55 protein-coding genes are annotated in these 57,671 nt (G+C 45.9%); 43 read left to right on the top strand and 12 right to left on the bottom strand.

Going from position 1 to position 57,671, the window contains the following annotated elements; genetic code table 11:
* Nucleotides 1–271 precede the first annotated feature (271 nt).
* Entirely contained in the window at nucleotides 272–2,119 is a 1,848-nt protein-coding gene (gene asnB, locus C232_RS0103515) for an asparagine synthase (glutamine-hydrolyzing) (protein WP_018661325.1), read from the top strand.
* 111 nt (nucleotides 2,120–2,230) lie between these two features.
* On the opposite strand, the gene cidR is transcribed toward asnB, so the two are convergent.
* Complete coding sequence (cidR, locus tag C232_RS0103510; RefSeq protein WP_018661323.1) at nucleotides 2,231–3,118, bottom strand: cidABC operon transcriptional activator CidR; 888 nt, start codon at nucleotides 3,116–3,118, stop codon at nucleotides 2,231–2,233.
* Nucleotides 3,119–3,221: 103 nt separating this feature from the next.
* Between cidR and C232_RS0103505 the strand changes: the two genes are divergently transcribed.
* From C232_RS0103505 to C232_RS19970, 7 genes are all read left to right on the top strand, one after another.
* Nucleotides 3,222–3,599, top strand: a complete 378-nt coding sequence (locus C232_RS0103505; RefSeq protein WP_018661321.1) for a CidA/LrgA family holin-like protein — start codon at nucleotides 3,222–3,224, stop codon at nucleotides 3,597–3,599.
* Entirely contained in the window at nucleotides 3,589–4,272 is a 684-nt protein-coding gene (locus tag C232_RS0103500) for an LrgB family protein (RefSeq protein WP_018661319.1), read from the top strand. Before C232_RS0103505 ends, C232_RS0103500 begins: the two co-directional genes overlap by 11 nt.
* Before the next feature lie 66 nt (nucleotides 4,273–4,338).
* Nucleotides 4,339–4,485 (top strand): hypothetical protein, encoded by a 147-nt coding sequence (locus C232_RS19975; RefSeq protein WP_018661317.1) that lies wholly within the window; start codon nucleotides 4,339–4,341, stop codon nucleotides 4,483–4,485.
* Between the two features lie 89 nt (nucleotides 4,486–4,574).
* Nucleotides 4,575–6,215, top strand: coding sequence for a bifunctional metallophosphatase/5'-nucleotidase (locus C232_RS0103490; RefSeq protein WP_026314460.1), 1,641 nt, complete (start codon nucleotides 4,575–4,577; stop codon nucleotides 6,213–6,215).
* 101 nt (nucleotides 6,216–6,316) lie between these two features.
* Nucleotides 6,317–6,796 carry a Cys-tRNA(Pro) deacylase gene (ybaK, locus tag C232_RS0103485; RefSeq protein ID WP_018661314.1) on the top strand — a complete coding sequence of 160 codons (480 nt, stop codon included), beginning with the start codon at nucleotides 6,317–6,319 and terminating at the stop codon, nucleotides 6,794–6,796.
* A 235-nt stretch (nucleotides 6,797–7,031) separates the two neighbouring features.
* Entirely contained in the window at nucleotides 7,032–8,372 is a 1,341-nt protein-coding gene (locus tag C232_RS0103480; protein ID WP_302466509.1) for an L-cystine transporter, read from the top strand.
* A gap of 108 nt (nucleotides 8,373–8,480) precedes the next feature.
* A complete protein-coding gene (locus C232_RS19970) occupies nucleotides 8,481–8,654 on the top strand; it encodes an SE1832 family protein (RefSeq protein ID WP_018661310.1) in 174 nt (57 codons plus the stop codon).
* 488 nt (nucleotides 8,655–9,142) lie between these two features.
* Here C232_RS19970 and C232_RS0103470 read toward each other — a convergent pair whose 3' ends face one another.
* Complete coding sequence (locus C232_RS0103470; RefSeq protein ID WP_018661309.1) at nucleotides 9,143–10,012, bottom strand: alpha/beta fold hydrolase; 870 nt, start codon at nucleotides 10,010–10,012, stop codon at nucleotides 9,143–9,145.
* A 274-nt stretch (nucleotides 10,013–10,286) separates the two neighbouring features.
* On the opposite strand from C232_RS0103470, the gene C232_RS0103460 reads away from it, so the two are divergent.
* The 3 genes from C232_RS0103460 to C232_RS0103450 all read left to right on the top strand — a co-directional run bounded on the left by C232_RS0103460 (nucleotide 10,287) and on the right by C232_RS0103450 (nucleotide 14,759).
* Nucleotides 10,287–11,555, top strand: a complete 1,269-nt coding sequence (locus C232_RS0103460; protein ID WP_018661307.1) for an alkaline phosphatase — start codon at nucleotides 10,287–10,289, stop codon at nucleotides 11,553–11,555.
* A 145-nt stretch (nucleotides 11,556–11,700) separates the two neighbouring features.
* Nucleotides 11,701–13,896, top strand: a complete 2,196-nt coding sequence (recQ, locus tag C232_RS0103455; RefSeq protein WP_018661305.1) for a DNA helicase RecQ — start codon at nucleotides 11,701–11,703, stop codon at nucleotides 13,894–13,896.
* Entirely contained in the window at nucleotides 13,893–14,759 is an 867-nt protein-coding gene (locus C232_RS0103450; RefSeq protein ID WP_018661303.1) for a Cof-type HAD-IIB family hydrolase, read from the top strand. The genes recQ and C232_RS0103450 overlap by 4 nt, the downstream gene beginning before the upstream one ends.
* Nucleotides 14,760–14,798: 39 nt before the next feature.
* Here C232_RS0103450 and bshB2 read toward each other — a convergent pair whose 3' ends face one another.
* From bshB2 to C232_RS0103430, 4 genes are all read right to left on the bottom strand, one after another.
* Complete coding sequence (gene bshB2 / locus C232_RS0103445) at nucleotides 14,799–15,482, bottom strand: bacillithiol biosynthesis deacetylase BshB2 (protein WP_018661301.1); 684 nt, start codon at nucleotides 15,480–15,482, stop codon at nucleotides 14,799–14,801.
* A gap of 13 nt (nucleotides 15,483–15,495) precedes the next feature.
* Nucleotides 15,496–15,843 (bottom strand): YojF family protein, encoded by a 348-nt coding sequence (locus C232_RS0103440; protein WP_018661298.1) that lies wholly within the window; start codon nucleotides 15,841–15,843, stop codon nucleotides 15,496–15,498.
* 173 nt (nucleotides 15,844–16,016) lie between these two features.
* Nucleotides 16,017–16,835, bottom strand: a complete 819-nt coding sequence (gene pdxK / locus C232_RS0103435) for a pyridoxine/pyridoxal/pyridoxamine kinase (RefSeq protein ID WP_018661296.1) — start codon at nucleotides 16,833–16,835, stop codon at nucleotides 16,017–16,019.
* A gap of 181 nt (nucleotides 16,836–17,016) precedes the next feature.
* The gene (locus C232_RS0103430; protein ID WP_018661295.1) at nucleotides 17,017–17,373 is read right to left on the bottom strand and encodes a YflT domain-containing protein; all 357 of its coding nucleotides are present in this window, start codon (nucleotides 17,371–17,373) and stop codon (nucleotides 17,017–17,019) included.
* A 175-nt stretch (nucleotides 17,374–17,548) separates the two neighbouring features.
* Between C232_RS0103430 and C232_RS0103425 the strand changes: the two genes are divergently transcribed.
* The 3 genes from C232_RS0103425 (at nucleotide 17,549) to C232_RS0103415 (ending at nucleotide 19,092) form a co-directional block, all read left to right on the top strand.
* Nucleotides 17,549–18,226: a uracil-DNA glycosylase gene (locus C232_RS0103425; RefSeq protein ID WP_018661293.1), complete on the top strand. Its 678-nt coding sequence runs from the start codon at nucleotides 17,549–17,551 to the stop codon at nucleotides 18,224–18,226.
* Nucleotides 18,227–18,384: 158 nt separating this feature from the next.
* Nucleotides 18,385–18,657 carry a YwdI family protein gene (locus C232_RS0103420; RefSeq protein WP_018661291.1) on the top strand — a complete coding sequence of 91 codons (273 nt, stop codon included), beginning with the start codon at nucleotides 18,385–18,387 and terminating at the stop codon, nucleotides 18,655–18,657.
* Between the two features lie 63 nt (nucleotides 18,658–18,720).
* Nucleotides 18,721–19,092, top strand: coding sequence for a DUF423 domain-containing protein (locus tag C232_RS0103415; protein WP_018661290.1), 372 nt, complete (start codon nucleotides 18,721–18,723; stop codon nucleotides 19,090–19,092).
* A 65-nt stretch (nucleotides 19,093–19,157) separates the two neighbouring features.
* Here the strand turns inward: C232_RS0103415 and gerQ are convergent, their stop codons facing one another.
* Both gerQ and hemQ read right to left on the bottom strand, forming a co-directional pair.
* Nucleotides 19,158–19,607, bottom strand: a complete 450-nt coding sequence (gene gerQ, locus C232_RS0103410) for a spore coat protein GerQ (protein WP_018661288.1) — start codon at nucleotides 19,605–19,607, stop codon at nucleotides 19,158–19,160.
* Nucleotides 19,608–19,787: 180 nt separating this feature from the next.
* Nucleotides 19,788–20,540: a hydrogen peroxide-dependent heme synthase gene (gene hemQ, locus C232_RS0103405; protein ID WP_018661286.1), complete on the bottom strand. Its 753-nt coding sequence runs from the start codon at nucleotides 20,538–20,540 to the stop codon at nucleotides 19,788–19,790.
* Nucleotides 20,541–20,721: 181 nt separating this feature from the next.
* Here hemQ and pta point away from each other — a divergent pair, with 181 nt between their 5' ends.
* Together pta and lipL are read left to right on the top strand one after the other, a co-directional pair.
* Nucleotides 20,722–21,693, top strand: coding sequence for a phosphate acetyltransferase (gene pta / locus C232_RS0103400; RefSeq protein WP_018661284.1), 972 nt, complete (start codon nucleotides 20,722–20,724; stop codon nucleotides 21,691–21,693).
* A gap of 95 nt (nucleotides 21,694–21,788) precedes the next feature.
* Nucleotides 21,789–22,622, top strand: coding sequence for an octanoyl-[GcvH]:protein N-octanoyltransferase (lipL, locus tag C232_RS0103395; protein ID WP_018661282.1), 834 nt, complete (start codon nucleotides 21,789–21,791; stop codon nucleotides 22,620–22,622).
* 635 nt (nucleotides 22,623–23,257) lie between these two features.
* Here the strand turns inward: lipL and C232_RS0103390 are convergent.
* Nucleotides 23,258–24,007, bottom strand: coding sequence for an RsfA family transcriptional regulator (locus C232_RS0103390; RefSeq protein ID WP_018661281.1), 750 nt, complete (start codon nucleotides 24,005–24,007; stop codon nucleotides 23,258–23,260).
* Between the two features lie 270 nt (nucleotides 24,008–24,277).
* Between C232_RS0103390 and C232_RS0103385 the strand changes: the two genes are divergently transcribed.
* Complete coding sequence (locus C232_RS0103385) at nucleotides 24,278–25,579, top strand: HD domain-containing protein (RefSeq protein ID WP_026314459.1); 1,302 nt, start codon at nucleotides 24,278–24,280, stop codon at nucleotides 25,577–25,579.
* Between the two features lie 29 nt (nucleotides 25,580–25,608).
* Entirely contained in the window at nucleotides 25,609–26,121 is a 513-nt protein-coding gene (locus C232_RS0103380; RefSeq protein ID WP_018661277.1) for a YwgA family protein, read from the top strand.
* Between the two features lie 32 nt (nucleotides 26,122–26,153).
* On the opposite strand, the gene C232_RS0103375 is transcribed toward C232_RS0103380, so the two are convergent.
* Nucleotides 26,154–26,339 (bottom strand): 2-hydroxymuconate tautomerase, encoded by a 186-nt coding sequence (locus C232_RS0103375; protein WP_018661275.1) that lies wholly within the window; start codon nucleotides 26,337–26,339, stop codon nucleotides 26,154–26,156.
* Nucleotides 26,340–26,494: 155 nt separating this feature from the next.
* On the opposite strand from C232_RS0103375, the gene C232_RS0103370 reads away from it, so the two are divergent.
* Together C232_RS0103370 and C232_RS0103365 are read left to right on the top strand one after the other, a co-directional pair.
* On the top strand, nucleotides 26,495–27,157 hold the full coding sequence (locus C232_RS0103370; protein WP_018661273.1) for a site-2 protease family protein: 663 nt from the start codon (nucleotides 26,495–26,497) through the stop codon (nucleotides 27,155–27,157).
* A gap of 27 nt (nucleotides 27,158–27,184) precedes the next feature.
* The gene (locus C232_RS0103365; RefSeq protein ID WP_018661271.1) at nucleotides 27,185–27,697 is read left to right on the top strand and encodes a YwhD family protein; all 513 of its coding nucleotides are present in this window, start codon (nucleotides 27,185–27,187) and stop codon (nucleotides 27,695–27,697) included.
* A gap of 496 nt (nucleotides 27,698–28,193) precedes the next feature.
* Here the strand turns inward: C232_RS0103365 and C232_RS0103360 are convergent, their stop codons facing one another.
* The gene (locus C232_RS0103360; protein WP_018661270.1) at nucleotides 28,194–30,248 is read right to left on the bottom strand and encodes a transglycosylase domain-containing protein; all 2,055 of its coding nucleotides are present in this window, start codon (nucleotides 30,246–30,248) and stop codon (nucleotides 28,194–28,196) included.
* Nucleotides 30,249–30,483: 235 nt separating this feature from the next.
* Between C232_RS0103360 and speE the strand changes: the two genes are divergently transcribed.
* From speE to argS, 4 genes are all read left to right on the top strand, one after another.
* Nucleotides 30,484–31,314 (top strand): spermidine synthase, encoded by an 831-nt coding sequence (gene speE, locus C232_RS0103355; RefSeq protein ID WP_018661268.1) that lies wholly within the window; start codon nucleotides 30,484–30,486, stop codon nucleotides 31,312–31,314.
* Nucleotides 31,315–31,329: 15 nt separating this feature from the next.
* Nucleotides 31,330–32,202 carry an agmatinase gene (speB, locus tag C232_RS0103350; RefSeq protein ID WP_018661267.1) on the top strand — a complete coding sequence of 291 codons (873 nt, stop codon included), beginning with the start codon at nucleotides 31,330–31,332 and terminating at the stop codon, nucleotides 32,200–32,202.
* Nucleotides 32,203–32,489: 287 nt separating this feature from the next.
* A complete protein-coding gene (locus C232_RS0103345) occupies nucleotides 32,490–32,930 on the top strand; it encodes a YwiB family protein (RefSeq protein ID WP_026314458.1) in 441 nt (146 codons plus the stop codon).
* Nucleotides 32,927–34,597, top strand: a complete 1,671-nt coding sequence (argS, locus tag C232_RS0103340; RefSeq protein ID WP_018661263.1) for an arginine--tRNA ligase — start codon at nucleotides 32,927–32,929, stop codon at nucleotides 34,595–34,597. Before C232_RS0103345 ends, argS begins: the two co-directional genes overlap by 4 nt.
* 55 nt (nucleotides 34,598–34,652) lie before the next feature.
* Here the strand turns inward: argS and C232_RS0103335 are convergent, their stop codons facing one another.
* Nucleotides 34,653–35,858 carry a phospholipase D-like domain-containing protein gene (locus C232_RS0103335; RefSeq protein WP_018661261.1) on the bottom strand — a complete coding sequence of 402 codons (1,206 nt, stop codon included), beginning with the start codon at nucleotides 35,856–35,858 and terminating at the stop codon, nucleotides 34,653–34,655.
* Nucleotides 35,859–36,138: 280 nt separating this feature from the next.
* On the opposite strand from C232_RS0103335, the gene C232_RS0103330 reads away from it, so the two are divergent.
* The 19 genes from C232_RS0103330 to prmC all read left to right on the top strand — a co-directional run bounded on the left by C232_RS0103330 (nucleotide 36,139) and on the right by prmC (nucleotide 57,438).
* The gene (locus tag C232_RS0103330; protein WP_018661259.1) at nucleotides 36,139–38,256 is read left to right on the top strand and encodes a 4Fe-4S dicluster domain-containing protein; all 2,118 of its coding nucleotides are present in this window, start codon (nucleotides 36,139–36,141) and stop codon (nucleotides 38,254–38,256) included.
* A 190-nt stretch (nucleotides 38,257–38,446) separates the two neighbouring features.
* Nucleotides 38,447–39,625: an acetyl-CoA C-acetyltransferase gene (locus tag C232_RS0103320; RefSeq protein WP_018661257.1), complete on the top strand. Its 1,179-nt coding sequence runs from the start codon at nucleotides 38,447–38,449 to the stop codon at nucleotides 39,623–39,625.
* A 161-nt stretch (nucleotides 39,626–39,786) separates the two neighbouring features.
* Nucleotides 39,787–40,911 (top strand): acyl-CoA dehydrogenase, encoded by a 1,125-nt coding sequence (locus C232_RS0103315; protein WP_018661255.1) that lies wholly within the window; start codon nucleotides 39,787–39,789, stop codon nucleotides 40,909–40,911.
* An 84-nt stretch (nucleotides 40,912–40,995) separates the two neighbouring features.
* Nucleotides 40,996–42,138, top strand: a complete 1,143-nt coding sequence (locus C232_RS0103310; RefSeq protein WP_018661253.1) for an acyl-CoA dehydrogenase — start codon at nucleotides 40,996–40,998, stop codon at nucleotides 42,136–42,138.
* A 643-nt stretch (nucleotides 42,139–42,781) separates the two neighbouring features.
* On the top strand, nucleotides 42,782–43,387 hold the full coding sequence (gene rpoE, locus C232_RS0103295; protein WP_018661247.1) for a DNA-directed RNA polymerase subunit delta: 606 nt from the start codon (nucleotides 42,782–42,784) through the stop codon (nucleotides 43,385–43,387).
* Between the two features lie 271 nt (nucleotides 43,388–43,658).
* Nucleotides 43,659–45,263 (top strand): CTP synthase, encoded by a 1,605-nt coding sequence (locus C232_RS0103290; protein ID WP_018661245.1) that lies wholly within the window; start codon nucleotides 43,659–43,661, stop codon nucleotides 45,261–45,263.
* 204 nt (nucleotides 45,264–45,467) lie between these two features.
* Nucleotides 45,468–45,839 carry a GntR family transcriptional regulator gene (locus tag C232_RS0103285; RefSeq protein WP_018661242.1) on the top strand — a complete coding sequence of 124 codons (372 nt, stop codon included), beginning with the start codon at nucleotides 45,468–45,470 and terminating at the stop codon, nucleotides 45,837–45,839.
* Nucleotides 45,840–45,851: 12 nt separating this feature from the next.
* Nucleotides 45,852–46,541, top strand: coding sequence for an ABC transporter ATP-binding protein (locus C232_RS0103280; protein ID WP_018661239.1), 690 nt, complete (start codon nucleotides 45,852–45,854; stop codon nucleotides 46,539–46,541).
* A complete protein-coding gene (locus tag C232_RS0103275; RefSeq protein WP_018661238.1) occupies nucleotides 46,538–47,371 on the top strand; it encodes a hypothetical protein in 834 nt (277 codons plus the stop codon). The genes C232_RS0103280 and C232_RS0103275 overlap by 4 nt, the downstream gene beginning before the upstream one ends.
* 12 nt (nucleotides 47,372–47,383) lie before the next feature.
* Nucleotides 47,384–48,535: a hypothetical protein gene (locus C232_RS0103270; protein WP_018661236.1), complete on the top strand. Its 1,152-nt coding sequence runs from the start codon at nucleotides 47,384–47,386 to the stop codon at nucleotides 48,533–48,535.
* A 293-nt stretch (nucleotides 48,536–48,828) separates the two neighbouring features.
* Nucleotides 48,829–49,212 (top strand): response regulator, encoded by a 384-nt coding sequence (locus C232_RS0103260; protein ID WP_018661233.1) that lies wholly within the window; start codon nucleotides 48,829–48,831, stop codon nucleotides 49,210–49,212.
* 196 nt (nucleotides 49,213–49,408) lie between these two features.
* Nucleotides 49,409–50,266 carry a class II fructose-bisphosphate aldolase gene (locus tag C232_RS0103255; protein ID WP_018661231.1) on the top strand — a complete coding sequence of 286 codons (858 nt, stop codon included), beginning with the start codon at nucleotides 49,409–49,411 and terminating at the stop codon, nucleotides 50,264–50,266.
* Nucleotides 50,267–50,775: 509 nt separating this feature from the next.
* Entirely contained in the window at nucleotides 50,776–52,062 is a 1,287-nt protein-coding gene (locus tag C232_RS0103250) for a UDP-N-acetylglucosamine 1-carboxyvinyltransferase (protein WP_018661229.1), read from the top strand.
* 507 nt (nucleotides 52,063–52,569) lie between these two features.
* Entirely contained in the window at nucleotides 52,570–53,850 is a 1,281-nt protein-coding gene (rho, locus tag C232_RS0103245) for a transcription termination factor Rho (protein WP_018661227.1), read from the top strand.
* A 176-nt stretch (nucleotides 53,851–54,026) separates the two neighbouring features.
* Nucleotides 54,027–54,227 (top strand): 50S ribosomal protein L31, encoded by a 201-nt coding sequence (rpmE, locus tag C232_RS0103240; RefSeq protein WP_018661225.1) that lies wholly within the window; start codon nucleotides 54,027–54,029, stop codon nucleotides 54,225–54,227.
* Between the two features lie 69 nt (nucleotides 54,228–54,296).
* Entirely contained in the window at nucleotides 54,297–54,869 is a 573-nt protein-coding gene (locus tag C232_RS0103235) for a thymidine kinase (protein WP_018661222.1), read from the top strand.
* 69 nt (nucleotides 54,870–54,938) lie between these two features.
* Nucleotides 54,939–55,337 (top strand): hypothetical protein, encoded by a 399-nt coding sequence (locus C232_RS0103230; RefSeq protein ID WP_018661220.1) that lies wholly within the window; start codon nucleotides 54,939–54,941, stop codon nucleotides 55,335–55,337.
* Nucleotides 55,338–55,504: 167 nt separating this feature from the next.
* Complete coding sequence (prfA, locus tag C232_RS0103225) at nucleotides 55,505–56,575, top strand: peptide chain release factor 1 (protein WP_018661218.1); 1,071 nt, start codon at nucleotides 55,505–55,507, stop codon at nucleotides 56,573–56,575.
* Nucleotides 56,575–57,438, top strand: coding sequence for a peptide chain release factor N(5)-glutamine methyltransferase (gene prmC, locus C232_RS0103220; protein WP_018661216.1), 864 nt, complete (start codon nucleotides 56,575–56,577; stop codon nucleotides 57,436–57,438). The genes prfA and prmC overlap by 1 nt, the downstream gene beginning before the upstream one ends.
* Nucleotides 57,439–57,671 lie beyond the last annotated feature (233 nt).

Genomic DNA, 57,671 nt, shown 5'->3' with positions numbered 1-57,671 from the left:
TGTATTGTACGTATATTTTAGCATAAATATCAGGCAGCTTTGTTTACGGCAAGCCGGCCCGGGCAAAATTTTGAAGAGCCTTAACATGTTGCTGAAAAGTCTTTACACTTCTTTTCTCCCAGCCGGAAATTTTCTTCACAAAATAAAAGGACAAATCACAAAACAGGGTGTTTGCCTATATACTATTACAGTTAATAAGAGATCTGAAAAAGTGATTATGGAAACACCGGTGCATTAAAAAGCCGGGGAATATCAGGAAGGATGGGTCGCCATGTGCGGAATAACCGGATGGGTTGATTTTAAAAAAGACTTGCGCGGCGAAGCGGAAACCTTGTCAAAAATGACGGAGACATTGAGTAAACGCGGGCCGGATGATACAAATATTTGGCTCACACAGCATGCTGCATTCGGCCATAAACGGCTGGTGGTGGTGGATCCTTTGTGCGGCGTCCAGCCGATGATCCGCGAAAAAGCAGGATTTACTTATACGATTTGCTATAACGGCGAATTGTACAACACGGAAGATTTGCGGGCCGAACTATTAAAAAAAGGCTATACGTATCAGGGACATTCCGATACAGAAGTGCTGCTGACTGCCTACATCGAATGGGGCGAAGCGTGCGTTGACCGTTTAAACGGCATTTTTGCCTTTGCTGTGTGGGACGGGAAAAAAGATCAGTTATTTGTCGGCCGCGACCGCTTAGGAGTGAAACCATTTTTTTACAAAGAGCAGGGAAGCGGTATTTTATTTGGTTCGGAATTAAAAGCAATTCTTGCACATCCCCATGTAAAGGCGGAAGTCAGCTATGAGGGATTAGCAGAAGTGTGGGGGCTCGGGCCATCACGGACGCCGGGCACGGGCGTGTTCCGCGGCGTAAAGGAGCTGCGGCCGGCACATGCAATGGTTTTTTCAAAGAACGGAATAAAGGTTTGGCGATATTGGAATGTAAAAAGCGAGAAACATACGGATTCTGCTGATGAAACGGCTGAAAAAATCCGCGCATTGTTTCAGGATACAGTTGTCAGGCAACTGGTTTCCGATGTGCCGGTCTGCACGTTTTTATCCGGCGGTGTGGATTCCAGTGCAATTACCGCCGTTGCCTCCAATTATTTTAAAGAACAGGGCAAAGGCAGGCTCCATACTTTTTCCATCGATTATGAAGAAAATGACCGTTATTTCAAGGCGAATACTTTCCAGCCGAATGCCGACGGGCCGTGGATTCAAAAAATGTCAGAAGCGTTTGATACGGTCCATCATAACTGCGTGATTAGCCAGGAAGACCTGGCTGACTATTTAAAGGAGGCCGTGATTGTCCGCGATATGCCGGGGATGGCGGATGTTGATGCTTCACTGCTCTGGTTTTGCCGCGAAATTAAAAAAGATTTTGTGGTCAGCCTTTCCGGCGAGTGTGCAGATGAAATTTTCGGCGGCTATCCATGGTTCCGGCGCGAAGACGACTTGAATCGTGAGGGATTTCCGTGGATGCGGTCGCTCGATGAACGCGTCAGCCTTTTAAAAGAAGGCTGGCAGGAGAAACTGCAATTAAAAGACTATGTGATGTCAAAATATGAAGCCTCGGTTGCGGAAACCCCGCTCCTTGATGGAGAAACGCCACTTGAAGCAAAGCGCCGCAAGCTGTTTTACATCAATATGCTCTGGTTTATGACAACGCTGCTTGACCGCAAAGACCGTATGAGCATGGGGGCGAGCCTTGAAGTGCGCGTGCCATTTGCCGACCACCGGATTGTCGAATATGTGTGGAATATTCCGTGGGATATGAAAATGTACGGGGACAGGGAAAAAGGAATTTTAAGAAAATCGCTGGAAGGCATATTGCCGGAAGAGATCCTCTACCGTAAAAAAAGCCCGTATCCAAAAACGCACCATCCGGCATATACCGCTGCAGTAAAACGCTGGCTGGGTGAGATCCTCGAACAGAAAGACTCGGTCCTGTATGAATTTTTACACCGCGATAAATTGAAAGAACTGGTGGAAACAAACGGGGAAGCGTTCCAGACACCATGGTTCGGCCAGCTGATGACCGGACCGCAGCTGCTTGCGTATCTTGCGCAAATCCATCATTGGTTTGAAACGTACAAGATCGATATCAAAAATTAACTTGGTTTCATTAAGACGCAGAAAAAGCAGCGGGTACTGCGAAATCGTATGTGCCCGCCGCTTATCTTTTTTTCAACATTTTTTTAGCAGCCGAATGTGGTTCTTGCATTTTTAAGACTTGCCGAATAATGCCTTTGTAAATCGGATCCATTCCTTTGCTGCAAACGAAAGGTATTGGTGTTTCGGCCAAATGATCGCAAGGTTCCATGGAATGACCGGTTCAGTAAGATTGATAATTTTTACGCGCTCCGGGTTGAAGGCATGGCAGATCGTTTTCGGGAGCAGGGCTATTCCAAGGTTGGAAGCAACGAGTTCGCTGATCAAATCCCACTGCGTACTTTCGTAAATAATATTTGGTTTAAATCCGAGGCGCAGGCAATCCTGAATAATCTGGTCATGCAAGGCAAAATCTTTATGGAAGAAAATAAACTCTTCCTCTTTTAGCTGTGAAAGCGTTACACTGTCCCGGGATGCAAGCGGATGGGACGGGTGCAGCAAAAGGACAAGCTGGTCATGGACAAATGAAAAATGGTCAAACAGTTCATTGTCAACCGGCATTACAACGGCGCCAAGATCCAGTGTGCCGTTTTCAACATCATGGACCACCTTCTTGGTGACGTCTTCCACAAGCTGGATTTTGATATGCGGGTAGGTTTTATGAAACTCGTCAATCACACGGGGAAAATAGCGTGAACCGATCATCGGCGGCAGCCCGATGCGGATCGTGCCTTTTTTCAGTGTGACCACATCATTGATCTCATCCGTCAACTGCTGGAACGATTTAAGTGTTTTTTGAGCCTGTATAAAGACAGCCTTTCCGGTATCGGTTAAAACGACCGTTTTCCCTGACCGGTTAAAAAGCTGGATGCCGAGCTCATCCTCAATGCTTTTGATCATTTTGCTAATCGTTGGCTGAGATACATAAAGTTCCTCGGCGGCTTTTGTGAAGCTGCCGTGGATGGCAACGGAAACAAAGTACCGCAGATGCTGAATGTCCACTCAAACCCCTTCTTTCTATAGATTAATTGCATGCTCAGTATTCTATATATTCATTTTACCTATAAACAGGCGCGGGGTAAACTAGTTATAGAAGGTGAAAACATTGAAAAAGATTGCGTTAGGTGTTTTACAAGTAGCAGGACTATATTTGTTTGCTAAGGTCATGGGGATGGCGGCAAAATATCTGCATCTCCCGCTGCCGGGCAGCATGCTGGCGATGGTTGTTCTCTTCCTCCTATTACAATTTGGCATTGTTAAAATGAATTGGATCGGGATTGGGGCAAATTTTCTATTAGCGGAGCTGCTGCTTTTTTTTATTCCATCCGCAGTGGGCATTATCAAATACAAGAGCCTGTTGATGAAAAGCGGACTGGAAATCATGATTGTGATTATCATCAGTTTGGTCACCGTCATGGCCGGATCGGGGTGGATAGCAGATAAAATTGCAAATCGAAGGAGTGTGAAAGTGCGTGGTCATTAAAATAGTATGCCTGGTCCTCACCATTTTGAGTTATTGGATTTTTAAAAAATTATACGGGAAATTTAAGAAAATCTTTGTTTCCCCGCTTCTTGTGACACCGGTCCTGCTGGCAGCATTTTTGCTAAGCCAGGATATTCCGTATCGGGAATACCAGAAAGGCACAACAATTTTATCGGATTTGCTGCAGCCGGCAATCGTTGCCTTTGCTGTGCCGCTTTATCAGAACTTCAAAGTAATTCAGAAAAACGCGGCGGAAATTTTGATTGGAATTGGCGCCGGCTGGCTGATGGCGATTTTTGTTTCATCCAGTATTGCTGCGCTTTTTCATTTTAGTAAAACCCTTGTACACAGCTTAATTCCGTTTACCATCACAACGCCAATCGCGATGGGGGTTTCCGAAAAAATCGGCGGCGTTCCAACGATTACGGCAGTGTTTGTGATCATCAATGCGATTATCGGTTCAACCCTTGCACCGTGGCTTATTAAAAGCCTGCGCATTAAAAATGAAATTGCCCACGGTGTCCTGCTTGGCACCAGTGCAAACGGGATTGGCACATCAAAGGCGTTTGAGTTGAGCTCCAAGTCAGGTGCAATTTCGAGCGTCAGCATGATTATCGTCGCAGCGATTTCAATCTTTGCCACGCCATGGATGGTTTCCCATATTATTCATTGACCTTTTCCGCATAAAATCTTCTCTTTCCAGCAAAATATAGATTGTAAAGCGGAAAGGAGAATCAATATGGGCAGACAAAAATACGGCAACCAGAATGCCGAAAGAAATAAAAATGCAAAGCTTGGCAATGAAATCAGCGAAGAACTGGTTGAATTTTCAACCGGAGGCCATGATGAGGTAGACCAAAAAAAGAAAAAGGGAATACGCAAATAGGGGCGTTTGCACCTGCTTACGAAGCCAACCTGATGCCGGGTTGGTTTTTTGCATGTTTTCACTGTATTCATAAAATCATTTTGGCAGGCGTGGAAAATATAAAAGAAAAAAGCTACAATGTGAATAATGAGATGTCGAAAAGGAAGGAAGCAGGCATGGAAACATTTGAGCTGGTGATACTTGAAACAAGCGATATTCACGGGAATATTCTGCCAATAAATTATGGGACAAACAAGGCCGCGGCTGTTGGACTGGCAAAAATCTCCACTTTGGTCAAAACAGAACGCGCCCGGCAAAAGCATGTACTGCTTCTTGATAATGGCGATCTTATCCAAGGGACGCCGCTTACCTACTATTATGCAAGGACTGATTCAAAAGCGCCCAACCCGATGGTGCGTGCAGCCAATGCGTTGCAGTATGATGCAGCAGTGCCTGGAAACCATGAGTTTAATTACGGGCAGGAGCTGTTAATGGGGGTGGTGAAAGAATCCCATTTCCCGTGGCTGTCCGCCAATATTTTAAACGAGCAGACAAGAAAGCCTTATTTTGGCCGCCCCTATACCATGAAAGTATTTGCGGAAGGGTTAAAAGTAGCAATACTGGGCCTGACCACTCCTTATATTCCAAACTGGGAGCAGACCCAGCATATTCGCGGGATGTTGTTTGCCGACCCTGTTGAAACGGCAAAACGGTGGGTGAAATTTTTGCGTGAAAGAGAACAGGCAGATATTGTCATCGTCTCTTACCATGGCGGTTTTGAACGGGATTTGGACAGCGGTGAGCCGACGGAGGACTTGACAGGTGAAAACCAGGGCTACCAGCTGTGCCGGGAAGTGCCAGGAATAGATGTGCTTTTGACCGGGCATCAGCACCGGATGATTGCAGGCAAAGCAATCAACGGGGTGACAGTGATGCAGCCGGGCAATAATGGCAGAGCACTTGGAAAAGTTGTATTGCAATTGGAAAAACAGGAGGGACACTGGCGCTGCGCACAGAAGAGATCAGAACTTTTGCCTGTTGAAGCAGCAAAAGCCGATCCTTCGATTATTGCCCTTGCCAGACCGTATGAAGAGGCGACACAGGCCTGGCTTGACCAGCCAATCGGTAAAATTGAAGGGGATATGCTCGTGCATGACCCGATGGAAGCCCGTTTGAAAGATCACCCCCTGATCGAGTTCATGAATCGTGTGCAAATGGATGCGGCCGAGGCGGATATATCATGTACAGCGCTATTTGACAACCAATCGCCAGGTTTTCCTGAAAACGTGACAATGCGGGATATTGTCTCTAACTATATTTATCCGAATACCTTTAAAGTCGTTCGGATTACCGGTATGGATATGAAAGCAGCGCTTGAGCGATCAGCCAGTTATTTTAAAACGGACAGCGGCGGGAATATTGAAGTCAATCCTGCTTTTTCGAACCCGAAGCCGCAGCATTACAACTATGATATGTGGGAAGGCATTGACTATGTGATTGATATATCAAAACCTGTCGGCAAGCGGATTGTCAAACTGGAATACAAAGGAAAGCCCATTGACCCGGCCGCTGAATATGAAGTCGTAATGAATAACTACCGGGCCGGCGGTGGCGGCGATTATTTGATGTTCAAGGGAAAGCCCGTTGTAAAAGATGTGCAAATCGATGCGCCGGAACTGATCGCCAACTATATTCTGGAACGGAAAGTGATTCGGGCAACGGTGGATCACAATTGGAAAGTGATTTTTTGATTTGCGGGAAGGAAACACGGGGTTTTCAAACCCGTGATAAATTCCCACACCGTCTTTTGTTTGAATAGATATCGTCCTTTCAGAAAGGGAGTGGATTTTAAATGGCAAAAGTTGCAAAAACAAACGCGATGCGGCTGCTGGATACCCATAATATCCCGTACGGCATGCTTTCTTATGACCATGAAGACGGGAAAATTGACGGGCTGAGCGTTGCGACAAAAATCGGCCAACCGCTTGAAAAAGTATATAAAACACTGGTTACGCAGGGAAACAGCCGGAATTTGTACGTGTTTGTCATTCCGGTGGCAGCGGAACTCGATTTAAAAAAAGCCGCCAAAGCAGCCGGCGAAAAGAAAATTGAAATGATCCATGTCAAAGACATTCGAAAATATACCGGCTATATTCGCGGCGGCTGCTCGCCCATCGGCATGAAAAAGAGCTACCCGACCTTCATTGACGAAAGTGCCGGGCAGCTTGATGAAATCATTGTAAGCGCCGGGAAAATCGGTACCCAGATTATCCTTACGCCCCAAAACCTGCTGGCGGCGGCTGATGCGCAATTTGCTGATTTAACGCAGTAAAAACCAGGCCCGGCTTAGATAATAAAGGCGGCTAAGGCGGGTCCCGGTTTTTTACAGCTATGAAAAACGGCGCTGAAAAGCTATGTAAAGAAAAGATCTATGATGAAATCTAATCCTCTTAATCCGACTTGACAGATAAGAATAATCTTATTAACATGATAATGTTATAAAAAAGGAGGGGAATTTGTTGAATATTTTATACATTGTCATCAATCTTGCGGTATTCGTTGCATTGATGGCAGGTTTGTATGCCATGCAAAGAAAGCATGTTTCGTTTTCAAAACGGGTTTTCTCTGCGCTCGGCATCGGTATTATTTTTGGGATCATCATTCACTTCTTATATGGCACGGCATCTTTTGTCACTGGTCATACGATTGACTGGTTAAACATCGTCGGCAGCGGTTATGTTAAACTGCTGCAAATGATCGTTATGCCGCTTGTTTTTATATCGATTATCGGAGCTTTTACAAAACTGAAGCTGACAAAAAACATAGGAAAAATCAGTTTCCTTGTGATCGGTATTCTGCTTGGCACAACAGCAGTTGCCGCTGCGCTTGGGATCGGTTCCGCGCTTTCATTTGGCCTGGACGGGATCCAATTGTCGCAGGGCGCAGCTGAAACAGCCCGGAATGCGGAATTGAAAACGAGTATGGCAAACGTCCAAAATATGACAATTCCGCAGCAGATCGTTGAATTACTGCCAGGCAATCCATTTGCTGATCTAACCGGTTCACGGCCGACTTCAACGATCGCCGTCGTCATCTTTTCTACAATTATCGGGATGGCCTATCTCGGGGTGAAACGCAAACAACCGGAGCAGGCGGTACATTTTGCGAAAATTGTAGACACCTTCTACACGATTATAATGCGCGTTGTTACACTGATTTTAAGATTAACGCCTTACGGGGTGCTTGCACTGATTACGAAAGTAACGGCATCAAGTGATTACGGCGCAATTGCAAAACTGGCAAAATTCGTCATTGCGTCATACGCGGCGATCATCATCATGTTCCTGATTCACTTGCTTTTGATCAGCCTTGCAAAACTCAGTCCGGTACGCTACGTGCAAAAAGCCTTGCCGACGTTGACATTTGCTTTTACGTCTCGTTCAAGTGCAGGAACTTTGCCGCTTAATATTGAAACACAGAAGAATCGTTTTGGTGTTTCAGAAGGAATTGCTAACTTTTCCGCATCTTTCGGCCTTACCATTGGCCAAAACGGCTGCGCCGGTATTTATCCGGCAATGCTGGCCGTGATGGTGGCGCCATCCGCCGGCATTAATCCGGCGAGCCCTTCATTTATCATTACCTTGATTCTGGTCGTTATGATCAGCTCATTCGGGGTTGCCGGCGTCGGCGGAGGTGCGACATTTGCCTCACTGATTGTATTGTCTGTACTGAATCTGCCGGTTGCCATTGTCGGTTTGCTGATTTCGGTTGAACCTTTGATCGATATGGGCCGTACGGCATTAAATGTGAGCGGGTCTATGACCTCCGGGATCCTAACCGGAAAAATAACCGGTGAATTGGACCGGAAAGTTTATGACCAGGCAAAAACTGATTTAATCGAAGCTTAATAGAAAGCCTCACTTTTTTGAAAGTGAGGCTTTTTTAGGTGTGTGTTAGGTGTGTGTTAAAATGATATGGTAAAATATTCGGAAAAGCAGTTTTGAAAGGGGTAAACAATGAAAAAGCGGGATGTGGAATACCAAATTGCGGATTTAAAAGCAGATTACGTCAGGCTGCAGCAGGATCTTGAAAAACTCGAGTATGTCAAAGGAAATCTCCATCCGCTCGAAAGACAATTGGCAGAAATTGAAGGCGCACTGAAAAAATTATATGCCCAGCTGGACACATGAACGACAGACCAAGTAAAAAAACAGGTAAACGGTCCTTCATAAAGTTATGAAGGACCATTCAAGCAAAAGTTTCAAGGAAACGGTCGCTCATAAGGGAGATGAAAGCCCGTTCCAGGGTAAAACACACCGGTATGGTCGCTCATAAAGGGGATGAAAGCCCGTGCCATGGTAAAACACACCGGTATGGTCGCTCATAGGGGAGATGAAAGCCCGTGCCATGGTAAAACACATCGGTATGGTCGTTCATAAAGGGGATGAAAGCCCGTGCCATGGTAAAACACATCGGTATGGTCGCTCATAAAGGGGATGAAAGCCGATATAATCGTAAATCATGTCCGTACGGTCGTTCATAAGCCGAATGAACGACCGTACGTCCTGAAAAGAGAAGCAAAGAGTCGTTCATAAATCCGATAAAGGCCGGATCAGAAAAAATCATGCTGATAGGTCTTCACCGGCCGGTTTTCCCCCCTAAAAATGCATTCAATCTCCTACTGTAGATTCCATAAAAATTTTCCAATCATCCGGTCAACTTTTTTATTTTCATGCAGGGCGCTGTGACCCGCATGTTTGCCATAGACAACTTCAGACTGGTACCGGCGGGCTGGCACAATCGCTTTACCGCCAAGTGCGCTGTCAAGAGAAACCAGGCTGTCGCCGGTTGCAGGCTCGTTGATAACGCCGGCAATTGCAAGAACCTTGATTTGCGGGTCAAACCGGTTTTTGTGGGTGACAAGTGCCTGCAGCGCTTTGGAACCGGGGATCAAATCAACAGCTGCAGCACCGGTATTGTTTGGATTCTTCTTAAACTTTTGCAAACGTACGCCTTTATATGGGCTGCCAACCGTAATCAATTTACGGACAGCCGGGTAGTTCTTTTCCTGATAGGTTTCCTCGATATATTTTGTGCAAACCAGTCCCCCCATTGAATGTCCGACAAGATTCACTTCTTTTACGCCATATTTTGTATAAAGAATTCCCATTACTTTTTCCAGCCACTTGGTTGTCTGGCTAAAGCTGGCGCGGTTTTGTGAAAAAATGACCTGAACCATCGGATTGGTATACCGGTCTGAAATCTTCCCATTTACCAAAATAAATCCGTCGCCGGAGACACGGATAACCATGGTCTTCTCGCCCCAGTGGTTTTGTTGGAAACGGTCGAGCATGCCGCCAAACGAATTTGCAGTCCCTTTGTAGCCGTGGACAAATACAATCGGGACAGCACGCCGTTCGGTCTTGTATGAAGCCGCACTTCGGTTGTCCCCTGTTCCATGCTGATGGAACCATGTGATCGACAGGATGGCAGCAAGAGAAAAAAGAAGGCCGATAAAGATGGTGTATCGATTTTGTACCCAAGACATATTTTCAACCCCTTGATGACTTACACATGGCGGAAAAAGCACGCACTTCAAAAAGCCAGCAGGTGTAAGCGGTGTTTTTAAATATAAATATCAGTGCTTTGATAAAGTTATCATACCTCGGGCGTTCATACAATAACCAACATGCAATTGTTCCGGATTGGATAAAAATCGCCTCTGCCCGATCTTTAGATTCCTTTTACAAAATCAAAACGATTCCTTTACGTTCTTATTTTACAATGGATCTTGTAATGAATACAGAAGGGGAGGATGCAAGTTGAAAAATCGTAAAAGAAAAGGTTTTGTGAATGCGGCTTTGGCAATAACGGCAATTGCGGCATTGGGGATATCAAGCCTGGCGAGTGCCAAGTCCTACCAGCCCTCGCAGCGCACATCAGGCAATTCAAAAGCCAAAAATGTGATTTTATTTGTCGGGGATGGAATGGGCGTGGCACAGCGGAATGCCATCCGCCTGGCTGCTGCCGGTTTAAACAGGGATCTTGAAATGAATCAAATGCCGGTTGCGGGGCTTGTACATACAAGTTCCACTTCAGCTGTGACAGATTCAGCAGCCGCCGCGACGGCGATCGCTTCAGGCGTAAAAACATACAATGGCGCCATTGGAGTGGATGAGGATAAAAACAGTAAAAAAACGGTTCTCGAAGCAGCGAAAAAAGCAGGTAAATCCACCGGGCTTGTGACAACCAGCCAACTGACCGATGCAACGCCGGCAGCATTTGGCGCGCATGTTGCCAACCGCAGTGAACAAAGCAAAATCGCAAAACAATATCTTGAAAACAGCAAAATTGATGTCCTGCTTGGCGGCGGAGAGGACTACTGGTATCCTGCTGGAACGGAGGGTGTTTATGAGGACCACCCTGCTAAAGATGCATCGGAAGCGAGCAAAGGGACGGAAGGGAATCTCGTGGACCGTGCGAAAAAACTTGGTTACCAATATGTTACAAACGGCAACCAGCTCCAGCAAGCAAAAGGCAGCAAACTGCTCGGCCTGTTTGCCAATGAGGAAATGTTTGAACAGCGGCCGGATGGAGAAGGCGATATCTATGACCCGGTTGTTTCCTTGCCGAGTATGACGAAAAAAGCGATTCATACCCTTTCCAAAAATAAAAAAGGATTCTTTCTGATGGTGGAAGAGGAGGCCATTGATGAAATGGCCCATGTGAACAATGCTTCAAAGATGTTAAAAGCGGGAAAGCAATTGGATGAATCTGTCGCCATAGCAAAGTCCTATGCAAAGAAGCACCCGGACACACTTGTTCTTGTGCTTGGAGACCATGAATCCGGGGGACTGGCGATTGAGAGTGTGAATAACAGCGATGAATCCGGGAATGGGATTTCCAAGGAAGACGGCCCATTTGAAGTTTCCGGCACTGATGAACAATTCTCGGCTGACTGGACAACTTCGGGGCATACGGCAGCTGATATTCCCTTGACAGCAATGGGCAAAGGCGCAGCATTATTTTCCGGAACTTATGAAAATACACATGTCCATGACGCTTTATTAAAAGCAATGGGGCTGAAATAGAGGAAACCGGACAAGAGGACCGGGGAAAACGCCGGAAGATGGCGGATTCCCCATCCGTATTTGGATTTTCCAGCCAGATCTATGCGAATCCTTTCCCCGTTTGTTATAATGGGGATAACGCTTACTGAGGAAAGGATGGGTATTGTTGACTGTGTTGGAAGAGGCAAGGAAAGTGTTGCAGCAATACTACGGTTACCAGGAATTCCGAAAGGGGCAGGCCGCGATCATTGAACAAATCATGAACCGCCGGGACACGCTGGGCATTATGCCGACCGGGGGCGGAAAATCGATCTGCTACCAGATACCGGCGATGCTGCTGCCGGGCGTAACATTGGTCGTTTCCCCGCTGATTTCTCTAATGAAAGACCAGGTGGATACCCTCGACAATATTGGCATATCAGCAACATATATCAACAGTTCGCTTCACGGCGCTGAAATAGATAAAAGGCTGGCAGATGCATCTTCCGGTAAGTACAAATTAATTTATATCGCTCCGGAACGGCTGGAGTCCTCCTCATTTATTTTTCTTCTGAAGCAAATCAATGTCTCTCTCATTGCTATTGATGAGGCGCACTGTATCTCGCAATGGGGCCACGATTTCCGCCCAAGTTATCTGTTGATCCAAAAACTAATCCATCAATTTCAGCCGAAACCCATTACGCTTGCACTAACCGCGACAGCCACGCCGCAGGTTAAAGACGATATTTGCCAGCTTTTGGATATTCCCGGGCAGTCTTGCGTTGTGACTGGTTTTGCCCGTGATAACCTGCATTTTCAAGTCGTCAAGGGCCAGGACAAGGACGCTTTTATTTACGATTATATCGAAAAAAACCGCAATCAGTCAGGTATTATTTATGCGTCAACAAGAAAAGAAGTCGAGCGCATTTACGATTTTCTCAACCGCAAAGGAATCCGCGCCGGCAAATATCATGCCGGAATGAGCGAAAAGCAGCGCAATGACTTCCAGGACCGGTTTTTGTACGATGACATTGCCGTGATGGTGGCCACGTCTGCATTCGGGATGGGGATTGATAAAAGCAATGTGAGGTATGTGATCCATTTTAATATCCCGAAAAATATGGAGGCTTATTACCAGGAAGCAGGAAGAGCAGGGCGTGACGGTGAGGAAAGTGACTGCATCCTTTTGTTTTCAGCCCAAGACATCCATATTCAAAAGTTTCTGATTGACCAGTCCAGCAATCAGGAAAGAAAAGACCAGGAATATGCGAAGTTAAGAAAAATGATCGATTACTGTCATACTGAAGGTTGTTTCCAGCAATATATATTAAAGTATTTCGGAGAGGCGGATGCTGCGCCGTGCGGGATGTGCGGCAATTGCCTTGATGACCGTGAAAAAGTAGATGTCACAAAGGAAGCACAAATGGTTTTTTCATGTATAAAAAGGATGAACGAACGCTTCGGGAAAACATTTATTACAAAAGTACTGACCGGCTCAAGCGATAAAAAAATCGCCCAGTTCGGGTTCCATAAGCTGTCCACTTATGGCATCATGAAAGATAAGACGCAGAAGGATGTGAACGAATTAATAGATTTTTTGACAGCGGAAGGTTATTTACGGCCGGCAGACGGTACATACCCGGTATTGTTTTTAACCCGTAAAGCTGTCCGTGTGCTGCGTTCCGAGGAACAGGTTTTCAGGAAAGAAAAAATAAAAGCAAAACAAATTGCCGAGGATAATCTTTTATTTGAACGGCTCCGGGCAATCCGCAAAGAAATCGCTGACCGCGAAAAGATTCCGCCGTATATTGTATTTTCCGACCAGTCACTGAAAGAAATGTGCGCGCTCTTGCCGGCCACAACCGAAGCATTTTTGCGGGTGAAAGGTGTCGGACGGCGTAAACTTGAACAATACGGGAAAATATTTTTACAAGAGATTCAGGATTATATGAATGAGCAGGGGATAGAATCTGTACCAGCTGAAACGGCTGCCGTTCCGGACCCTGTTCCGCGTTCGGCCGGGAAAGAGAAAAGCCATCACATCTCCTACCAAATGCTGCAAGAAGGCCATTCCATCGCAGAAATTGCATCCGGCCGCGGCATGACGGAGAGAACGATTGAAACGCATCTCATCAAATGTGCAGATGAAGGGATGGCAGTAGACTGGAGCCGGTTTATTCCGGAATCCTGCCGGCAGCTGATTGCTGATGCTGTCGAGCAGGCTGGTTCTGAACGCTTAACGCCGATCAAGGAACTCCTGCCCGATGAGATCAGCTATTTCATGATTCGCGCCTTTTTACAGGAGCGCAAACAGCAGCAGGATGTCGATTCGGCAGATAAACAAACACAGGCAACTTATATAATGGGAGGGAAAGCAACATGATTCAATGCATCGCATCAGATATGGATGGAACACTTTTAAACTCAAAGCAGGAAGTCAGCCCGGCAAACGCTGCGGCGATTAAAATGGCACAGGAAAAAGGTGTTAAATTTGTGATTGCCACCGGGCGTTCTTATGAAGAAGCACGGTCGGCTCTGGATCCGGTCGGCATCCGGTGCACGATCATCGGCCTGAACGGGGCTGAAGTCAGGAACAAAGAGGGAGAAATAATTGCCACCAATTTATTAAGCGCAAAAACCACTTCTCAAGTTGCAAGCATGTTTGATGATCTGGGTATTTATTATGAGTTTTTCACCAATAAAGGCACCTTTACGGAAGACTATGAAAAGAATATGGAAATGCTTGTTGACTTATTCCATTCTGCGAATCCCGAAATCCCGTATGAGGAAATTCGCAGGTATATTCAAGAACGCGGGATCCGGCGTTATATTCATAGCATGCATGACACCCGCGATATTTTTCATGATCCTTCCGTCGTTTTTTACAAAGTGCTCGCCTTTCACAAGGACGAAACAGGATTAAGAAAAATTGGAAAGGAAATGGAGACCAAAATTCCGGATATTAAAGTGACATCCTCAGGTTATCGGAATATAGAAATCAACCACGAGCAGGCGCAGAAAGGGCTTGTTTTAGAGCAATATGTGAAAGCGCACGGGTTTTCTATGGAGCAAACAATGGCAATCGGGGATAATTTGAACGATATTTCAATGCTGGAAAGAGCGGGCTACCCTTTTGCAATGGGGAATGCTGATAAAGAAGTGCTCGCTTTGTGCCGCCACCGTACGGCCAGAAATGACGAAGACGGGGTTGCAAAAGCCATACATCACGTACTTGAAATGGCATGAAAAAAGCATCTGCGCTCCGGTAGCTGCAGATGCTTTTTTCTATTGCACTTTGTCGTTGTCCCAGTCATAGGTCCAGAAATATTCGTACTGCAGCCAGCGGAGGGTTTCGGGGTCTTTTTGCCGCATTTTTTCTTCCCGCTCTCCCATCATCCAGCCGGTTTGCGAGTGATGGGCTTTCATGGCCCCGATTTTTTGCCGGGCTGCGCCGCTGACATCATTCCTCACGTCCGGCTTGCCGATTTCTTCCTCATGATTGTTGGAAAAAGCAACACAGTGCAGTTTCGGGCGTTTATCTGCCGGGATCTGCCGCAATGCGCGTACCACCGCCCGTCCTGTTGCTTCATGGTCAGGGTGTACGGAATAGCCTGGATAAAATGTAATCACAAGTGACGGATTCAGTTCATGAACGAGATCCAGCACCATTTTCGCGAGTTTCTCATCATCTTCAAATTCCACGGTTTTATCGCGCAGGCCCATCATGCGTAAATCCTGGATCCCCATGACTTCCGCAGCTTTTTGCAGTTCTTTTTTGCGAATGTGGGGAAGGGATTCCCTGGTGGCAAACGGGGGATTCCCCAAATTTCTGGCCATTTCTCCCAATGTCAGGCAGGCATAAGTCACCGGCGTACCATGATTGACATGGGTCGCAATGGTTCCGGATACACCGAATGCTTCATCATCCGGATGGGGGAAAATCACCAGTACATGGCGTTCTTTTTCCATTTTTCTCATCTCCTTACTCAAATGGCGTACTGCTCAGTTCAAGGGCTACAGCGAGCTTTCCGTCGGATCCGTGTCCGGCAAACAGCAGCCGGTCAAATTCATCTTTTTCAAAATGGGTCAGTCCTTCTGCGTAAATCCAGCCGATATTCATTTTTAAGCCGATCCGGTAAGGGCCGCTGCCGGCAATTTTTCCATGCTCATATGAAATTTTTGCATTGCGGATATAGGCCCCGGCAGAGAAAAAAGACTCGTCGACATGTGAAGCGTAGGCGCCGTTTGTGGTTTCTAAGTGGATATAAAGCGGCTGGTTTGCATATGCATTCAACAGCTGCTGCACATCGGATGTACGTATCGGTTCCATCGTTTTCCTCCTTTTTTTACTATACGGTTCTTTTTGGCCCATGGATTGGATGGGCGGCTTGCACAGTGAAAATACTCCATTCTAAACATTATAACAAATTACCTGCACCGATCAATTTTAAGCTCCGGATAAAAAATGAGCGGGGACAGGGCCCCGCTCATGCTCATTAAATCTTATTTTGTGGATGGTGAAAAACGTGTATAGGCGCCATGCATCACAGGCCCTACATATTCGTTTAATTTAAAACCGTGTTCGATTGCGATATGGACGAATTCTTTTGCAACTTTTACAGCACCTGAAACGGTATTGCCTTTGGCGAGTTCAGCGGTAATCGCTGCTGCAAATGTGCAGCCTGCGCCATGATTGTAGGTTGTGCTCACTTTCGGGAACTGAAGGACTTCAAATTCTTCGCCATCATAGAACAAATCGACGGCATTTTCTGTTTCCAGCCCTTTTCCGCCTTTGATGACAACATTTTTCGCACCCAGGTCATGGATTTTTATTGCAGCTTCTTTCATATCATCAACCGTTTTGATCGGTCCGGTTTTTGCGAGCTGCCATGCTTCAAATAAATTTGGAGTAGTGATGGTTGCACGCGGCAAAAGCAATTCGCGCATCGCATCTGTATTTTCAGGCTGCAGCACTTCATCTTCGCCTTTACATACCATGACAGGATCAATCACAACTTTATCTAAATGGTATTCATCTATTTTGCGGGCTGCGAGTTCAATAATATCAACAGAGCCGAGCATGCCGGTTTTCATGGCATCAATGCCGACAGAAAGGATGGTTTCCAATTGCTTTTCTACAATCTTTACATCAATCGGAAACACTTGATGATGCCATCCGTTTTTAGGATCCATCGCAACAATAGAAGTAATCGCGGACATGCCATAAACCCCGAGCTCCTGAAATGTCTTTAAATCCGCCTGCAGTCCTGCTCCGCCGCTGGAATCAGAACCGGCCAATGTAAAAGTCTTCTGTAAACCCATCAGCACACATCTCCTTAAAAACGCTGTATATAGTAAAATCACATTATCTTTAGCATATAACACCCCTATCAAAAAAACAAATAATGGAGATAAGACCTATGTATTTTCACCCGTCCCCATAGTTGAGCATAAAAAATGGGCCGGCCAAGCAGCCAGCCGCCCCGAGCTTTATATCCGTCTATTATATTAAATGCTCGATTTCCCCAGGATCTTCTTTATTGCTGGCAGCAATGACAACGACACGCCCCTGGTCCAGTACTTTTTCGTATTGCTCTGCCTCCATATCCGTGAGGCCGAGTGCATTCAATTTTGTTCTCAGTTCATCCCCGCGTTCTCTGAAGACATTTCCAATTGCATTCACCACTCCTTGTTCATCCAAGCCTACTTTTCCAGTTTCGGTGGCGTCAGTTAAATCCTTTGAACGGTTTTTATCGTGTGCAAAAATGTAAATGTCATCTTTTGCAAATCCTTCACTTTCAAATTCATTCACAAGATTCGCGGCTTCAAGCCCGTTTTGGACGACTTCTACTTTATACATGAACAATCCTCCCCTGTGTGAGATTGGCCGCAATCCCGCAAAACGGTTGCGGCTTCTTGTGTACTATATATCCGCTTCCGCCGGCCCTTAAACAAAAGGAAACGGATCTATTGTTTTTCTGCACCTGTATGTGAAAACTGATAGAATGGTAGTATGGAAAGGGGCTGAAAGGAAAATGAAACCTATCTTTCACAATGATTGGGGCCCGCTCTTGGAAGAAGAACTTCAAAAACCGTATTATTTAAAATTGAGGGAATTTCTGAAACGGGAATATGCAACAAAACGCATTCACCCCGATATGTATGACATTTTTAATGCCTTCCATTATACTGCTTTTCGCGATGTCAAAGTCGTCTTGCTTGGGCAGGATCCTTATCATGGCCCAAACCAGGCACAGGGTTTGAGTTTTTCGGTCAAACCCGGGATCGATGTTCCGCCGTCACTGCGGAACATATTCAAAGAACTCCATGATGACTTAGGCTGCAAAATTCCGAATCACGGCAGCCTCGTCAGCTGGGCGCAGCAAGGGGTTATGCTGTTAAATACGGTGCTCACTGTCAGGGAGGGGGAAGCCCATTCCCATCGCGGTAAAGGCTGGGAAATCTTTACCGATGAAGTGATCAAAAAAATCAACAGGAAAGATACCCCTGTTATTTTTCTTTTATGGGGAAGGCCGGCACAAAGCAAGCGGGAGTTGATTGATACAAACAAACATTATGTATTGACTGCAGCCCACCCCAGCCCGTTATCCGCAAACCGCGGATTTTTCGGAAGCCGTCCATTCTCCAAAGTAAACAAAATTTTGAAATCAATAGGGGAAGAAGAGATCCAATGGCAAATTCCGGATCAATGAATAGACATAGAAAAAGAAAAGCCACACTGAAATCACAAAAACCGACAATGTTCCACGTGGAACTTTGTCGGTTTTTGGTGTACTGCAAATGAAAGGTTTTGCAAGCAGGTATGCTAAAATATTCATGAGTACAGCAAATAAGCAATTGAGGTGTGACAATGGCGATCACAATGGGAATGGTCTTAGACAAAATCGAAGAGGAACTGATGAAGGCGAAACAGTCCGGTTCGGAACCGCAAAAACGGGAGCATGTTTATGCCATAAAAGCTTTATGTGAGATCCTGCTTGAAACCAATGAAACGAAACAGCCAGATACGAAACCAGCCGGGCAGATCGCTGTGCCACAAGCCATACCGAGTGTGCCGGAAATCAAAAGCAGGCCGTTAAAGATGGATGATGGCGCAAACGGGGATTCTATTTTTGATTTCTAAACCTGTTTCTCATAGAATAAAGACAGCAGGAAAAATTTTTAGGTTTTTATTGGGGTGTTGATGATGAAATTATTTGTTTTGCTTGGCGTAATTCATGCGTTTTTGTCAGTAGCCTTGGGGGCATTTGGCGCCCATGGGCTGCAGGGGAAAATGGAACAGAAGTACCTGGATATTTGGGAAACGGGCGTACGTTATGAGATGTACCATGCCTTAGGATTAATTGTAATCGGCATCATCTCGGGAAGCATAAAAACTTCTGCGCTGCTAAACTGGTCCGGATGGCTGATGTTTATTGGCATCATCCTGTTTTCAGGAAGTTTGTATATTTTATGTTTAACCAAAATAAGTGTATTGGGGGCCATTACACCAATTGGAGGCGTCGCTTTTCTGGCTGCCTGGGTCCTGCTCGGGACAGCAGCTGTGAAATGGATGTAGTAAAAGCAAATTCAATTCCATGAAAAAAACAGCTCTTATTTGCGGAGCTGTTTTTTCGTAAGTATTTATTCCCGCGGAGAATAGGTAGCCAGCTGCTGGCCGGCTTGCGGTGCGCCAAATGGATACTCATACTCAATTTCTTCTGAGAATGTAACATAATCAACATATACCATTGGAATTAAGAAGCGCTGGCCTGTCTGGGGATCGCTCAGGATTACGTGGTCCCGCCCTGCCGCTTCAATAATGCCGTTAAAAACTTTCGCATTCCACTCCCGGTTGTTTTCAAAAGTGGCATGAATGGAAACTAATTTTCCTTTATTCAGCCGCAGGATATTCTCTATATAAGATTGTTCAAGCGGCAGCTGCCCGGGCAGATTTTGCGAAGGCGCGGCTTGGGTTTGCGGTCCCATCGGCACTTGATACTGCTGCGGATAATAGCTCCCGTAGTACGGCTGTGCCGTCTGCCGGTAATAAGGATATCCGTATACTGGTGGTGTGTAATTCCCGTTTTCCAATTGATTCCCTCCTTAAATTGCGTAGGTGAAGCCTGCCTGTAAACCCATGCTTTGAGTGTGCATCAAAGTAAGGCATTCACTACATTCATGTGTATGAACCGGGAAAACGGGATATGCTAACGAATTCAAACGCAAAACATGTAAAAAAGATCGTGCAGCTTAGCCGGCTGCACGATCTTTCTACACTTGCAAAAATAATTTTAATTTTGCTTCGTCAAGCAGGGTTCCAACAAAGAATGATCCGAAATCACCATATCTGGCGCTGACTTCATCAAATCGCATTTCATACACGATTTTCTTAAACTGCAGCGCATCATCAGATAGCAGGGTTACCCCCCATTCGTAATCATCAAGGCCGGTTGAACCGAGGATATACTGCTTTATTTTGCCGGCGTAACTGCGGCCAATTAAGCCATGGCTCTTCATCAATTCCCGCCTTTTTTCCATTGATAGCATGTACCAGTTATCCTCACCCTGGCGGCGTTTGTCCATTGGATAAAAGCAGAAATATTTGGACTTCGGCAGCACAGGATAGAGCCGTGATTTCACATATGGATTTTCGTAGGCACTTTCATCTGCTTTGCCGCCGTTCACATAGTTACTTAATTCAACAACAGCGACATATGAATAGGCCGGGATTGTATAGTCAGCGATCTTTAGCTTATGAAAGGCCGTTTCAATTTCATGAATATCATCCAGCTGCGGACGCATTGTCCATAACACAAAATCTGCTTTCTGGCCGACAATGGTATATAAGGCATAGGCCCCTTCATGGTTATTTTGAATACCATCCAGTTTGGCAAGAAATTCCTCAAATTCAGCAATGGCTGATTCTCTCTCATCCCTCGATAAAGCTTTCCAGCTCGGCCAGTCCATGGAACGGAAATCATGCAGAGAATACCATCCATCCAGTGTTTCTGCTGCTTCACTCATTCATACTCCTCCTCACACATCTACTTATTTTACTATAACATAGGTTGAAAACAGGAAAAAATATTAAGAAGCGGAAAGGAAAATTGTTAAGTGTTCAGAACAATTCCTGCTTTTGACTTTGCATTTTTTAGCGAATGGAGTATTCTAAAAAAAGAATAGTACCATAAGAGGAGTGGTGGCCATGAGTGCATTTTTTGATGCTGTCAAACAAAAAGTCAAAGGGCAAAATAAAACAATTATCTTCCCGGAAGGTCTGGATGAACGGGTTTTAACAGCTGCAAGCCGCCTTGCATCTGAAGAAGTCATCCGCCCGGTTCTCGTCGGAAACCGCGGTGCAATTGAATCAAAAGCTTCAGCATTGGGTTTATCTGCAGAAGGGATCGAGGTCTATGATCCTGATACATATGAAGGATTTGAAGAGATGGTGAAAGCCTTTGTGGAACGGAGAAAAGGGAAGGCGACAGAGGCAGATGCCCGCAATATTTTAAAAGATGTCAATTACTTCGGGACAATGCTGGTCTATTTAAATAAGGCGGACGGTCTTGTAAGCGGCGCCATTCATTCAACAGCAGAAACAGTCCGGCCGGCACTGCAAATCATCAAGACAAAACCGGGTGTGAAAAAGACATCAGGCGTTTTTATCATGGTAAGGAATAATGAAAAGTATGTCTTTGCTGACTGCGCCATTAATATTGCCCCGGACAGCCAAGATTTGGCAGAAACGGCAGTCGAAAGTGTAAAAACAGCGAAAACATTTGATATTGAGCCGCGGGTCGCGATGTTAAGCTTTTCAACGAAGGGTTCAGCGCACTCGGAAGAAACGGAAAAAGTTGCAAAGGCGGTTGAAATCGCAAAGCAATTGGATCCGGATATGATAGTGGATGGCGAACTTCAGTTTGACGCTGCGTATGTACCGGAAGTTGCCGGAAAAAAAGCGCCGGAATCCGTAATCCGGGGCAATGCGAGCGTATTTATTTTCCCAAGCCTGGAAGCGGGGAATATCGGCTACAAAATGGCACAAAGGCTGGGCCATTTTGAAGCGGTCGGCCCGATTCTGCAGGGTTTAAACGCTCCTGTAAATGATTTATCAAGGGGCTGCAATGCCGAAGATGTTTATCATGTAGCATTGATTTCTGCAGCTCAAAGTTTGTGAAACTGCGCTTTCTCCCACCGATCTAAAATCTGAAGCTGGGAGTCTTGCTGCCCGTTCTGTTGGGATAAAAACAAGTTTGAGGGGAATATCATCATATGGATGAAGCGTTGCAATTATTACGGCAGCCACAATGGCGGATTTTGGACCAATCAAGCCTTGGCCCGCAGTTCCAGGCTGCCCAGTCATTTGCGATGGACGATATGCTGTGTACTTCGGTAGGGGCGCATATGTCCCCTGCAGTTATGCGCGCATGGGTGCACCACCGTACGATCAGCCTGGGGATTCAAGATACAAAACTGCCTTATTTGGAAGACGGCCTGCGCTATCTTGAAAGCGCAGGCTACCGTTATCTTGTCCGCAACTCAGGGGGGCTTGCAGTTGTTTTGGATGAAGGGGTGCTGAATCTGTCGCTTGTCGTGCCTGACACTGAGAAAGGCATGGATATCCACCGCGGTTACCAGGCGATGTGGAAACTGGTTCAAAAAATGTTTGCGGATTTCCCCGTGGATATTGAAGCGCGCGAAATTGCCGGTTCATACTGTCCGGGAAGCTATGACTTAAGCATTGCCGGGAAAAAGTTTGCCGGCATTTCACAGCGCCGTGTCCGCAAAGGGGTGGCCGTACAAATCTATTTGTGCATCACCGGAAGCGGCGCGGATAGGGCACAGTTGGTACGTGAATTTTATAAATGCGGCAAAAAAAGCACAGAGACGAAATTCCAGTATCCGCTGATCATTCCGGAAGTAATGGCTTCTTTATCGGAGCTGCTGCAGGAAAACTTGACGGTGCAGAATGTGATGCTCCGCCTGCTGCAAACATTGAAACAGCTGGGCGGCGAACTTATTTCGATGCCTTTGACCGATCAGGAAACACAGTGGTACGGCCAGTATTACGAACGCATGCTGGCGCGCAATCAGCGATTTTTGTAAACAAAGCCGAAGAAGGCCATTTCGAAACAAAACAGGTTCGGTGTGTGTCTACCATAGCGTTGATGAACGCTATTACAGGCAGAAATATGGCTCGAAATGTAGATCATAGAGCCGATGAACGCTATTACAGGCAAAAAAATGACTCAAAATATAGATCACAGAGCCGATGAACGCTACTACAGGCAAAAGTATGGCTCGAAATGTAGATCATAGAGCCGATGAACGCTATCGCAGACAAAAATTTGGCTCGAAATGTAGATCATAGAGCCGATGAACGCTATCATAGGCAGAAATATGGCTCGAAATGTAGATCATAGAGCCGATGAACGCCATCGCAGGCAAAAATATGGATCGAAATGATGCTCAAAGAGCCGATGAATGCTATCACAGGCAGAAATTTGGCTCGAAATGTAGTTCATAAGGGTGATGAACGCCATTACGGAGCGAAAATAGAGTCGTAATGGCTTTCATAAGCCCGACGAAGTCCATTTCGATGCAGAAACAAAGCCGAAATGTCTTTCATAGCGCCGATGAAGGCCATTTCGAAGCGAAAACCGGGCTGAAACGACTTTCATTCCAATGAAAGCCAGCCGGCCCGGTTTTCGCTTATAAAAGGCGCCTCCGCCCGCTTCCTGCTATTCTGCCAGCTTCTCCAAATTCCCGTTGCGGTCCATTTTGAATTTGGTCGCGCCGGATTCGTCTTCATCAAAAAGGACGAATTTTCTGGCCCGGTTCATGATCTTCATCAGTGTTTCGTAGTCTTCCTGCATGGTGACAGAGCCTTCCTCAAGTTCTTTGACCCGTTTTTTCAGCCCTTCAGTTTCTTTCTTCAACTCGTGGTTTTCGTGTTTCAATCTTGCATTCTCACTTTTTAAAATCGTTGACTGGAATTGTGTATTGTTTAAGTATTGCAGATAACGGATGACTTTCACCAGGTTCATTTCGCCGCTTTCACTGCTCAGTGTGCCTGCTATTGCCGTATGTGTTCCTGTTGAATCGTGTTCATTTTCCACAGGCAGTCCATCCCCGGCGCCTGCGTTTTCCCCGACCTCAATCGTTTGTTCCACGACCAAAGGAATCTCGCCGACTTCTTCAAGTGTTGGGACTGGCGGCTGATAAAGCAGTTTCTTTTTGCCGCCCTGATCTTTTCCAAGCAGGCGCTGGCGTTGTTTGCGCTGTTTTTTTGCCAGTTGCAGCGCTTGCTCGTAATTGTGGCGGACAACCGCATTCCAGCGGAAACCACAGGCAGCCGAAGTCCGGTTCAGCTTATCGCCGACTTCCTCAAAAGCATTTAACTGTGTGCTGCCTTCACGGACATGGCGCAGCACTGTTTCTGCCAATAATAAATCATCTTCTTCACTCCACGCGTCTTGACGTAATTTCATTCTCATTACCCCCAAATATAAAATTTTTGCTTTAATACTAAGAGAATGGACAAAAAGTGCCGGTTTTATACCAATATGGTAAAAAAATAATAGTCTGTTAGCGCACAGACCGCTGTTTTAGGCATGTGAATCCCCTGGTAAACACGTTCTGCAGCTTGCACCGGGTCCCGCTGCTTGCCTCATGAGAACAAATATTCTTATGAATACAAGCTTTTTTTCTGTGTTTTTTACCGTTATAATAAAAATACGATACTAGGAAGAGGGTAAATGATGGAATATTCCAAACTAAAACTCAGCGAGGAAAAAGTTTTTAAGGACCCTGTTCATCGTTATGTCCATGTCCGCGACCAGGTGATCTGGGATTTAATCGGCACTAAGGAATTCCAAAGGCTGCGCCGGATCCGCCAGCTTGGGACAACGTATTTAACCTTCCACGGGGCAGAACACAGCCGTTTTGGCCATTCACTCGGTGTCTATGAGATAGTCAGAAGAATTACAGATGATGTGTTTAAGGACAAGCCGAACTGGAATGGGAAGGACAGGCTTTTATCGCTGTGCGCCGCGCTTTTGCACGACCTTGGCCACGGCCCGTTTTCGCACTCGTTTGAAAAGGTGTTCAACCTGGACCATGAAGCTTTCACACAGCAGATCATTCTAGGAAATACAGAAGTGAACCGGGTTTTGCAGAAGGTTGGGAGAAACTTTCCCAAAAAAGTGGCCGAAGTGATCGCGAAAACATCCGAAAATAAACTGGTGGTCAGTTTGATCTCAAGCCAGCTCGATGCCGACCGGATGGATTATTTGCTGCGTGATGCTTATTTTACAGGGGTCAGCTACGGCCATTTTGACATCGAAAGGCTGCTGCGCGTGATGCGCCCGCATGATGACCAGGCTGTTTTTAAATACAGCGGCATGCATGCGGTGGAAGATTATATTATGAGCCGTTACCAAATGTACTGGCAGGTCTATTTTCATCCGGTGACAAGAAGTGCAGAGGTGATCTTAACGAAAATTCTGCACCGCGCCAAAGTACTGTATGTTTCGGATTATACGTTCCGGCATCAGCCGGTCCATTTTTACTCGCTTTTTAAAAACGAACCGGCGCTTGCAGATTATTTAAAGCTGGATGAGCACATAATGCTTTATTATATTGAGGTGTGGCAGGAAGAAGACGACCCGATTTTGCGTGATTTGTGCACGCGCTTTGTCAACCGCAATTTGTTTAAGTATGCCGAATTTGATCCGGCAAAGGAATTTCAAGTACATAGCCGGCTGGAGAAGCTTTTCCGGGAAGTCGGAATTGATCCGGGTTATTATTTGGTGCTCGATTCTTCCTCGGATCTCCCGTATGATTTTTACAGGCCCGGCGAGGAGGGCGAACGCCTGCCGATCAATCTGCTGATGAAAAACGGGGAACTGAGGGAATTGTCAAGGGAATCTGATATTGTCGAGGCGATATCCGGCAAAAGAAGGACGGACCATAAACTATATTTTCCGCTTGATTTCATTAAAGATATGACTGTACATGGTGACAAGAAAAGGCAAATTGCAGCCTTATTAAAACAATTCTAGATTATGAAGTTTCAGGAGATGAATGGATTGTGTTAGAGGATCATGTGAAAATAATGGGTGCGCTTGCCATATCCGGAGAAATTGTTGGCAGGAAAAAATTGCAGAAGATGATCTACATCGCGAAAAAATTAACTTTTCCTTTTCAAGAGAAATTTGAGTTTCATTTTTACGGGCCATACTCGGAAGAATTAACGTTACAGATTGAAGAACTTACCAACCTCGGTTTTGTGAAAGAAGTAAAAGAAAAGAAGGGCGGATATTTTCAATACCGGTACACGGTGACAGATGACGGCTATGAGTTTTTGAATCTGTATGAACAGAAATTAAAAGGGCTGGATGTCTGCCTGAATGAGATGAATAACCAGAGTGCACGCTTTCTTGAACTTGTGTCCACGGTCATGTATTTTGAAAATCTTCCAAAGGACGAAGTGAAAGAAAAGATTTTTACTTTAAAAGCCAAGCAGCATTACACGGACGAAGAAGTGGAACAAGCCTATTTATATATTGATAAATTAAAGAAAATAGCTAAGCCTGCTATATAAGCTTAGCTATTTTCATCAACGCAGGCACTTTTCTATTCGTCGCTTTTACGGACGCCGCCAACTGCATAATGGTTTTTGGACATTTCTTCAATAAAAACGGTGATATTTTCTTTTGGGGCATTTACCGTCTCGCTTACAGCATGGGTAACTTTCTCCACCAATGCCTTTTTCTGTTCATCCGTGCGGCCTTCCAGCATTTTTACGGTTACATATGGCATATATAGCATCTCCTTTTTTTAAAATCTTGTTTCAGTATAAAATTGTAATTTTTTTTCGGCCCGCCTGCAAGTACCGGCCGGTGGCAAATAGGTGAATAATTCAGGTGAATTTTGTATACTAATGAAAATAATACTTATTTAAAGGGGACCCGTTTGTGGAACAAATACAAAACTTTTTGGCTTATCCGTTAAGAGATATCCCAATTGTTGCGGCTGTGTTGATTATCGCTTTTACTGTCCATGAGTTCGCACATGCTTATACGGCATATCTATTTGGAGATTCAACTGCACAGCGGCAAGGGAGGCTGACGCTTAACCCGGTCCAGCATATCGATCCGCTCGGGGCAATTTTGATTTTTGTGGCTGGTATTGGCTGGGCACGCCCTGTCCCAGTAAACCGCTATCATTTTAAAAATCCGCGTCTTGCAGGGGTACTCGTATCCCTGATGGGGCCGACCAGCAATTTTTTGCTTGCGTTTATCGGCACGATCATCATGAATATACTGGTTGTGACCGGCCTTGGGGCAAGTTTGCCATGGTTTGTGTTAACGTTTTTCAACTATTTTGTGTGGCTGAATTTGGTCCTGTTTATTTTTAACTTGATTCCGCTGCCGCCGTTGGATGGTTATCGTATCATTGAAGACGTGGTTTCGCCGTCTGTGCGTGCAAAAATGACACAGTATGAGCAGTACAGCATTCTTGTATTCCTGGTCATCCTCGTGACACCGCTTGATCAGTATACGATTTCGCCGCTCATCAACAGCGCGGTTCCGTCGATTATGAGAAGTTTCCAAACCATTGTAACGGTGTTCAGCTAGTTAAATTTTCAAGGGGAGGGATGAAAGATGGCTGAAGAAAAGAAAAAAATTGAATTCAATATTATTAAAAACGCACCAACAGATGGGCATCGCGGTTTTGGCGTCGGCGCCCTCAGCTTGGAGAATGTCTCCCCGGTGATTATCGATATCAATGAGGGGACGGCAGTTGTTGATATCGGTGCGATGCATGCCCGCAGTGCAGTTGAAAAAAGGGTCAAGTTTTCCCCGGATCGTTCGGAAGTGCCGGAAGAAGGGGCAAAACCCTACTGGCTTGTCTGGGTTACAATCGAACGGGGGGAAAAAGGCTCGTACTACGCCGGTGTCACGGCGTGCGAAATGGTGATCAATAAAGAAAAGCGGCGCGGTTATAAGTCGTTGCCGGAGCACGTGAACCGGCTGGACAAGTCAATGAAGCGGCATATCATTGTCGATCATATGGACGATCGTTCAAAAAAAGTGCTGGCGAATTTTCTCCAGGAACAAAACCAGGAGATGTGGGTGCTTTCAAGTGATGAGCTAAAGGCAGCATTAAGGGTCTGACCAGTTGTTGGCCAGACCCTTTTTCTGTGCTGCAGGAGAAGCGCCCTCCGCTTTTCATAGTCCAGCTGCGGCTCCTATCGGCTAGCGGATTTCTACGTCTTCTCCCTCCGATAAGTCAACATCGATTCGCCTTATCAGGCTCATCGTGTTTCCTATATCTCAGTCAAAGACTGTGAAATCCGTACGCCGATGAACAGTCGCCTCCGCTTTTCATTGTCCAGCTACGGGCGCTATCGGCTCGGGGTCAACTGTTCCGGCCCCATTGAAGTCAAAAAGCGGACTTCATTGGTGCCGGTCCAGTTGCCTGTCGCCGATGAGCAAGCGCCCTCCGCTTTTCATTGTCCAGCTGCGGCTCCTATCGGCTAGCGGATTTCTACGTCTTCTCCCTCCGATAAGTCAACATCGATTCGCCTTATCAGGCTCATCGTGTTTCCTTTATCTCAGTCAAAGACTGCGAAATCCGTACGCCGATGAACAGTCGCCTCCGCTTTTCTGTTTAAAACCATTTGAACCATTTTTGCAGCCAGTTTTGGTGCTTGGACGGGTAGAGGGAGTTGTCCGGGTTTGGCGCGTGGTTGGTGCAGGTTTCGGTTGGTTCTGTGCCTTCGACAAAGTAGGTGAGCCTTGCGACAGGGCATTGGCCGTTTGCCAGTTTTCCTGTTGAAGGGTCAATCGGAACAGCCGTAACCCCTTGTGGCGCCTTGAAAGTTTTGACGGGCTCGCCCGCCAGCGCCTGTTCCATAAACCTCGCCCAAACTTTTTTTGCATATATTTTATCGGCAGCAAGCGTGATTTCCCGGCCGTTGTCATAGCCGGCCCATACACCCGATACAAGCTGCGGCGAAAAACCGATCATCCAGCTGTCCGTATTGGTCGAACCGGATTTTCCGGCGTAAGGGCGTGACAGCTCCTTGATGATGGAAGCTCCGGTTACGCGGGCATAGCCTCCCAGGCGTTTATCGAACATCCCGGTCATCATTTGTGACGTCACAAATGCGGCCGGCTGGTTCAGTACCCTTTTTTTCTCCGGCTTGTATTCGTATAACACGTGCCCCTGATAGTCTTCTACTTTTGTGATAAAAACCGGGCCGTTATCTACCCCGCCGTTTGCAAGCAGGCTGTAGGCATGGACCATATCGAGTAAACGCACACCTGATGTACCGAGCGCCAGTGAAGGAACCTTCTGCATCGGTGTCGTCAGGCCGAATTGCCTGGCCGTATTGACTAAGACATTTTGCCCCATCAATAAATGGGTTTTTACCGCAAAAATATTATCTGAAACGGCTAAGGCTTCAAGCATGGTAATCTTGCCATTTGCATACTGGCTGTTAAAATTATGCGGTTTGTAGACGGATTTGCCGTTGTCAAACCGGAAAGTAGTCGGTTCGCTTTTCAGCATGGTTGCCGGTGTAAAGCCATGATTGAGCGCAGCGTAATATAGCAGCGGCTTCATGGCTGAACCGGGTTGGCGCGTCGCTTGGGTAACCCGGTTGAACGGGCTTTTTTGATAGTCCTGGCCGCCTACCATCGCCGTCACGAATCCATTTTTCGGATTGACCGCAACAAAGCCAAGTTGAATGCCGGAATTGCCTGTGACGGTTTCTTGAATGGCTTTTTCAGCTATTTTCTGCTGCCTGGTATTCAAGGTCGTATATACCTTCAGCCCGCCGAGCGCAATCGTCCGGTCATCAAAGCCCAGTTTTGTTTTCAGCTGGTTTTTGACGGTATCCTGAAAATACGGGGCGGTATGCATGCTGTTGTCCGGGGCTTTGCGGACGATCTTTAACGGTTCATTTTCCGCTTCTTTTGCCTGCTGCCCGCTGATATAACCGTTTTTGGCCATTGTATGCAATACCGTCTGCTGGCGCTGTTTTGCTTTTTTAAAAGAAATCACCGGCGAGTAAATGCCCGGCCCGTTCGGAATCCCGGCGAGCATCGCAGCTTCAGCCAGCGTCAGGTTTTTGGCGTCTTTGCCGAAATAGTACTGGCTTGCTGCCTGTATCCCGTATTTTCCGTGCCCGTAATGAATCGTGTTTAGATAACCCTCAAGGATTTGGTCTTTGCTGTAGCTCGATTCAAGCCGGACCGTAAAAAAGGCCTCTTTAAACTTTCTTTCCCATGTTTTATCCAGCGTTAAAAAAAGATTACGTGCATATTGCTGCGTGATGGTGCTCGCCCCTTGCACCTTCCCCATTGCTTTCAAGTCGGCAAACAGGGCGCCGGTCATGCGTTTATAATCAAAGCCATGGTGGTGGTAAAAATTACGGTCTTCAATGGAAATGGCGGCATCGATGGCATTTTGGGAAACGTCATTTAAATGGACCCAGTACCGCTGCTGCCCGCTGTTTGTTTCCCCAATCAGTTTCCCGTTGCTTGCATAATAAAGGGTGGACTGGGGAACAGTGAGCGGCGGCGGCCCGAGGATTTTGGCATATAAATAGGCGGCAAAAACAAAGGTGAAAAGTAAGACAGCACATGCCAAAAAAGCAAGAAGGAGCCATTTTAATCCCCATTTTGCTTTTTGCAGCTTTGGCGTCGCGAGAGTCTCCATCCATCCGCACCTCTTTTTCTAAATCAATCTTATTTATCTAGTATGCGGAAACAAGGGGGACTTTAAACATGCCGGCAATAAAAAGCTGTAAGTGAAAAATTTCTTGCATTTTAAGGAAAACTACTATACTTTTTTCATGTGTCAAATTTTCTGAGGAAATGTGTGGAATCAGCTCCGTCAGGGAAAAGATAATAGCAAATTATCATGTTTTGATCGACGAAGGAGGAAAACGAGGATGGGCGGACTTTGGTTTACGGAAAAACAGACAAAAGACTTTGGGATCACCATGAAAGTGAATCAAACTTTACATACCGAGCAGACGGAATACCAAAAGCTGGACATGGTGGAAACCGCAGAGTGGGGCAATATGCTGCTGTTGGATGGGATGGTCATGACCTCTGTTAAAGATGAATTTGTTTACCATGAAATGATCACGCATGTCCCGCTTTTTACGCATCCGAATCCTGAAAATGTACTGGTTGTCGGCGGCGGGGACGGCGGTGTCATCCGCGAAATTTTGAAACACCCGGAGGTTAAAAAAGCCACCCTGGTTGAAATCGACGGTAAAGTCATTGCGTATGCGAAAAAATATTTGCCGGAAATTGCCGGCGAATTGGAAAATGAACGCGTAGAAGTCAAAGTTGATGATGGCTTTATGCATATTGCCAAAAGTGAGAACCAGTACGACGTCATTATGGTTGATTCCACTGAACCGGTCGGGCCGGCTGTCAATCTGTTTACAAAAGGATTTTACAGCGGGATTGCAAAAGCATTGAAAGCGGATGGGATTTTTGTCGCGCAAACGGATAACCCATGGTTTAAAGCAGACTTGATTCGCGAAGTGCTGCGCGATGTCAAAGAAATTTTCCCGGTTACCAGGCTTTATACCGCCAATGTCCCGACATATCCAAGCGGGATGTGGACATTCACCATCGGATCGAAAAAATATGACCCGCTTGCAGTGAGCGATGAGCGTTTCCATGACATCGATACGAAATACTATACAAAAGAACTCCATCAGGCAGCGTTTGTATTGCCGAAATTTGTAGAAGATCTTACCCGTTAAGAAAGGCGTGTTCATATGAGATTTGATGAAGCATATTCAGGAAATGTATTTATTGGCAGCCACCCGGATTACGAAGACAGCCGGGTGGTCATTTACGGGATGCCGATGGATTGGACGTCCAGTTACCGCCCCGGGTCAAGATTCGGCCCGAAAAGGATCCGCGAAGTGTCGATCGGGCTTGAGGAATACAGCCCGTACCTGGACCGTGAGCTGGCGGAGGTGAAATTTTTTGATGCCGGCGATATTCCACTGCCGTTCGGGAATCCGCAAAGAAGCATTGATCTGATTGAAGCTTACATACAGACTTTATTAAAAGACGGGAAATTCCCGTTTGGCCTCGGCGGGGAGCATCTTGTTTCATGGCCGGTCATCAAAGCCGTTTATCAAAAATATCCCGATCTCGCTGTTATCCATTTTGATGCGCACACAGATCTGCGTACGGAATACGAAGGCGAACCGTTGTCGCACTCAACCCCGATCCGCAAAGTTGCAGAACTGATTCAGCCAAAACATGTATACTCATTCGGGATCCGCTCGGGGATGAAGGAAGAGTTTGACTGGGCGGAAAAGAACGGTATGCATCTTTCTAAATTTGAAGTACTGGAACCGCTGAAAAAAGTGCTTCCGGAACTTGCCGGACGCCCGGTGTATGTAACGATAGACATTGATGTGCTTGACCCGGCTTTTGCGCCGGGAACGGGGACTGTCGATGCCGGCGGGATTACATCAAAAGAACTGCTCGCTTCCATCCATGCCATTTCCGGTTCTGATGTTCAAGTCGTAGGCTGCGATCTCGTTGAAGTGGCGCCGATTTACGACCATTCCGAACAAACGGCCAATACAGCCAGCAAGCTGGTGCGCGAAATGATGCTCGGCTGGGTCAAATAGACAAATCCAAACCCGGCGCGCATGCCTGATAAGGGGACAAGGCTTTGTGGCGCCGGGTTTTTCAAATTCTCATGCCGGACTGTATGGAAACGCCCGCTGTATGCCAGGGCCTGAATGGGGTGTGTCTAAAATCTTTCTTATTTTGGCTTGCCCCATGTCCTGCCTGTTTTGTATGATAATAAGAGAATCCCGGCACAAAATGAATGAAGGAACGATATTATTTTTTTTATAGAAAGGTTATAATGGATAAACAGCAACGGTTGCATGAATTTGAAAGGTGTGGGCAAATGCCGGAAAAAGACGACTCCTATCCTGTAAAGATCCAGTTATCCACGCAAATATTCCAGGAAGAACAAGAAAAAGTCGAAATGATTCTATCCGGCCGCTATTATGAAAAAGGCAATGCGGCCTATTTAAAATATGATGAAGTGCAGGAAGAAGGAAAAGTACATACGGTTGTAAAAATCAGCGGCAGCAGGGCACTGATTTTAAGAAGCGGCGCGATTAGGATGCGGCTTGATCTCCGGGTGGGGGAAAAGAGAAGAAGCACTTACGAAAGCCGGTACGGGAACTTTCCGATGGAAGCAAAAGCAACCGGCATCGGCCATCACCGCAGCGGACAGGCACAGGGGCGGTTCTCCCTTGGCTATGAACTTTTTATGCAAGGAAATCATCTAGGTACATATAACATGGCGATCCATTATGAGGAGGTACAAGAGGCGAGATGAATATTGCCGAACAAATCCAGGAAACGTTAAAAGCTGAAATTAAGCAGGCGGTGATACAAGCAGGGCTGGCGGAAGAAGACCAGATTCCCGAAATTATACTTGAAAAACCAAAAGAAAAGGCGCATGGGGATTATGCCGCGAATATTGCCATGCAGCTGGCACGCATCGCCAAAAAAGCGCCGCGCGTGCTCGCAGAAGCGATTGTGCAACAATTGGACCAGTCGAAAGCATCGATTGAGAAAGTGGAAATTGCGGGGCCGGGCTTTATCAATTTTTACATGGATAATGCTTATTTGACCAAACTGATTCCAACGATCTTGGAACAGGGCGGGGAATACGGCCGTTCAAATGCAGGAAAAGGTGAGAAAGTCCAGGTTGAATTTGTGTCCGCTAACCCTACAGGCGATCTGCATCTCGGGCATGCGCGCGGTGCGGCTGTCGGCGATTCGCTTTGTAATGTGCTCGAAAAAGCAGGCTATGATGTCAGCCGCGAATACTATATCAATGATGCCGGAAACCAAATCCACAATTTAGCGCTGTCGGTGGAAGCCCGTTACTTCCAGGCGCTCGGCTCCGAAAAAGAAGTGCCGGAAGACGGTTATCACGGCCGGGATATCATTGATTTGGGCGAAAAGCTCGCTAAAGAATACGGCACAAAATTTGCCGATATGGAAGAGAAGGAACGCTACGAATTTTTCCGCCAGTACGGCCTTGATTACGAAATGGAAAAGCTGAAAAAGGATTTGGAAAATTTCCGTGTCCCTTTCGATGTCTGGTACTCGGAGACATCCCTCTATAAAAGCGGCAAAATTGATGAGATGCTGAAGTTGTTAAAAGAAAAAGGCCATGTTTACGAAAAAGACGGCGCAACCTGGTTCCGTTCGACCACATTCGGGGATGATAAGGACCGCGTGCTGATTAAAAACGATGGCAGCTACACCTATTTAACGCCGGACATTGCTTACCACAAAGACAAATTTGACCGCGGGTTTACTACCCTGATCAATATCTGGGGGGCCGACCATCACGGTTACATTCCGCGCATGAAAGCGGCAATGGCGGCGCTTGGTTATAATCCCGATCATCTTGAAGTAGAGATCATCCAGCTTGTCCATCTCTATAAAAACGGCGAAAAGATGAAAATGAGCAAACGGACGGGTAAAGCAGTTACCATGCGCGACCTCATCGAAGAAGTCGGCCTTGATGCAACACGTTATTTCTTCGCGATGAGAAGTTCGGATACGCATTTGGACTTTGATCTTGATCTCGCTGTTTCGGAATCAAATGAAAACCCGGTTTATTACGCGCAATATGCCCATGCCCGCATTTGCAGCATTTTAAGGCAGGGGGAAGAAAAAGGTTTGCAGGCGGATGCCCGCGCAGACTTCTCCGTCATCCGGTCGGAAAAAGAAATTGACGTTTTGAAAAAATTAGGCGAATTTCCGCAAGCGATCGCGGAAGCTGCCGAAAAACGGATTCCACACCGCATCACCAATTATATTAATGAGTTGGCGGCAGCTTTCCACAGCTTTTATAATGCTGTTAAAGTGCTTGATCTTGAGCATGAAGATGCAGCAAAAGCACGCCTTGCATTAATCAAATCCGTGCAAATTACGCTGAAAAATGCTTTAAGCCTGATCGGCGTGTCGGCACCGGAAAAAATGTAACACAGAAACACCCATCAAAACACCCATCCAGGGAAGATTGGACGGGTGTTTTTTTTTACAATAAATCGGCGACGGCTTTTGCGGCCCATTCTTTCATTTTTGCCGGAAATCCAACATGGTTTAAATCATGAAGGGTGAGCAGGCTTGCATGGCTGAGATCCGTTTCTATAATCGGTAAAACCTCTTCTTTGATAAACCGGGGGTCATAGATCAGGCAGTTCACCTCATGATTCAGGAGAAAACTGCGGCGGTCAAAGTTTGCGCTGCCGATGTCACAGACAGCCTGGTCGACAACCACGATTTTGGCATGATAAAAGCCGGGCCTGTACTGGTAAATATGCGCGCCTTTTTGCAGCAGGGTACGGAAATAACAATAGGCAGCCTCTTTTACAAGGACATGGTCGGGTGTTTTTGGCGTTAAGATGGTGAGCCGCACCCCGCGTTCCAATGCTGCTTCCAATTTCTTTTCAAGTCTTGGGGAAGGCACGAAATAGGGAGAGCCGATAAAAATGGTTGAACGGGCCTGGTCAATGATCGTGCAGAGCATTTTTTCAAGGAAGATGCCTTCTGTCGGGACAATCCGGTGGGCGGTATCTCCGGCTTCTTGCCCATGGGATGGTCCCGAACCGGTTTGCAACCGGTTATGCTTGTTTGCCTGATTCCAATTTAAAATAAATTCATGCTCCAAGTCCTGGATGCTTCCTCCCGTGATGGATAAATGGTAATCACGCCAAGGGGATAATTTCGGGTTTCCGTTGATATAGTCTTTTCCGACGTTGAAACCGCCAAGATAGCCGATCTTTTTATCGATGACGGTAATTTTCCGGTGATTCCGCTGCTGCAGTGAGAAAAACAAGCAGGGAAATGACGGGCGGTGGCTGTAAGCGATCGTGGCGCCCGCTCTTTTCAGCTGTGACATCATTTTTTTCGAAACCCCGCGGCTCCCTGCCCAGTCAAGCAATACTTTGACTTCAATTCCTTCGCGTGCTTTTTCTGCCAGCAGCTGGAATAACTCGCGGCCAATCGCATCGTTCTTTACAATATAAAACATGATATAAATGCTGGAAGTTGCTTGTTTGATGTCTGAAAAATATTGCGCGAAAAGCTGGTGGCCGTTTGTGTAAATCGCCAGGCGGCCGTTGCGGACAGGGTACTGTCTTTTATGGTATTTGCTGCAGGAATTTTTTTTTCCAAGTTTAAAGTCGGCAATGAGCAATAGGATCAATGCTGCACAGATTAGGATGGCCCAGAGCAAGAACATATCATTTTCCTCGCTTTATCAGTATTAGTCGGGAGGGGCTGTTGGAATGTTATTGTGCCCAAAAGACGGCCGTTCTATATCTGCCACTGAAAAATCAACGGTTAAAATTTCAACATCGTAATGAATAGCGGGCAAAGTGAAACTGATCCTATCAAATAAAATTTTTAAAAAAATGGCAGAAAAGGATTGACTGAACGTTCATTCATTATATAATGGGAGTAAGCAAGATTCGGAAAATTAGATTGCAGCATAGGTCATTGAAGGGAGTGTTGGGAGAAATATGCACATTTTATTATGGGTAAACTGGATTGCGTTCTTATCTGTAACCGCTTACGCCATTTATTTGTTTGCTTACCTCGTCAAAACAAGGGTCCAGTACATCAAGTTGGGGAAAAAACAGGAATTTGACAACAATGTAAAAGAGCGGCTCCGTAAAATATGGATCTATGTATTCGGGCAAAAAAAGCTGCTCAAAGATAAAAAAAGCGGCGCCATCCATGTGATGATGTTTTACGGGTTTATTTTGGTCCAATTCGGTGCCATTGACTTTATCTGGAGAGGGCTTGCGCCGCATTCCCATCTTCCACTCGGGCCGTTTTATCCGGGGTTTACATTCTTTCAGGAGATTGTCACACTGATGATCCTGTTTGCAGTCGGCTGGGCGTTTTACCGCCGCTATATTGAAAAGCTTGTGCGTTTAAAACGGGGATTGAAATCCAGCCTGGTCCTCATTTTTATCGGCGGGTTAATGTTGTCAGTCCTGATCGGCAGCGGGATGGGGCTGATCTGGCACGGCGGGGAATTATCATGGACGGAGCCGGTTGCATCGGCCATTGCATCTGCATTCGGCTGGATCGGGCCGCAAGCCGCAGCCGTTGTCTTCTATGCCGCATGGTGGTTCCACTTATTATTCCTGCTCTCGTTTCTTGTGTATGTTCCGCAGTCCAAACATGCACACCTGATTGCGGGACCGGCGAATGTCTACTTAAACCGGCTTGATGGAACCGGTAAATTAAAACCGATTGATTTTGAAGATGAATCCCAGGAAAGCTTTGGCGTCGGTAAAATTCAGGACTTTACACAGCTGCAGCTTGTCGATCTGTACGCTTGTGTGGAATGCGGGCGCTGCACGAATATGTGCCCGGCGACCGGCACCGGCAAGATGCTGTCACCAATGGATCTGATTGTCAAACTAAGGGACCATCTTACCCATTACGGTGCAGCGGTAACGTCTAAACAGCCGTGGGTTCCGGCATTTGCCTTTTCTCATACAAAAGGCAACCAGCTGGCAATGGCAGCTGCGAGCCGGGGCGCTGAAGAAGCTGCCGCCGCGCTTTCGTATCAGCCAAGCCTGATCGGCGATGTGATTACAGAAGAAGAAATCTGGGCCTGCACAACATGCCGGAACTGTGAAGACCAGTGCCCGGTTATGAATGAACATGTTGATAAAATCATTGACCTCAGGCGCTACCTGGTTTTAACGGAAGGAAAAATGAACCCGGATGCACAGCGGGCGATGCAAAATATCGAGCGCCAGGGAAATCCGTGGGGGCTGAACCGGATAGAACGTGAAAACTGGCGCGGCGGCCGCGAAGATATTCAAGTGCCAACCGTAAAAGAAATGAAAAAAGCGGGGGAAGAATTCGAGTATTTATTCTGGGTCGGATCCATGGGTTCTTACGATAGCCGCAGCCAGAAGATCGCCATTTCGTTTGCGAAGCTGCTCAATGAAGCAGGTGTGAAGTTTGCAATCCTTGGCAATAAAGAAAAAAATTCAGGCGATACGGCCCGCAGGCTTGGAAATGAATTCTTATTTCAGGAACTTGCTGCGCAGAACATTGCTGAATTCCAAAAAAATGGCGTAAAAAAAATCGTAACGATTGATCCGCACGCATACAATAGTTTCAAAAAGGAATATACCGACTTTGGCTTCGAAGGGGAGGTTTACCATCACACAGAAGTACTTTACGAGCTTGTAAAAGAGGGGCGCTTAAAACCGCGGTATGAAGTGGATGAAACGGTGACCTTCCATGATTCCTGCTATCTTGGAAGATACAATCAAATTTTCGAACAGCCGCGTGAAATTTTGAAGAGGATTCCGGGCGTGAAACTGGTGGAAATGGAACGCAACCGCGAATCGGCAATGTGCTGCGGAGCAGGCGGCGGCCTCATGTGGATGGAAGAGGATACCGGGCACAGAATCAATGTCGCGCGTACAGAGCAGGCGCTGGCTGTCAACCCGACCATCATCAGTGCCGGCTGCCCGTACTGCCTCACGATGCTTTCTGATGGCACGAAGGCTAAAGAAGTGGAAGATCAAGTTCAAACAATGGATGTAGCCGAAATATTGGAACGTTCGGTTTGCGGCGCCCCGGGGAAGGAGACCGCTGCCTCGTAACCACATAGACCAACACGAACAAATGGCGGAGACCGGCAAACTTGGAAGCCAAGGAAAGCTGGGGTTTGGCAACTGATCTCCGCCATTTTTTCCGTGTTAAAACCATGCGGGAATTTGCCAGTTAAGCAAGTAAACGAGCACCTGGTTTTGGTTGCGCTTTCAAAAAATAGCAAAAAGGGGAGAAATGGATTTGAAGACGGTGATTGTGGCAGGGGCAAGGACGCCCTTTGGAAAATTTGGCGGAAAATTGAGCAGCCTGACTGCATCCCAGTTAGGCGGAATAGCCATTAAAGCGGCATTGAAACGGGCAAATACTGCGGCTGGGGATGTTGATGAAGTCATCATGGGAAATGTTTTGCAAGGCGGTCAGGGCCAGCTTCCATCGCGGCAGGCTGCCAGACACGCCGGCCTCCCATGGGAAGTAAAAACGGAGATGGTTAATAAAGTATGTGCCTCCGGAATGCGGAGCGTAACGCTGGGGGATCAAATCATCCGCTCCGGGGACGGGGAAGTGATTGTAGCCGGCGGCATGGAGTCTATGTCCAATGCGCCTTATTTTCTGCCGCAAGCAAGATGGGGCTTGAAAATGGGCGATGTAAAATTGAAAGATATGATGGTGCATGACGGCCTGACCTGTGCGTTTTCCGGCGTGCATATGGGGACGTATGGAAACCGGACGGCAGAGATACTTGAACTTTCAAGGGAGTTTCAAGACCAGTGGGCATTTAGAAGCCATCAAAGGGCATTGGAAGCGATCCGCACGGGCAAATTTGCTGAAGAGATTGTACCGGTTGAAGTGCCGCAAAGAAAAGGGGCTGCACAAATCGTTGAAACGGACGAACCGCCGCGCCCTGACACAACAATAGAAAAACTGGCACAGCTGCCGCCGGCTTTTGATCACGCCGGAACGATTACCGCGGGCAATGCGCCGGGTGTAAATGACGGGGCAGCTGCACTTGTGCTCATGAGCGAAGAACGTGCGGCAAAAGAAGGCAAAAAACCGCTTGCAACAATTCTCGCCCATGCCGCCGTTGCTGTTGAGGCCGGAAACTTCCCGCAAACGCCGGGTTTGGTCATCCGTGAAATTCTGAAAAAGACAGGCAAAAAGCTGGATGGCATCGACTTGTTTGAAGTGAATGAGGCGTTTGCTGCTGTAGCGCTCGCCAGCAGTAAAATTGCCAATCTTGATTTGGAAAAAGTCAATGTGAACGGAGGCGCGGTTGCATTGGGCCATCCGATTGGGGCAAGCGGTACAAGGATCATCTTAACACTTGCCTATGAATTAAAACGGCGCGGCGGCGGAATCGGAATTGCAGCGATTTGCTCCGGGGGCGGACAGGGCGATGCCGTCATGATTGAAGTGAAGTAAGGGTTCGATTGGATAGGCCTGAAAAGATGCAGGCCGCAGGTGGCGGTGCAACAGGAAGTCTTCGATCTTAGCCTTTGTTCAGATATTCATCAATGGGGAATGAGAAAAAAACCACTGATATTTATCCGTATGATTAACCACCTGTAAAAGGGGGCCAAACCATGAACTTCAAGTTTACGGATGAACAGCTGTCTATGAAAAAAATGGTGCACGATTTTGCAGAGAAAGAAATTTCACCACTGATTGGCAAGATGGAGGCGGGCTGGTTTCCGAGGGAGATTCTCAAAAAGATGGCGGCGCTCGGGTTGATGGGGATCACAGTGCCTGAAAAATACGGGGGCGCCGGATTGGATTTTACATCCTGCATCCTTGCCGTCCATGAGCTTTCAAAAGTGAGTGCAGCAATCGGCGTTATTTTATCTGTCCATTCTTCCGTGGGGACCAATCCGATTCTCTATTTTGGAAGTGAAGAGCAGAAAGCCAGGTACTTGCCGAAGCTTGCGGGCGGAAAGTATTTAGGCGCTTTCTGCCTGACTGAGGCGAATGCCGGGTCGGACGCAGGAAGCCTTGGTACAAGGGCTGAAAAACAGGGCGATGCTTATATTCTTAACGGTTCAAAGATGTTCGTTACAAACGGGGGCGAGGCGGATACCTATATCGTCTTCGCCAAAACAGAAGGCGGGCAGATCACTGCTTTTATTGTCGAAAAAGGGGCCGCCGGCTTTCGAATTGGAAAAGATGAAAAAAAGATGGGTCTCCACGGCTCGAGAACGGTTCAACTCCATTTTGAAAATATGCCGGTGCCGGCACAAAACCGAATCGGCGCAGAAGGGCAGGGGTTTAAGATTGCGATGTCCAATTTGGATGCAGGCCGGATTGGGATTGCGGCCCAGGCTTTGGGTATTGCAGAAGGCGCTTATGAGAAGGCGTTGAAATACGCCAAAACCCGGCGCCAGTTCGGCTGCCCGATCCATGAGTTTCAAGGTACAGGATTCAAGCTCGCCGATATGGCGGCAAAAATTGAAGCCAGTAAACTACTTGTCTACCAGGCTTGTGATTTGAAAAACCGCGGGCTTGACTGCAGGAAAGAAGCGGCGATGGCCAAGCTCTTGGCTTCGCAAACGGCTGTCGATACAGCTGCTGAAGCGCTGCAGATATTTGGCGGATACGGTTATATGGAGGACTACCCGATTGAACGGTATTTTCGTGATGCGAAAATTACGCAAATTTACGAAGGCACCAGCGAAGTGCAAAAAATTGTCATCAGCAACCAGCTTTTGCGCTAGCGGCGCCAATATGGAACAGGCCGGATTCCTCATTCCGTATCTGCTTTCATTTAGAAATCTTTATAACAATTGGGGGCAGGAGTAATGGAATTTCGTCTTAGTGAAGAACATGAAATGATTCGGAAAATGGTGCGCGGCTTTGCTTTAAAAGAGGTGGCGCCGACAGCGGCTGAACGCGATGAAGCGGAAAGGTTTGACCGCACCATTTTTGATAAAATGGCCGGCCTCGGGCTGGCCGGAATTCCGTGGCCGGAGCAGTACGGCGGGATCGGCAGCGATTTTTTGGCCTACTGCATTGCAGTAGAGGAATTATCACGTGTTTGTGCGTCAACGGGTGTAACGTTATCAGCACATACTTCGCTTGCGGGCTGGCCGCTTTATAAATTTGGAAACGAAGAACAGAAAAAGAAATACCTTGTACCGCTTGCCCGGGGGGAAAAAATCGGTGCTTACGGCCTGACAGAACCGGGATCGGGATCCGATGCAGGAGGAATGACTACGACTGCGCGCCTGGAAGGGGATGTTTATATTTTAAACGGTTCGAAAATTTTTATCACAAATGGCGGCGTGGCGGATATTTATATTGTCTTTGCGTTAACAGATCCAGGGAGCAGGCATCACGGCACAAGTGCATTTATTATTGAAAAAGAATTTCCGGGGTTTTCCGTCGGCAAGAAAGAAAAGAAAATGGGCATTCGTTCATCCCCGACAACGGAAATTATTTTCGAAGACTGCAAGGTACCGGCAGAAAACCGATTGGGAAATGAAGGCGATGGCTTTAAAATCGCGATGATGACGCTGGATGGCGGGCGCAACGGGATTGCTGCACAGGCAGTCGGGATTGCCCAGGGCGCACTCGATGCAGCAGTGGCCTACGCAAAAGAACGAAAGCAATTCGGCAAACCGATTGCAGCCAATCAGGGTATTTCTTTTAAACTGGCCGATATGGCGACGGCTGTTGAAGCTGCAAGGCTTTTAACCTATCAGGCGGCATGGCTTGAATCCAACGGCCTTCCGTATGGCAAAGAATCGGCAATGTCGAAATTATTTGCTGGCGATACAGCGATGAAAGTGACAACGGAAGCGGTACAAGTTTTTGGCGGCTATGGTTATACAAAAGATTATCCGGTCGAACGCTTCATGAGGGATGCCAAGATCACACAAATTTATGAAGGAACCCAGGAGATTCAACGGCTTGTCATTTCAAGAATGCTGACAAGAGATTAACCGGAATGCGGATTGGGCCCATGTGGTTCCCATCCGTTAAAAAACCGGATCAAGAAAAGCGGAGGGGCTCTCATCGGCTGGAAAATTAAAAAAGGCAGAGAAACAACCGGTTTGATACCGGTTTTTTTATGTGTAATACCGTGATATTCAGCATTTAAAAAAATTATTTTGGTTTTGTATTGTGTAATTTAACAGGATAGAGGTAAAATGAACAAGGTAAATAGCCATTATAAGACTGATGCGATGAATCAGCTAAAATCACATCGCTTATTTTTTCTAAAGGGATGTGGCAATTTTGTCTTCTTTACTAAAAATTATTCTGAAATGCACCGGTCTTGTATTATTTCTTATGATCGGGTATTTTTTATATAAAAGAGAACTCGGTGCCATCCCTTTGCTTATTCTCTCTTTTCTATTATTTTTTATCGCGTATCAAATGATTTTTCCCCAAATCCCGAAAGTGCGGAATAAAAACCGCCGGAAGGGGCCTTGGGGCTAGCATAAATGTTTTGAATTTGTTTATAATGGTAAATATGTTTTTTTATAAATTGCCAGGCCCGAATTTCAGACGATAAGGGCGGTTTAAGTACCTTGCCATTTTACCTGCATAAAATATGTTTAACTAAGAAAGGGTGTGCAACGGTTGAGTTTGCGACAATTGCCAAAAGAAGAACTGGATGAAATGTCTTTTATTGAAATAGCCGAACAAAAATTAGAAGAAAAGAAACAAACGATTCCTTTCCAGGATTTAGTTAAAGAAATCGGCAGCTTATTAAAATTGTCCCCGGATAAATTACGCAGCAGGATGATCCAATTTTATACAGAACTGAATATTGATGGGAGATTCATCAGCTTGGGAGACAACAATTGGGGGCTGCGGGCATGGTATCCGGTTGACCAGATTGATGAAGAAGTCACCCATACGGTGAAAACGAAGAAGAAGAAGAAAAAGGCAAAAGTTACGAAAAAAGACGATGATGACGATGATTCACTTGAAGAAGATTTGGATTTTGATGAAGTGGATGAACTTACGGACGATGACGAGTTCATCGATGAAGATGAAGACGATGAAGATTTGATCGATGAAGACGAACTGGCGGATTCCGACGATTTCGATGATGCTGATGATGACGACGAAACGGTTGAAGATGAGGAACTGTTGTCAGAGGACGACTATGATATTGACGATGACGATGATGATGATGAAGAAGATGAAGAAGACGGCGACAGCGGCAAAAACAAAGAATAAGGCTTGACTTCTTAACGTGACACAGGTAGTATGTTATTTGGGCTCCTTTGAAAAGGACAAAATAGATCGTAATAAACAAGCTCCCCCTTGCAATAGCCATTGTAAGAGGGGCTTTTTGTTTTTATATGGCACCTGAAGAGGCAGGCTTTCGGAGGATCTTTCCATGCCGGCAGCCGTGAAGTTCTCTGCTTCCCGGACAAGCCTTTAAAAAAGCGGATGAACCCCAATTTTATGGTGAACAATAATGATAAATTACAGGAGGGGACAACACGTGACAAAATATATATTTGTAACAGGCGGGGTAGTTTCCTCGTTAGGGAAAGGGATTACGGCTGCGTCTTTAGGGCGTTTGCTGAAAAACCGCGGATTAAATATTACCATTCAGAAATTTGACCCCTATATCAATGTGGACCCGGGAACGATGAGCCCGTACCAGCACGGTGAGGTATTTGTGACGGATGATGGGGCGGAAACAGACCTTGACCTGGGCCACTATGAACGGTTTATTGATATTAATTTAACAAAATACAGCAGTGTGACAACGGGGAAAGTGTATTCAGAAGTGCTCAGCAAGGAACGGCGCGGCGAGTATCTCGGCGGAACCGTACAGGTCATCCCCCACATCACCAATGAAATCAAAGAACGCGTTTTCCGCGCCGGCAAAGTAACAAACGCGGATGTGGTCATTACAGAAATCGGCGGGACGGTCGGCGATATTGAGTCATTGCCGTTCCTTGAAGCCATCCGGCAAATCAAAACAGATGTCGGCATCGATAATGTCATGTACATCCACTGTACGCTCATTCCGTATTTAAAAGCTTCCGGCGAAATGAAGACAAAACCAACCCAGCACAGCGTAAAAGAATTGCGAAGCCTCGGCATCCAGCCAAATGTCATTGTCGTTAGGACAGAGCAGCCGATCTCGCAGGACATGAAAGACAAAATTGCGCTATTCTGCGATATCCAACCGGATGAAGTGGTTGAGTGTATTGACGCGGATACATTATATTCTATCCCGTTGATGCTGCAGGAACAAAAATTGGATCAGCTTGTTTGCGACCATTTGAAACTGCAGTGCCCGGAAGCGGACATGGAAGAATGGAAAGGTTTGGTTGAGCGTGTAAGACATCTTTCCAAAACGGTGAAAATTGCGCTTGTCGGTAAATATGTAACCCTGCAGGATGCCTATCTTTCTGTTGTTGAAGCATTGAAACACGCCGGCTACCAGTTTGATGCAGATATTGAAATTGACTGGATCAACGCCGAGCATGTGAACCAGGAAAATGTTGCTGAAATTTTAAAAGGTGCAGATGGAATTTTAGTGCCGGGCGGTTTCGGTGACCGCGGGATTGAAGGGAAAATTCTATCCATTCAATATGCGCGCGAAAACAAAATTCCGTTCCTTGGCATCTGCCTCGGCATGCAGCTGGCTTCTGTAGAGTTTGCACGCCATGTGCTCGGCCTCAATGGGGCACATTCGTCGGAAATCAAACCGGATACACCATACCCGGTGATTGATCTTCTGCCGGAACAGAAGGAAATTGAAAATCTCGGCGGGACATTACGGCTCGGGCTTTTTCCGTGCAGATTGGTAAAAAACACAAAAGCGCACCATGTTTATGAAGATGAAGTAATTTATGAACGCCACCGCCACCGTTATGAATTCAATAACCAATACCGCGAGCAAATGGAAAATGCCGGATTTGTGTTTTCGGGTACAAGCCCGGACGGCCGTTTGATTGAAATCATCGAATTGGAAGACCATCCATGGTTTGTAGCTTCTCAGTTCCACCCTGAATTCACATCGCGCCCGACACGCCCGCAGCCATTATTCAAAGGATTTATTGAAGCATCGCTAAAGACAAATCGGGAATAAACAGAGTAAGCCGCTTAATAGCGGCTTATTTTTTTACAAAAAAGACAAAAAACGGATTGACCTTCTCGTGTATGAACGATATAATACAGCTATCAGGCGTATCGATGTATTAATACATTAGCTTGTTCTTGGTGTATTAAGTGCTTAATACAAGGCCAAATGCGGGTTCAAGGTGCGGATGGCAGAAAGATAGGGGGCGATAAAATGAATGTGAATGTAAAATGGAACAACCGCGATCCTGTCTATATTCAAGTGATCCAATATTTTAAAGAGCAGATTGCATCAGGGAGGCTTGAGGCGGGCCAGGAGATTCCGTCAAGGCGGGAATTGGCGGCAATGCTGAAAATTAATCCAAATACCGCTCAAAGAGCTTATAAAGAAATGGAGGAGCAGGGTTTGATCCATACAGAACGCAATTTTCCAAGCCGGATTACGACGGACAAGGCGGTACTGGGATCGGTACGGGAAGAACTGATCGAGGCTGCGCTCGAAACCTTTATTGAAGCCATTCGCCCGATGGAAATTCCCGCGGAAGAGTTAGTTGAAATGGTTAAAACGCGATACATGAGAGTGTAAGGGGGGAAAAACATGATCGAGGTCAATAGCGTTACAAAGAGATACGGACGGAAAAAAGTACTGGACGGCCTTTCTTTTACGGCCCAAAAAGGGGAAATCACCTGCTTAATCGGGATCAATGGCACCGGGAAAACAACAACATTAAAAGCAATTTCAGGCCTCACCCCGGTGAATAGCGGAAAAATATTAATAGACGGACAGCCGTACGGCAAACATATTTACGAAAAAATCACCTTTATCCCGGATGCGCCAATTATGCTGCCACGCATGAGAATCAAAGAGGCTATGTCATTTATGGAGGATTTTTATCAAAATTGGAATGGGCAGCGCGCGGCGGATCTGCTTCATTTTTTTAAGCTGAATGAAAACGATCGTATCGGAGAATTATCCAAAGGCAATACGGCAAAAACAAATTTAATGCTCGGCCTGGCCCTTGATGTGGACTATGTATTAATGGATGAACCGTTCTCGGGCATTGATATTTTCAGCCGTGAGCAAATTACGGAGGTGTTTACGAGCAACCTTGTCGAAGATCGCGGCGTTTTGATTACCACGCATGAAATTAACGATATAGAGCATTTGCTCGACAAGGTGGTCCTGTTAGGGGACGGAAAAGCTTTAAAGGAATTTTACACCGAAGATATCCGAATCAGTGAAGGGAAGTCAGTTGTCGATATGATGAGGGAGGTATACCGGCCATGAAAAACTTTGTCAAACTCGTAAACTTTGAAATGAACCGTTTTGCGAAAGTGTATTTTACGCTCATGCTGATGACAGCAGTCTTACAATTTACCGCAATTTTTCTGGAGGTATATGGTTACGTAAAACGCGCAAATGAGCTAATGTTTCATGAATCCCTTTCAAAGCTTGAATACGTAAAAGAGTATGGAACCATCAGTTTAGTGAAATGTTTTCAAACGATGTGGTTTATGGGACCGATCGCCCTTTGCGCAGCTGCGATTCTGTTTTACATTTTTCTTATTTGGTACCGCGATTGGTTTGGCAAACATACCTTTATTTACCGCCTGTTGATGCTTCCGACAGAAAGATTGAATGTGTTTTTGGCAAAAGCAGCGAGTATATTGATCATGGTGCTCGGGTTCGTTGCCCTTCAAGTCATTTTACTTCCAGTAGAACGCCTTTTCTTTAACAGTATAACCCCATCTGTTTACAGATTGGATATGACGGTCGTCGAGGCTGTGCAAAATTTTGACTATCTGCAGCTGCTGCTTCCCAATTCAGCGATTGATTTTCTTTTGTATTACGGGTTAGGGATCTCAGCCGTGCTGGTCGTTTTTACTGCGATTTTATTTGAGAGAAGCTTTCGTATAAAAGGCATCGTGCTCGGGGTACTGTACTGCATTCTTGCTTTGGCCGTATTCCTTGCGCCGATTTTGATTTCCGAGTGGCTCATCCCCGGTTATTTGTATCCGGTCGAACTCCTGTGGGCAGAGATCATTGTGGATATTGTTATAGCGGCGTGTTCCATTCTTTTAGGCGGTTATCTCATCAAAAATAAAATAACGGTGTGAGGAGGGGATACCATGAAACGTTACCAGACTTTATTGCTGCTTACAGTCTTCATTATTTTGTCCATTTCAACTTTTTATACCGTAGCAGCCCATGCAAACAAACCCAATTTTCTTTTAAAGAAAATAAGCGGAAATGAAAAAGAAGTTCAGGATATTAAATTCCCGGCTTATTATCAGCGGGACAATCAAATCAATTATTCATTATCCATCACCTCTGCAGGCAGCAAGTATATGGGTGAAGGATCGTTATTCACCACTCCCCGGCCTGGAGAAGATGAGCATCCATCCTGGTACCGGCATAATGAAACACAGTATCCGCGCTTTATGAGAGGTAAAACGGATACTTTAGGCTTTTATGAAGATAAGCGGATCATTGCCTATGTGCACTCGCAATATAAAGGATTGAAGGGTTTTGATATAGACATCCTCCATAAAAAAAGCAGGAAGTCTGAAACCATTCGTATCAAAATTCCAAACCTTTCCGAGAGGTCTTATCTTTCGGTATGGGACGTGCAAAAGTTTGGCAATCAGCTTAAAATTGTAGCTGATGCCAATTCCGGTATCCATGTTTACAGCATTCTTTTACCAGAAAAGAAATTGTCCGGAGACGATCTTATTGCAAGCAGATCGGACACCGGAAAATACAAAGTTGATCCTATTCCAATGTCAGAAACCACGGAAAATGTACCGTCCGGGATTGTGGCTTTCCATGAGGAGAAAGTTGACAATGAAGGGATAGCAAAGACCGGAGATGCATATGTTTATCAACTGAATACAAGAAAGCGGCAGAAGCTGCAACTGCCAAAGGACTTTCCGGTAAACCAAGTGGATGAGTTGTTTTATTATTACAATAATAAGAGCGTCTATATTTCGGCTTCGGTGAAAAACGGCTTACGGGTTACCGAATATGACGCGGAGAACGGACTGTTAAAGCATGACAGCACCCTCCATTTTCAACATCCGGATAAGGGTTCCGGCATGATGGTAAAAATAAAAAATGGCAAGGCATTTGTGCTGATTCCGAATAACTTTGAAGAAAAAACGAATCTTTTCTATATCTTTGACATGTCGAATGGAAACAAATTATATAGCGGGAAAATTATCCAGGATGGCGGTGGCGATCAGTGGAAATTTATCCAAGCTGTTAATTTTACAATCAATTGAAATCAGGGCGCTTGTCTGCAGGCGCCCTTTCGATTGCGACCGGTATCCCGCGGCAGATCAAAGTGAATCTTTTAAATACGGCCAAGCGCGCATTCGATTGTTTCATTGAAAAGAAATGAACGCATCTCGTTTACCTGAATGACAGGATCATCCCATTTACCATTTGTAAAGAAGGAAAAAAATACCCCGAAGGAGAAATAAGGGATATACAATAAATATAAGTGGAGGATGGAAAAGCCAAAAAGTACATAAAGAATTTGGACGTAAGATGATCTATGTGATGGAGGGAAACGATGAGACAGGCTAATATTTTAATTGTTGACGACCAGTTTGGCATTCGTATTTTATTGACAGAAGTGCTCCAAAAAGAAGGTTACGAAACTTTTCAGGCGGCAAATGGTGTGCAGGCTCTTGATATTGCAAAAAACCACCGGATCGACCTTGTCCTTCTTGATATGAAAATTCCGGGAATGGACGGCATCGAAATTTTAAAACGGCTGAAAGAAATCAAACCCGATATCCGGGTGATCATCATGACGGCATACGGTGAGCTCGATATGATCCAGGAAGCAAAAGACTTAGGGGCGTTAACCCATTTCGCCAAGCCGTTCGATATTAATGATATCCGCCAGGCAGCAAAAAAATATTTGCCCATGAAAGCGGATGAAGCGCAATAATTTTAAAGCACGGGAATTTTAGCAATATTATTTCTTTCATTCGACAAATAATGTTCATTGGTAAATCTTAGAGCAGTTTGTTATGATGGAAAAGAAATTGTAAATATACAAGTATGAAGTTAAAAAGATTGTTTATCATAAAAATGAAATTTCGTTTGAACAATCCTTTTGGCTCGAATGATAAGGAGGAAGATTCATGCCTTTAGTTTCTATGACAGAAATGCTCAATAAAGCAAAAGAAGGTAAGTATGCTGTAGGCCAATTTAACGTGAACAACCTGGAGTACGCACAAGCGATTCTTCAAGCAGCACAAGAGGAAAAATCTCCGGTCATCCTCGGAGTTTCTGAAGGTGCAGGACGTTATATGTCCGGTTTCAAAACAGTAGTAAAAATGGTTGAAGGATTAATGGAAGACTTGAATATCACTGTTCCGGTTGCCATCCACCTGGACCATGGTTCAAGCTTTGAAAATGCCAAAAAAGCAATCGATGCAGGATTCACATCTGTTATGATCGATGCTTCACATCACCCATTTGAAGAAAATGTTGAAATCACTTCTAAAGTGGTTGAATACGCACATGCAAAAGGTGTTTCCGTTGAAGCTGAACTGGGTACGGTCGGCGGCCAGGAAGACGATGTTGTCGGAAAAGGCATCATCTATGCTGACCCGGAAGAATGTAAAAAACTTGTTGACGCAACAAAAATCGATGCTTTAGCACCTGCACTTGGTTCCGTTCACGGCCCGTACAAAGGCGAACCAAACCTGGGCTTCAAAGAAATGGAAGAAATCAGCAAGATTACAGGCATGCCTTTAGTGCTGCATGGCGGTACTGGTATTCCTGAAGCTGATATCAAAAAAGCAATTTCTTTAGGAACGTCAAAAATCAATGTCAACACTGAAAACCAAATTGCTTCTGCGAAAACAGTCCGCGAAGTATTGGCTGCGGATAAAGAAGTTTACGATCCGCGTAAATACCTCGGACCAGCCCGTGAAACCATTAAACAAACGGTTATCGGCAAAATCAAAGAATTTGGTTCTTCACAAAAAGCGTAAGGCAGGTACAGAAAAAAGGTCTGGCATGGATTCCATCATGGATTCCATATGCCGGGCTTTTTTCTTTTTTCTGCAGGAATTTCATATCCGGATGTCCAATAAGTATGTGATAATGAAATCCGTTTCGTACGGATTTCTGAACTTATGGCGAAACACATGGTATATTTAAATAGGTACAACAGCCGATAGAGGGAGACGTGATAAAAACGAAATTTTTCCCGGATACTGCACATCTTGATGAAACCAAGGCTGGTAAATGGATAGGGAATACTGGCAGCTGTTACGGCCAATCTTTCCCTGGCTGCAATGAAAAATTCTTTTCATCGCGATTTATTTCCCCTTTTACTAAGATTGGGTTATGATTTATTAATGAACAGGCTATCCTGTTGCTGGGATTTCCATAAATATTATTACATGTTTTTCTAAAAAATGGTTTATACTAAGCTTAATACTTACTTTTCGACGGTTGGAATAAACTTCCATAATCTCGCCAAGAAAGGGAGCTTAAAATGGAAAAGCTAAAGATTGCAGGAGGTTATCCCCTGAAGGGTACCATTAAAGTCAGCGGTGCAAAAAACAGTGCGGTTGCCCTCATTCCCGCAACGATTTTGGCGGAGTCCCCTGTAACAATTGAAGGCTTGCCTGACATATCCGATGTTCAAACGCTAACGGATTTGCTGGAAGAGATCGGAGGGACTGTTACCTCCCGCGACGGAGAAATTACAGTTGACCCCCGCAACATGATTTCAATGCCGCTTCCAAATGGGAAGGTAAAAAAGCTAAGGGCTTCCTACTATTTGATGGGGGCTATGCTTGGCAAGTTCAAAAAAGCGGTCATCGGGCTTCCCGGCGGCTGCCATTTAGGGCCGAGGCCGATAGACCAGCATATAAAGGGATTTGAAGCGTTGGGTGCAAAAGTGACCAATGAACAAGGGGCTATTTATTTGCGCGCGGAGGAATTAAGAGGAGCACGGATTTATTTGGATGTGGTGAGTGTCGGCGCAACCATCAATATTATGCTGGCGGCTGTCCGCGCAAAAGGTAAAACGGTTATTGAAAATGCTGCAAAAGAACCGGAGATTATCGATGTCGCAACCCTTCTTACCAATATGGGCGCAAACATAAAGGGTGCAGGTACAGATGTGATCCGCATTGAAGGTGTTGAGCATTTAAGCGGATGCAGGCACACCATAATTCCAGACAGGATCGAGGCGGGGACATTTATGATCCTGGCTGCGGCAGCCGGAGAAGGGGTGCTGATCGATAATGTCATTCCCCAGCATTTAGAATCCCTGACAGCTAAGCTGAGAGAAATGGGTGTCCCGGTAGATGCCAGTGACGAGCAAATTTGGATTGGAAAATCGGGCAAATTAAAGCCTGTCGATATTAAAACCCTTGTATATCCGGGGTTTCCGACAGATCTGCAGCAGCCTTTCACATCGTTATTGACCAGGGCGGAAGGGACCTCTATTGTGACCGATACCATTTACTCAGCCCGTTTTAAACATATTGACGAGTTAAGAAGAATGAACGCCAATATAAAAGTAGAAGGCCGTTCGGCGATCATAAACGGTCCTGTTACCCTGCAGGGGGCGAAAGTAAAAGCAAGCGATCTGCGGGCCGGCGCGGCGCTTGTCATTGCCGGTTTAATGGCAGAAGGGATAACAGAGGTAACAGGTGTGGAACATATTGACCGCGGCTACAGCCATCTTGTCGAAAAACTAAACGGACTTGGCGCAACAATATGGAGAGAAGGCATGTCTCAAAAAGAAATTGAGCACCTCGAGAATTCATGATGATCCTGGCTTATCCTGCTGCGGCTCTCTTCCTTCTTCAATGACAGAGCTGCGGCTTCCTTCATTTTTTTTCGCCTTCCCGAATATTTTTTATATCTTCCCTTTTTTTGTTGATTCTTTTGACATAGTAGGGTTAAAATGAATATGGTTTTATTTATACATCCTATTGTTCATTTTCAACATTCATGATTTTTTGTCTTCAATTTACTCCGTACATGGTAACGGCTCCATAGACGTATATGCTGCAAATCAGCCTCTTTGCAGCAGAAAACTCATGTGCTACGCCCTAATGAAAAATTTTAAGGATACTCAACTTGCCTTCACAACTCTTTTCTAAAGGATGGTCTTTTTCCGATTGATTTATATCGTTTCATTTATGTGAGATGTTGAGGACGAAGCTTTTAAATCATGTATTGTTTTGTTTGAAAACAAACAATATTTGAAGAGATCGAAAGAAGGCATTGCTTCGTTCGACCCATTTGGGAATTTAAAAAGTGTGGTGTTTTTATGGAAGGTTTATCAATTTCAAGTTTAGAAAATATGACATTAAAAGAGCTGTATGCATTGGCTCGTGAGTACAAGGTTTCCTATTATAGCAAACTCACGAAAAAAGAATTAATTTTTGCGATTTTAAAAGCGCGGGCGGAGCAGGAGGGTTACTTCTTTATGGAAGGTGTTCTTGATATTATCCAATCGGAAGGCTTTGGTTTCCTGCGGCCGATTAATTACTCCCCAAGTTCTGAGGATATTTATATATCAGCATCCCAAATCCGCCGTTTTGATTTGCGCAATGGCGACAAAGTTTCCGGGAAAGTCCGCCCGCCAAAAGAAAATGAACGCTATTACGGTTTATTGCATGTCGAAGCTGTCAACGGTTTTAACCCGGAAACAGCGAAGGAACGGGTGCACTTTCCGGCCTTAACGCCGCTGTATCCGAACAGGCAAATTTATCTTGAAACGTCTCCTTCTAAGCTTTCCACCCGGATTATGGACTTGATTACACCGGTTGGCTTCGGGCAGCGCGGTTTGATTGTTGCCCCTCCGAAAGCAGGAAAGACGATGCTGTTAAAGGAGATTGCCAATTCAATTACAGTCAACCATCCTGAAGCCGAACTGATCGTGCTGCTTATTGATGAACGGCCGGAAGAAGTGACGGATATTGAACGCTCTGTACACGCGGATGTCGTCAGTTCAACATTTGATGAAGTGCCGGAAAACCATATCAAAGTGGCGGAACTTGTATTGGAGCGGGCAATGCGCCTGGTTGAACATAAACGGGATGTCATTATTTTAATGGACAGCATTACACGTCTGGCCCGCGCCTATAACCTGGTGATCCCGCCAAGCGGCCGCACGCTCTCAGGCGGGATTGACCCGGCAGCATTCCACCGCCCGAAACGGTTCTTCGGAGCCGCCCGTAATATCGAAGAAGGCGGCAGTCTGACAATCTTGGCAACCGCCCTTGTCGATACCGGTTCACGCATGGATGAAGTCATCTACGAAGAATTTAAGGGAACAGGGAATATGGAACTCCATCTTGACAGGGCCTTGTCCGAAAGACGGATTTTCCCGGCAATCGATATTCGCCGTTCCGGAACCCGGAAAGAAGAACTGCTGTTGTCAAAAGAACATTTAGAAATACTGTGGGCGATCCGCAAGTCAATGTCGGATTCCCCGGATTTTGCCGAGAAATTCTTGCGTAAATTGAAACAAACCAAAACAAATGATGAGTTTGTCGATATGATCAAAGCAGAATTAAAAACCTCATCAGGGAAACGAATATTATAGGTTTGCGGCTGGTAAATTAAGGCAACTATTTTTACGGTTTGCAATCTTGCATTTCATTTGGGGACTTGTTATAATAATCACAGTGTGTTTTAGAAATTTTACTGGGCAGGACTGACACCCGTAAAAATATACAACTCTGTTTCGAAATGACTCAGGGCATTAAGGAGATGAAAAGAATGAAAGCAGGAATTCATCCAAATTATAAAAAAGTTATGGTAAAATGCGCATGCGGCAATGAATTTGAAAGTGGTTCTGTAAAAGACGAGTTGCGCGTTGAAGTATGTTCTGAATGCCATCCATTCTATACAGGACGCCAAAAATTTGCGACTGCCGATGGACGTGTTGACCGCTTCAACAAAAAATACGGCCTTAAATAAGAAGAGCATCCAAAAAACAGGCGCTTTAACGGTTGCCTGTTTTTTTATTTGATGATAGGAGCTAAAGCAATGGCGCAATTATTTTTCAAGTATGGCGCAATGAACAGCGGAAAATCGATTGAGATTTTGAAAGTGGCCCATAATTATGAGGAACAAAACAAGCCTGTGCTGATCTTTACATCCGGAATTGACACACGTGATGAGGTCGGTTATGTCTCAAGCAGGATCGGGCTGCGCAGGAAAGCAATTCCCGTTTTTGATGACACGAATCTGGTTGATATGGTCCGTAACTGCCATCCAAGGCCATACTGTGTTTTGATTGATGAAGTCCAATTCCTTAAAAAAGAACATGTACTGCAATTGGCGGAAATTGTGGACCAATTCAATATTCCTGTCATGGGATTCGGCCTGAAAAATGATTTTCAAAATGAGCTGTTCGAAGGCAGCAAATATATGCTGATCTATGCGGATAAAATTGAAGAGATGAAAACAATATGCTGGTTTTGTGAGAAAAAGGCTACCATGAATCTGCGGATCGATGAAAATGGAAAACCGGTATACACGGGTGACCAGATCCAAATCGGCGGCAATGATTCGTATTATCCGGTTTGCCGGAAATGCCATGACCATCCGCCGATCTAAGTTTGCAGCCATTACATAAATAAACCACCTTCCATGCGGGAAATCTATTGGGCAGGGAGGTGTTTTTTTATGCCAAAATGGTTCGTTTTGATCATCGCGGCCGGAATCATCGCCGGCGGATGCGGAAAAGAAAACCAAAATGACGGTGCTGCTTCATCTGAACGCCGGATACAAACAGAACAGCTCGGAACGCATGAGGCGGAAGAGTCCCCGCAATCTTTGAACAATCAACAAGCCGGAGAAGCGTCAGTTACGGCAGATATTAAAAAAGCAAAAGCAATCATTTGGGAAATGAAGGGTTATACCCCCCGCTCTGTAATGGTCAACGGGGAAGATATGTGGATCGATATTCATACAACGTACAGGCTGAACCACCGTGAAAGAATGGAAAAAGAAAGCATCATCTGGCGCCGATTGCTGAAAGCCCTGCCCCAGTACGATATGTATGTAAAAATTGAAGCACAGTAGCGTTGCAGTCGGCTCCGGGTGCCCTCGATTGTCAATGTTTCGCTTTATGTTTTGCAGTGCATATACTATAATAAATTTGATGTGGCCTGTGACAGGCGGCAAAGGTACGGTTTGTACATCCCGCAGCACCGGCGGGGATAAATGAAGGTGAAATGAGGTGGGGTTTGATGTTTGATCGTTTGCAGGCGGTGGAAGACCGATATGAAAAGCTAAATGAACTTTTAAGCGATCCTGATATCGTCAATGACCCGAAAAAGTTAAGGGAATATTCGAAGGAACAAGCGGATATACAAGAAACGGTTCAAGTTTATCGTGAATATAAAGAAATTCAAAAGCAGCTTGAGGATGCAAAATCCCTGCTTAATGATAAATTGGATGCGGAAATGAAAGAAATGGTAAAGGAAGAAATCAGTGAACTGGAAGGTAAAATCACTGAGTATGAAGAACGCTTGAAAGTCCTCCTTGTGCCAAAAGACCCGAACGACGATAAAAACGTCATCGTCGAGATCCGCGGTGCGGCCGGGGGTGACGAAGCGGCTTTGTTCGCGGGTGATTTATACCGCATGTATACACGTTACGCCGAATCGCAGGGCTGGAAAGTTGATGTCATTGAAGCCAATACGACCGGCATCGGAGGATACAAAGAAATCATCTTTATAGTCAATGGAAAAGGCGCTTTTTCCAGGCTGAAATTTGAAAACGGTGCGCACCGGGTGCAGCGCGTGCCTGAAACGGAGTCAGGCGGCCGTATTCACACATCAACAGCAACGGTTGCAGTGCTGCCGGAAGCTGAAGAAGTGGAAGTCGACATTAATGAAAAAGATATCCGGGTCGATACTTTTGCATCAAGCGGGCCGGGCGGGCAAAGTGTTAATACCACAATGTCAGCTGTCCGTTTGACCCATATTCCGACCGGGATCGTGGTTTCCTGCCAGGACGAAAAATCACAAATTAAGAATAAAGAAAAGGCAATGAAGGTATTGCGCGCCCGCATTTATGATAAATTCCAGCAGGAGGCGCAGGCCGAATACGATGCCAACAGGAAATCCGCTGTCGGAACAGGTGATCGTTCCGAACGGATCCGCACTTATAATTTTCCGCAAAACCGGGTTACCGACCACAGAATCGGCTTGACTATCCAAAAGCTGGACCAGATCCTGCAGGGAAAACTCGATGAAATCATCGATGCATTGATTTTGGAAGACCAATCGAAAAAGCTTGAAAGTGTGAACGAGTAATGGCAGCCCCATTAAAAGTGTATGAAGCCTTGCAATGGGCTTCTTCTTTTTTAACCAAAAAAGGCCGTGATGCCAATGCCAGCGAGCTGCTGCTTGAACATTTTACCGGCATGGGCCGGACAAACTTGCTGGCCAATTTAAGAATGCCGCTAGCGGATGAAGTCCGGGAAAACTTTAATAAAGCCGTGCATGCCCATGGAGAGGGCGTACCGGTCCAGCATATCATGGGTTATGCCTATTTTTACGGCCGCAAATTCCGTGTCAATCGGGATGTGCTGATCCCGCGCCCTGAAACAGAAGAATTGGTGCACGGGGCCATCCGGAGAATAGGCCGGTATTTCGGCGCAAAAAAAAGCCTTAAACTGGCGGATATTGGGACAGGCAGCGGAATTATCGCCATTACCATGAAACTGGAATGCCCGCCGCTTTCTGTTTGTGCAACTGATCTATCAGCAAAAGCGCTGACGGTTGCAAAGGATAATGCAGCAGATTTGCAGGCGGATATTCGCTTTGTACAGGGGGATTTGCTGGAGCCATTTTTGCTGCAGGGTGAAACATTCGATGTGATTTTGTCTAATCCCCCATATATACCGAACCGCGACCGGGAAGATTTGTCTCCTGTCGTGAAGGACCATGACCCGGAAACAGCTCTGTTTGGCGGGGAAGATGGGCTTGATTATTACCGCCGCTTTATGGAGGGGCTCCCCCGTGCAGTAAACAGGCCGGCCCTGATCGGATTTGAAATCGGCAGCGGGCAGGGAGTGGAAGTTTCAGCGCTATTCAGTAACACGTTCCCGGGCAGCAAAGTCGAAATAGTAAACGACATCAACGGCCTTGAAAGAATGGTATTTTGTTCAATATGAAACAATTTGCTTGGGAGATGTTTATTAATCAAACGTTTGATTAAATCGAAGAAATCGCTGCCCAGCCGCGGCTTTTGAGGTTGCTCATAAGAAGAATGAAAGCCCGCTCCCGTGGGAAATCCGTGCCTGAGGTCGTTCATAAGAGGAATGAAAGCCCGTGCCGGAGGAAAACCCGTGCCTGTGGTCGTTCATTGGAGGAATGAAAGCCCGTTCCCGTGGAAAACCCATGCCTG

Origin of the sequence: Heyndrickxia acidiproducens DSM 23148 (assembly GCF_000374345.1) — a bacterium.
GTDB classification, from domain to species: Bacteria; Bacillota; Bacilli; order Bacillales; family Bacillaceae_C; genus Weizmannia; species Weizmannia acidiproducens.
The sequence above is the reverse complement of the archived record's forward strand: the minus strand, read 5'-3'. Positions and strand labels throughout refer to the sequence as shown.

Bases quoted from the DNA above. Each gene is read 5' to 3' on its own strand.
- C232_RS0103345 (WP_026314458.1), top strand. From the start codon at position 32,490: ATGCCGGAAAAAGACGACTCCTATCCTGTAAAGATCCAGTTATCCACG.
- bshB2 (WP_018661301.1), bottom strand. From the start codon at position 15,482: ATGGAAAAAGAACGCCATGTACTGGTGATTTTCCCCCATCCGGATGAT.
- C232_RS19975 (WP_018661317.1), top strand. From the start codon at position 4,339: ATGGGCAGACAAAAATACGGCAACCAGAATGCCGAAAGAAATAAAAAT.
- C232_RS0103425 (WP_018661293.1), top strand. From the start codon at position 17,549: ATGAAACCTATCTTTCACAATGATTGGGGCCCGCTCTTGGAAGAAGAA.
- hemQ (WP_018661286.1), bottom strand. From the start codon at position 20,540: ATGAGTGAAGCAGCAGAAACACTGGATGGATGGTATTCTCTGCATGAT.
- C232_RS0103235 (WP_018661222.1), top strand. From the start codon at position 54,297: ATGGCGCAATTATTTTTCAAGTATGGCGCAATGAACAGCGGAAAATCG.
- C232_RS0103365 (WP_018661271.1), top strand. From the start codon at position 27,185: ATGGCTGAAGAAAAGAAAAAAATTGAATTCAATATTATTAAAAACGCA.
- speB (WP_018661267.1), top strand. From the start codon at position 31,330: ATGAGATTTGATGAAGCATATTCAGGAAATGTATTTATTGGCAGCCAC.
- C232_RS0103285 (WP_018661242.1), top strand. From the start codon at position 45,468: ATGAATGTGAATGTAAAATGGAACAACCGCGATCCTGTCTATATTCAA.
- C232_RS0103255 (WP_018661231.1), top strand. From the start codon at position 49,409: ATGCCTTTAGTTTCTATGACAGAAATGCTCAATAAAGCAAAAGAAGGT.
- speE (WP_018661268.1), top strand. From the start codon at position 30,484: ATGGGCGGACTTTGGTTTACGGAAAAACAGACAAAAGACTTTGGGATC.
- C232_RS0103280 (WP_018661239.1), top strand. From the start codon at position 45,852: ATGATCGAGGTCAATAGCGTTACAAAGAGATACGGACGGAAAAAAGTA.
- asnB (WP_018661325.1), top strand. From the start codon at position 272: ATGTGCGGAATAACCGGATGGGTTGATTTTAAAAAAGACTTGCGCGGC.
- C232_RS0103385 (WP_026314459.1), top strand. From the start codon at position 24,278: ATGGAATATTCCAAACTAAAACTCAGCGAGGAAAAAGTTTTTAAGGAC.
- rpmE (WP_018661225.1), top strand. From the start codon at position 54,027: ATGAAAGCAGGAATTCATCCAAATTATAAAAAAGTTATGGTAAAATGC.
- C232_RS0103430 (WP_018661295.1), bottom strand. From the start codon at position 17,373: ATGTATAAAGTAGAAGTCGTCCAAAACGGGCTTGAAGCCGCGAATCTT.
- pdxK (WP_018661296.1), bottom strand. From the start codon at position 16,835: ATGGGTTTACAGAAGACTTTTACATTGGCCGGTTCTGATTCCAGCGGC.
- C232_RS0103335 (WP_018661261.1), bottom strand. From the start codon at position 35,858: ATGTTCTTGCTCTGGGCCATCCTAATCTGTGCAGCATTGATCCTATTG.
- C232_RS19970 (WP_018661310.1), top strand. From the start codon at position 8,481: ATGAAAAAGCGGGATGTGGAATACCAAATTGCGGATTTAAAAGCAGAT.
- C232_RS0103360 (WP_018661270.1), bottom strand. From the start codon at position 30,248: ATGGAGACTCTCGCGACGCCAAAGCTGCAAAAAGCAAAATGGGGATTA.
- pta (WP_018661284.1), top strand. From the start codon at position 20,722: ATGAGTGCATTTTTTGATGCTGTCAAACAAAAAGTCAAAGGGCAAAAT.
- C232_RS0103470 (WP_018661309.1), bottom strand. From the start codon at position 10,012: ATGTCTTGGGTACAAAATCGATACACCATCTTTATCGGCCTTCTTTTT.
- C232_RS0103390 (WP_018661281.1), bottom strand. From the start codon at position 24,007: ATGAAATTACGTCAAGACGCGTGGAGTGAAGAAGATGATTTATTATTG.
- argS (WP_018661263.1), top strand. From the start codon at position 32,927: ATGAATATTGCCGAACAAATCCAGGAAACGTTAAAAGCTGAAATTAAG.
- C232_RS0103270 (WP_018661236.1), top strand. From the start codon at position 47,384: ATGAAACGTTACCAGACTTTATTGCTGCTTACAGTCTTCATTATTTTG.
- prfA (WP_018661218.1), top strand. From the start codon at position 55,505: ATGTTTGATCGTTTGCAGGCGGTGGAAGACCGATATGAAAAGCTAAAT.
- C232_RS0103375 (WP_018661275.1), bottom strand. From the start codon at position 26,339: ATGCCATATGTAACCGTAAAAATGCTGGAAGGCCGCACGGATGAACAG.
- C232_RS0103420 (WP_018661291.1), top strand. From the start codon at position 18,385: ATGGCGATCACAATGGGAATGGTCTTAGACAAAATCGAAGAGGAACTG.
- C232_RS0103480 (WP_302466509.1), top strand. From the start codon at position 7,032: ATGGCAGGTTTGTATGCCATGCAAAGAAAGCATGTTTCGTTTTCAAAA.
- lipL (WP_018661282.1), top strand. From the start codon at position 21,789: ATGGATGAAGCGTTGCAATTATTACGGCAGCCACAATGGCGGATTTTG.
- prmC (WP_018661216.1), top strand. From the start codon at position 56,575: ATGGCAGCCCCATTAAAAGTGTATGAAGCCTTGCAATGGGCTTCTTCT.
- C232_RS0103440 (WP_018661298.1), bottom strand. From the start codon at position 15,843: ATGGAACCGATACGTACATCCGATGTGCAGCAGCTGTTGAATGCATAT.
- rho (WP_018661227.1), top strand. From the start codon at position 52,570: ATGGAAGGTTTATCAATTTCAAGTTTAGAAAATATGACATTAAAAGAG.
- C232_RS0103315 (WP_018661255.1), top strand. From the start codon at position 39,787: ATGAACTTCAAGTTTACGGATGAACAGCTGTCTATGAAAAAAATGGTG.
- ybaK (WP_018661314.1), top strand. From the start codon at position 6,317: ATGGCAAAAGTTGCAAAAACAAACGCGATGCGGCTGCTGGATACCCAT.
- C232_RS0103310 (WP_018661253.1), top strand. From the start codon at position 40,996: ATGGAATTTCGTCTTAGTGAAGAACATGAAATGATTCGGAAAATGGTG.
- C232_RS0103330 (WP_018661259.1), top strand. From the start codon at position 36,139: ATGCACATTTTATTATGGGTAAACTGGATTGCGTTCTTATCTGTAACC.
- C232_RS0103450 (WP_018661303.1), top strand. From the start codon at position 13,893: ATGATTCAATGCATCGCATCAGATATGGATGGAACACTTTTAAACTCA.
- C232_RS0103250 (WP_018661229.1), top strand. From the start codon at position 50,776: ATGGAAAAGCTAAAGATTGCAGGAGGTTATCCCCTGAAGGGTACCATT.
- C232_RS0103415 (WP_018661290.1), top strand. From the start codon at position 18,721: ATGAAATTATTTGTTTTGCTTGGCGTAATTCATGCGTTTTTGTCAGTA.
- C232_RS0103275 (WP_018661238.1), top strand. From the start codon at position 46,538: ATGAAAAACTTTGTCAAACTCGTAAACTTTGAAATGAACCGTTTTGCG.
- C232_RS0103260 (WP_018661233.1), top strand. From the start codon at position 48,829: ATGAGACAGGCTAATATTTTAATTGTTGACGACCAGTTTGGCATTCGT.
- C232_RS0103230 (WP_018661220.1), top strand. From the start codon at position 54,939: ATGCCAAAATGGTTCGTTTTGATCATCGCGGCCGGAATCATCGCCGGC.